Below are 57,123 nucleotides of genomic sequence, written 5' to 3'. Positions count from 1 at the left end.
ATCTGCTCGGCGCCGTTGGAATGGCCGTCGAGGCCGGGCTTGCCGACGACGAGCTTCGGGGTCTCGCCCAACCGCTCACCGAGATCGGCGATGAGGAGTTTCGCCTCCTCGGCCGCCCCCGACGATACGGTCTCGAGGGTCACGCCCGTGGGGGCGCGGTACTCGCCGAACACTTGGCGCAGGCGTCCGCCCCACTCGCCCGTGGTGACGCCGGCCTTCGCGGCGGCGATGGACACCGGCATGATGTTGGCGCCCGAACGGGCCGCCGCCTCGAGGTCGGCGAGCGCCTTTTCCACCGCCTTCTCGTCGCGCTGGGCGCGCCAGGCGCGGATGCGCTGCTCGGCCTCCATCTCGACGGTCTCGGACACGGTGAAGATCGCACCCTCCCCGGCGGTGAGCGGCGAGGGCTCGCCGGCCTGGAACTTATTGACGCCGACCACGACCTGATCGCCGGCCTCGATGGCCGAGATGCGCTTGGCGTTGGATTCGACCAGCGCCCGCTTCAGGGCACCGGTCTCGACGGCCGCCACCGCGCCGCCGATGCCGCCGATCTCCTCGAGGGCCTTGCGGGTCTCGGCCTTGAGGGATTCGACCTTGGCGTCGATGACCGTCGAACCGTCGAAGATGTCGTCGTATTCGAGGAGGTCCGTCTCGAAGGCCAGGATCTGCTGCATCCGCATGGACCATTGCTGGTCCCACGGACGCGGCAGGCCGAGGGCCTCGTTCCAGGCGGGCAACTGCACGGCGCGCGCCCGGGCACGCTTGGACAACGTCACCGCCAGCATCTCGATGAGGATGCGGTGGACGTTGTTCTCCGGCTGCTGCTCGGTCAGGCCCAGGCTATTGACCTGAACGCCATAGCGGAAAATGCGCTTCTTCGGATCGGTGATGCCGTAGCGCTCCTGGGCGATCTCATCCCAAAGCTCCGAGAATGCCCGCATCTTGCAGATCTCGGTGACGAACCGCATGCCGGCATTCACGAAGAACGAGATGCGGCTGAAGACGTCGGCGAAGCTCGCCTCGTCGAAATCCGGATCGGCCCGGACGGTGTCGAGAACCGCGATGGCGATGGCCAGCGCGTAGGACAACTCCTGCACCGGCGTCGCCCCGGCCTCCTGCAGGTGGTAGGAACACACGTTCATCGGGTTCCACTTCGGCACTTCCTTGGTCGTGAACAGGATCACGTCCTTGGTCAGCCGCAGGGAGGGCGCGGGGGGGAACACGTAGGTGCCGCGCGACAGATATTCCTTGATGATGTCGTTCTGCGTTGTGCCCTGGAGGCCGGACAGCGGCGCGCCCTGCTCCTCGGCCACCGCGAGGTAGAGCGACAACAGCCACGGCGCCGTGGCGTTGATCGTCATCGAGGTGTTCATCTGCTGCAACGGGATCTGGTCGAACAGAGTCCGCATGTCGCCGAGATGCGCGATGGAGACGCCGACCTTGCCGACCTCGCCGCGGGCGAGCTCGTGGTCGGGGTCGTAACCCGTCTGGGTCGGGAGGTCGAAGGCCACCGACAGGCCGGTCTGGCCCTTGGCGAGGTTGCCACGATAGAGCGCGTTCGATTCCTTGGCGTTGGAATGCCCGGCATAGGTCCGGATGATCCAGGGCTTGTCGCGCTTGACCTCGGCGACGGTCGCGTTCGCGCTCATTCCACTCGACTCCGTTCGATTGTGTGCCGCGCTCGTCTGCGCGTGATGCGCGGCACCCTAACCAAGCCGTCGCGGTCCGTCATCCGCTCGCAGGTCGAGCAAGGCGACCTTGACCCAGGAATGCTTGGAAAAATTCTAGATGCGCCTCGCAAGCGAATTGAAGGGCCTCTCAAGTACGGGCACCTCAGAAACGGCCCTAACCACTTGATAAACCACAAAAACAGACATCATCGGCGATGATCGACGACCATTAGAATATGAAATGCAGCCGGAAACCGCTCCACCGAGGGCGATCCGCCCACAAGCGTCTCGTCTTCATAGCCTTTGTGGGGCCTTGGAGCGGTTCGGGTTCGCCGATATAGGGTCGCTCAGAACAAGCTTAGGGAGAGCCAAGATGGCGGCGAGCGCTGCTTCGAGCACGACGGAAATCAAGGATCTTTACGAGATGGGCGAAGTTCCGCCCCTCGGTCATGTGCCGGCCAAGATGTATGCCTGGGCGATCCGCCGCGAGCGCCATGGGCCGCCGGAAGAGTCGCATCAGCTCGAAGTCCTGCCCGTGTGGGACATCGGCGACGACGAAGTTCTCGTCTACGTCATGGCCGCCGGCGTGAACTATAACGGCGTCTGGGCCGGTCTCGGCGAGCCGATCTCGCCATTCGACGTGCACAAGGGCGAGTACCACATCGCCGGTTCCGACGCCTCGGGCATCGTCTGGAAGGTCGGCGCCAAGGTGAAGCGCTGGAAGGTCGGCGACGAGGTCATCGTCCACTGTAATCGCGATGACGGCGACGACGAGGAGTGCAACGGCGGCGACCCGATGTTCTCGCCTTCGCAGCGCATCTGGGGTTACGAGACCGGTGACGGCTCGTTCGCCCAGTTCTGCCGGGTGCAGTCGCGCCAGCTCATGGTCCGCCCCAAGCACCTCACCTGGGAAGAGGCGGCCTGCTACACCCTGACGCTCGCCACCGCCTACCGCATGCTGTTCGGCCACGCGCCGCACACGGTCCGTCCGGGCCAGAACGTTCTCGTGTGGGGTGCCTCGGGCGGTCTCGGCGTGTTCGCCGTGCAGCTCTGCGCCGCCTCGGGTGCCAACGCCATCGCGGTGATCTCCGACGATTCGAAGCGCGACTACGTCATGAGCCTCGGCGCCAAGGGCGTCATCAACCGCAAGGACTTCGATTGCTGGGGCCAGCTGCCGAAGGTCAACTCGCCCGAATACAACACCTGGCTCAAGGAAGCCCGGAAGTTCGGCAAAGCGATCTGGGACATCACCGGCAAGGGCAACGACGTCGACATCGTGTTCGAGCACCCCGGTGAATCGACCTTCCCGGTCTCGACCCTGGTGGCCAAGCGCGGCGGCATGATCGTGTTCTGCGCCGGCACCACCGGCTTCAACATCACCTTCGACGCCCGCTACGTCTGGATGCGCCAGAAGCGTATCCAGGGTTCGCACTTCGCCCACCTGAAGCAGGCCTCGGCCGCGAACCAGTTCATCATCGATCAGAAGATCGACCCGTGCATGAGCGAGGTTTTCCCCTGGGAGCAGATTCCCCAGGCCCACACCAAGATGTGGAAGAACCAGCACGCGCCGGGCAACATGGCCTGCCTCGTCAATTCCCCGCGCCCCGGCCTGCGGACGGTCGAGGACGTCGTCGAGGCCGGCCGCAAGGCCTGATCGTCGAGACCACCGGCGCCGTCTCCGCCAACCGGCGGGGGCGGCGTCGCTCGGCCGTGTCTCTATCGGCCCTTGTCGTTGCCCGGCAGGTGCTGGGCATAGGCCTCCCGCTCCTCTTTCTGCTTGATGAGGTCGGCATAGGCTTGGCGCATCTCGGGCGAGACGGAGACCGAGCGCGTCTTCTCCTTCTTGCGTTTCGGCGCTTTCTTGAACTGGTTGGCGGTCTCGGTCATGGGCTCGTTCCGGCTGCGTCCTATCGAATCAGCATAGGACAGGGCGACGACGTTCGCGAGACGCATCCACCGCCGGTTTCGGTGATCGGCGCACGCTGCTAGACAGCCCTCCGATACGGACTCGCACCGGACGGCGCCCGAGCAATGGAAAAATTCACCACCCTGGAGGGCGTCGCGGCGCCCATGCGGATCGTCAACGTCGACACCGACCGCATCATTCCCAAGCAGTATCTCAAGACCATCAAGCGCACGGGCCTCGGCAAGGGCCTGTTCTCCGAGATGCGCTACCGCGACGACGGCTCGGAGAATCCCGACTTCGTCCTCAACCAGCCCGCCTACCGCAACGCCAGGATCCTCGTGGTCGGCGACAATTTCGGCTGCGGCTCCTCGCGCGAGCATGCGCCGTGGGCGCTGACGGATTTCGGCATCCGCTGCGTGATCTCCACGAGCTTTGCCGACATCTTCTTCAACAACTGCGCCAAGAACGGCATCCTGGCGATCACCGTTTCCCCCGAAGACCTTGAGAAGCTCTTCGAGGATGCCGAGCGTGGCGCCAACGCCACCCTGTCCATCGATCTCGAAGCCCAGACCATCCGGGGCCCGGACGGCGGCACCCTGCATTTCGAGATCGATTCCGGCCGCAAGGAGAGCCTGCTCAACGGCCTCGACGAGATCGGCCTGACCCTGAAGCGCGCGCCCGCCATCGATGCCTACGAGGCGAAGCTCGCGGCCCGCGGCTGGGCCTGAGGAGGGCTCCGCGCGCCGTCCGGGCTTCGTGATCGCCGCCGAGATGGTGCGTGCTCATGGTTCGTTTACCCTGAGCACGCCTTAACGGTGGGGAGACTCACCCGCTCCGGAGACCGCCCATGACGCCGCGCGCGACGCTCACCGCCCTCCTCTGCCTCGCGGGGGCCGCCACCGCCCCGGCGGCCCGGGCCGATTTTCAGGATTGCCTCGCCGGTCTGCAATCGCAGGCCGCCGCGCAGGGCATCTCGGCGCAAGCCTTCCGGGCCGCCACCAACGGCATCCAGTACGATCCGAAGGTGCTCGAACTCGCCTCCGCCCAACCGGAGTTCAAGACGCCGATCTGGGACTATATGGCGGCCCTGGTGGACGAGGAGCGCGTGGACGACGGCAAGGCGGCCATGCGGCAGCACGCCCAGGCGCTGGCCAATGCCGAGAGCCGCTACCACGTCGATCGTCACACCATCGCGGCGGTGTGGGGCGTCGAATCGAACTTCGGCAAGAACCTCGGCAAGATGCCGCTGGTGCAGTCCTTCGCCACGCTGATCTGCGCGAATCACCGCCGCAAGGAGTTCTTCAAGGGCGAGCTGATGGCCACCCTGAAGATCATCGAGCGCGGCGACATCGATCCGTCCCGCCTCACCGGCTCCTGGGCCGGCGCCTTCGGCCAGACCCAATTCATGCCCACCACCTATCAGCGCCTCGCCGTGGACGGCGATGGCGACGGGCGCCGCGACCTCGTCGATTCGGTCCCCGATGCCGTCGCCTCCACGGCGAATTTCCTGCGCGTGGCGAAATGGCAGAACGGCCAGCCCTGGGGCTACGAAGTGCGCCTCCCGCGCGGCTTCAACGCCAGTGCTGCGGGCCGCAAGAACCGTCACGCCGTCGCCCACTGGGCCGCCATGGGCGTGACCCGCATCGACGGCCGCCCCCTCACGGGTGACGCGCCCATCGGCATCCTGATCCCCGCCGGTGTCGACGGTCCGGCTTTCGCCGTGACCAAGAACTTCGACGCGCTCTACTCCTACAACGCAGCCGAATCCTACGGTCTGGCCATCGCGGTCCTGTCCGATCGCCTGCGCGGGCGCCCCGGCATCCAGGCCGAGTGGCCCACCGACGATCCGCCCCTGTCCCGCGCCGAGCGCCGCGACCTCCAGACCCGGCTGGCCGCGCGTGGCTACGATGTCGGCGAGCCCGACGGCAAGGTCGGTTCCAAGACCCGCGACGCCATCAAGGACGTCGAGCGCAGCCTCGGCATGCCGGTGACCGGACGTCCCGGCGCGAAGGTGCTGCAGGCCCTGCAGCGGGGATGAGCCGACCCGCCGGCGATGTCAGGCGGCCACCACCACCTCGGTGGTCACTGAATTCGCGATGAAGCAGGCCTCGTGCGCCGCATGGTGCAGTCGGGCGAGACGTTCGGCATCGGGCGTCTCGCCCGACCAGACGATCCGTGGGTTGAGCACCACGCGCGTCACGGCCTGCCGGCCTGGGGCGATCTCGGCCATCGTGCCCTCGGCGTGGTCGCGATAGGCGACCACATGGAGGCCCGCCAGCCGCGCCACGTGCAGGAAACTCAGCATGTGGCAGCCGGAGAGGGCTGCGACCAGCATCTCCTCGGGGTCGACGGCCTCGGCCACGGCCCATTTGCCGACGACGTGCGGTGATGCGGACCCCGGCAGCGTGATCCCGCCGTCGAACGCGATCGTGTGCCCGCGGCTGTAGCGACCCAGCGCGAAATCCTCGCCTTCCGCCAAGCGCCACGACACGTCTGCACTGTAGCTGGCCATCCGCCTCTCCTGACGTGGACCTTTCGTCGGCGGCTCCGAAAACGAAAAAGGCCGGGCGATCCGCCCGGCCTTTCCGTTCGTCCAGGGACGAAAAACCTTACTCGGCTGCGGCGGTCTTCGCGGCGGACTTCGCAGCCTTCTCGGCCTTGCGGGCGTCCTTGTTCGCCTTCGAGGCATCGGCCTTGGCGGCCTTCTCGGCGGGGCGATCGGCGCGTTCGACGATACGGGCGGACTTACCACGACGGTCGCGCAGGTAGTACAGCTTGGCGCGACGCACCTTGCCGCGACGGACGACCACGATGGAGTCGATCAGCGGTCCGTAGAGCGGGAACACGCGCTCGACGCCCTCGCCGTAGGAAATCTTGCGGACGGTGAAGTTCTCGTTGATGCTGCCGCCGGAGCGGGCGATCACGACGCCCTCGTAGGCCTGAACGCGGGTGCGCTCGCCTTCCTTCACCTTGACGTTCACGATGACCGTGTCGCCGGGCTGGAAATCGGGGATGGTCTTGCCGAGCGCAGCGATCTGCTCCTGCTCGAGCTGTTGGATGATGTTCATCGGTCATGTCCTGCCGGTGCGCGCCCGACGATCCCCGGATGGGACCGCGTGCGTCAGGATTTCGGCATCCTGTTTTGAGTTGCCCGGGGCCTTACACGAGGGGACGATGTTTGCCAACCCGGGCGGGCGGTGCGCGATCCGCGCCGCGCAGTTGAGAAAACGCGCCCCGCGGTCCACATGGGAGAGCCATGCCGCAGGAATCCGGCATCACTCCCGGCCGGCCTTGAACCGGCGCAGCGGACGAGGATTTTTCGAACCATGTTCATCCAGACCGAAGCCACCCCGAACCCCGCCACCCTGAAGTTCCTGCCCGGTCGCGTGGTGCTCGACCAGGGCACCTTCGAGGCGCGCGACGCCGAGGCCGCCGCCCGCTCGCCCCTCGCCCAGCGCCTGTTCGACGTTCCGGGCGTGGCGGGCGTCTATTTCGGCCACGACTTCATCTCCGTCACCAAGGCCGAGGACGAGAACCTGTGGCCGCAGGTGAAGCCCGCCATCCTCGGCGCCATCATGGAGCACTTCCAGTCCGGCGCCCCGGTGCTGGCGGCGGGCACGAGCCCGGGCGACGACGACGCGGAAGAGTTCTTCGACCCGGCCGACGCCGAGACCGTGGTGACGATCAAGGATCTGCTCGAGACCCGCGTGCGCCCCGCCGTGGCGGGCGACGGCGGCGACATCACCTTCCGGGGCTACAAGGAGGGCGTGGTCTACCTCGAGATGAAGGGCGCCTGCTCGGGCTGCCCTTCCTCCACCGCCACCCTGCGCCACGGCGTGCAGAACCTGTTCCGTCACTTCCTGCCGGAGATCCGCGAAGTCCAGGCGATCTGATCCGAACGCCGTTGGTTCGTTACGGTCTGGCGGAAAGCGCCCTCGCCCGAACGCCGCCGGGCTTGCCCATTCGGCGACCGCTTTGACCGAGCGGGCGCCGAATGGGGCATCGGCCGGCGCAATCCGGCAACACCGGCCCGCCAATCCAACGGAAACGGCCGCCCCGCTCTGACGAGGCGGCCGTTTTTGTCTTACCATGGCGCCCCCGGCGGGAGGACACTCGGCTCCTGGCGCCGCGCAGTTCGGGAGTGACGTTGCGTATCCTGGCCATCGATACGGCGCTCGACGCCTGCTCCGTCTGCATCGCGACGGACGCATCCGACGATCTCCTCGCCCATGAGTCGATGGTCCTCGGGCGCGGCCATGCCGAGGCCCTGCTGCCCATGATCGAGCGCGTGGTCGCCCGTGTCGATGGCGGGTTCGAGGCCATCGACCGCGTCGCCGTGACCGTGGGACCGGGGAGCTACACGGGCCTGCGCGTCGGCCTGTCGGCGGCCCGCGCCATCGGACTCGCCGCCGGAATCCCCGTCGTCGGCGTCACCACCCTGTCGGCCCTGCTGGCCCCGCTCCTGGCGCTCGGCGGCGCCGGCCTCATCGTCGCCGCCATCGATGCCCGGCACGGCGCCGTCTACCTCCAGGCCATGAGCATGGCCGACGGGATCGTGGTGCCCCCGAGCCTGCTGCCCGTCACGGAGGCGGCCGCACTTCTCGACGGAGACGTGACCCTCGTCGGCTCCGGCGCCCCGGCCCTCGCCGCCGTGCTGAAGGCGCGCGGCCTCGACGTGCGGCTCGCCGGCACGGGCGCGTCCGACATCGCCTGGATCGCGTCCCTCGGCATGCTCGCCGATCCGGCCCAGGCCCTGGCCCGTCCCCTCTACCTGCGCGGCCCCGACGCGCAGCCCCAGGATCACGCGAGGCTCGCCCGCCGATGACGCGACCGCTGGCTCCGTTCTGGCCCTTCGATCTCTGGTCCGCCTGGTGGGAGGCGTGGGGCGGTGCGCCCTACGTGGCGATCCTGCGCGATTCGGGGCAGGCCCGGGCCCTCGCCCGGCTCCATGCCACCGCCTTCGCCCGCCCCTGGGACGCCCACGAGTTCGAGCGCATGCTGTGCGAGCGTTCCACGGAGGCCCATGCCCTGTGGAAAGGCGGCGCCATCCAGGGCTTCGTCCTCTCGCGCCGGGCGGCGGACGAGGCCGAGATCCTCACGGTGGTCCTCGCCCCGGCAATGCGGGGCAACGGCCTCAGCCGGCGGCTCGTCGCCGACCATCTCGCCCATCTGGCGTTTTCGGGCGTGCGCCACGTCCATCTCGAAGTCGACGAAGGCAACGCGCCTGCCCTGAAACTCTATGCGCGCCTGGGCTTCCGGCAGGTCGGCGAACGCACGGGCTACTATGCCCGCGCCGATGGCACCCGCGCCACCGCCCTGACCATGACGGCCGAGTTGGCGTGACGCGTCGGGCGGTCCGATGACGCGCCTCGGCACGATCCTGCGCCTCGCCCTCTGCGCCCTCGCCTTCGCGGCGATGGTCGGGCCTCATCTGCTCAGCCTGCGCTTTGGGCGCGGCCGGCTGGCCGGGCATCTGCCGACCTGGTTCCACCGCGTCTTCCTGCGCCTGTTCGGCGTGCGCGTGACCCAGAGCGGCACCCCGCCAGCACCGGGCGAAGCGGCCCTGGTGCTCGCCAACCACGTCTCTTGGCTCGATATCCTCGTCCTCGGGTCCCTGCGCCCCCTGTCGTTCGTGGCGAAATCCGAGATTGCCGGCTGGCCGGTGATCGGCACCCTGGCGCGGCTCCAGCGCACGGTGTTCATCGACCGCACCCGGCGCACCGCGACCGCCGCCGTCAACACCACCGTGGCCAACCGTCTGGCGGGCGGCGACCTCATCGTGCTGTTCGCCGAGGGGACAACGGGGGACGGCACCCGCCTCTTGCCGTTTCGCTCCTCCCTGGTGGGGGCGGCGCGGGCCGCCATCGATGGATCGACGGGCGGCCCCGAGCGCATCCGCCTGCAGCCCCTGGCCCTCACCTATCCCCGTCGCAACGGCCTGCCCCTGGTGCGCTCCGAGCGGCCGGGAATCGCCTGGTACGGCGATATGGAACTCGCCCCCCACCTCGCCGAATTCTTCGACAAAGGCCCCATCGACGTCCATGTGGTCTGGGGGGCGCCCATCGCGTTCGAGGCCGGCACCGACCGCAAGCGCGCCACCGCCCTGGCGGAAGCCTCCGTTCGCGAGGCCCTGCAGCGGGCGGTCACCGGACGTCCGCCCATGGGCGTGATTTGGGACGGCGCGCGCACGCGGCCCGAAGCCGGGCCGAACGAGGCGGTAACCGGCGTGCCGGCCCTGTAAGCATAGGTCCGGGGGTCGCGACGGCGGGCGTGAACCGTGCTAAGGGCTCAAACGGAAGCGGGTCGGGACCGGACTGTTGAAGAAAGCCTTCGTCAAATCCTACGGCTGTCAGATGAACGCCTACGACGCCACGCGGATGGCGGACGTGCTCGGCGCCGAGGGCTACACCGCCACCGAGACGGTGGAGGAGGCCGATGTCGTCATCCTGAACACCTGCCACATCCGTGAGAAGGCCGCCGACAAGGTCTATTCGGAACTCGGCCGCCTGCGCGTCCTCAAGGGCGAGCGGGCGCAAGCCGGCCAGGACACCCGCATCGTGGTCGCTGGCTGCGTCGCCCAGGCCGAGGGCGCGGAAATCCTGTCGCGGGCGCCCACCGTCGACGTGGTGGTCGGTCCCCAGAACTATCATCGCCTGCCCGATCTCCTGGCCCGGTCGCGCACCAAGCGCGTCGTCGACACGGAATTCCCCGTCGAGGACAAGTTCGATCACCTGCCGGCGCGGCGCACCCTCGGGGCCACGGCCTTCCTCACGGTGCAGGAGGGCTGCGACAAGTTCTGCGCCTTCTGCGTCGTGCCTTATACCCGTGGCGCCGAGGTCTCCCGCTCCGTGGCGGCGATCCGCGCCGAGGCCGAGAAGCTCCTTCAGGGCGGTGCCCGCGAGATCACCCTCATCGGCCAGAACGTGAACGCCTATCACGGCGTCGGCCTCGATGGCGGGGCGGCGACCCTGCCGGACCTGATGCGGGTGATTGCGGACCTGCCGGGCCTCCTGCGCCTGCGCTACACCACCAGCCACCCCAACGACATGGCGCCCGACCTCGTGGCCGCGCATGGCGATCTGCCAGCCCTCATGCCGTTCCTGCACCTTCCGGTGCAGTCGGGCTCGGACCGGGTGCTGAAGGCGATGAACCGCAAGCACACGGCCGACGCCTACCGCGCCCTCATCGCCGACGTCCGCGCTGTGCGGCCCGACATCGCCCTGTCGTCGGACTTCATCGTCGGCTTCCCCGGCGAGACCGAGGCCGAGTTCGAGGAGACCCTCCGCCTCGTCTCGGATATCGGCTTCGCCAGCGCCTACTCGTTCAAGTACAGCCCCCGCCCCGGCACGCCAGCGGCGGAGTGGGCCGACGCGGTACCGGAGGACGTGAAGAACCGCCGCCTCCAGGCGCTCCAGACCCTGCTCGACGCGCAGCGCCACGCCTTCAACGCCTCGTTCGTCGGCGCGACCGTCGACGTGCTGGTCGAGAAGGCCGGGCGCCATCCCGGTCAGGTCGCCGGCAAGACGCCGCACCTCCTCCCCGTTCAGTTCGACGCGCCCACATCCACCATCGGGACCGTGGTGCCCGTGCGGATCGTACGCGCGGGCTCCAACAGCCTGTTCGGCGAGGCCGTCGCGGATGCGGCGGTGGCGGCTTGAGCGGATGGACCGGCCCGATTCGTCCATCAGCGAAGGGAAGTGGCGTGTCAGCATCTGATGGGATCGGCCGGGGTAGCCCGTTGCGCGGGCGCGGCCCGGCGGCACGCATGGGCGAGATCGTCGAATTGGTGGAAGCGTCCCTGACCTTCGACGACAACCGTCTCGCGAGCCTCGTCTTCGGTCAGTACGATCAGAACGTCGCCCATATCGAGCGGCGTCTGTCCGTCACCGCCACGGCCTTGGGCAATCACCTCGTCATCAAGGGCTCGCCCGAAGCGGCGGAAAAGGCCCGCAAGGTGTTCGAACGGCTCTATGCCCGCGTCCGGACGAGCGGCACCGCCCTGACCCTCGGAGACGTCGACGGCGCGATCCAGGAGACGACCCAGCAGGGCACGCTGTTCCCGGCGGCGGAGGTCAGTGCCGAGCCCGACCGGCCGGTCTTCGACCAGATCGCCACCCGGCGGCGCGGCGCCGTGCGCGCCCGCAACACGGCCCAGGACGCCTACATCAAGCTCCTGCGCAGTCGTGAACTCGTCTTCGCCGAGGGGCCGGCCGGCACCGGCAAGACCTGGCTCGCCGTGGGTCATGCCGTTTCCCTGCTCGAACAGGGCCATGTCGAACGCATCATTCTCTCGCGTCCCGCCGTCGAGGCCGGCGAACGCCTCGGGTTCCTGCCGGGCGACATGCGCGAGAAGGTTGATCCGTATCTCCGCCCGATCTACGACGCGCTCTACGACTTCATGGAGGCGCGCCACGTCGATCGCGGCCTGCAGACGGGCGTCATCGAGATCGCGCCCCTCGCCTTCATGCGCGGGCGCACCCTCACCAACGCCGTGGTGCTCCTCGACGAGGCGCAGAACACCACGTCGATGCAGATGAAGATGTTCCTCACCCGTCTGGGCGAGAACTCCCGGATGATCATCACGGGCGATCCGAGTCAGATCGATCTGCCGCCGGGCCAGCGTTCGGGCCTCGTCGAGGCCGTGAACATCCTCGACGGCGTCGAGGGCATCGGCCGCGTCACCTTCCGCGACGTCGACGTGGTCCGCCACGACCTCGTGCGCCGCATCGTCACCGCCTACGAATCGGCCGCCCACGGCGAGCACGAATCCGACCGCAACCCGAACCCCCGTCGCCGGCCCAACGCATGATTCCGACGCCCGAGATCGATGTCGCCGTCGAGGACGAACGCTGGGACACGGTGGTGCCCGATCTCGAAGCCTTCGTGATCCGGGCCGTCTCGGCGGGGCTCGCCATTGCGCCCGACGCGCCACGCGACGCCGTCGAGGTCAGCATCCTGCTCACCACCGACGCGGCCGTGCAGGCCCTGAACAAGACGTGGCGGGGCAAGGACAAGCCCACCAACGTGTTGTCGTTTCCGAGCCCGCCGCAGCCCCCCCATGTGGGAATGGCGCGCCCGTTGGGCGATGTCGTTCTTGCGTATGACACGATGCTGCGCGAGAGTGCCGAGCAGTCGAAGCCGCTCAGCCACCACCTCGCGCACCTTCTGGTCCATGGCACCCTTCACCTCCTCGGTCAGGACCACGAGACGGGCGACGCGGACGCCGAGGCCATGGAGGCCCTCGAGGTCGCGGCCCTCGGCACCCTGGGCGTGCCCGATCCCTACGCCGATTGAGCGGCAGCGCATCCTGCCAATCCAGATCAGAGAGACATGACGAACGATCGAAGTCGCGGCGCGGCCCAGGCCGCGCCCAGCGCGCATGACGGCGAGGCTCAGGCGCGTGAGCCCTGGTACGACCGTCTGCTGCACGTGTTCCACCTGCGTCCGCGCGATTCGTTGCGCGACGACATCGAGGACAGGCTGGCCGAGCCGGATTCGGGCGAGAACGCATTCTCGCCCATCGAGCGGGCCATGCTCAAGAACGTGCTCGGCCTGCACAAGGTACGGGTCGACGACGTGATGATTCCGCGCGTCGACATCGTCGCCGTTTCCATGGACACGACGCTCGGCGAATTGCTCAAGCTGTTCCGCGCGGACGGTCATTCGCGCCTGCCCGTCTACGGCGAGACCCTCGACGATCCGAAGGGCATGGTCCACATCCGCGACTTCGTCGATCACATCGCGGCCCGCGCCGAAGCGGGCGGCCGTCGCGGCGCGGGCGCGCCCATCGAACTGGCGGACGACGTGCCCCTGAGCCCGCGCCGGAACCGGCAATCCCTGGGCAACCTCAACCTCGGCAACGTCGATCTTTCGGTGACCCTCGCCTCGGCCCGCATCCAGCGGCCGGTGCTGTTCGTGCCGCCGTCGATGCCGGCCATCGACCTCCTGGTGCGGATGCAGGCGACGCGCACCCACATGGCCCTCGTCATCGACGAGTATGGCGGCACCGACGGGCTCATCTCCATCGAGGATCTCATCGAGATGGTCGTGGGCGACATCGAGGACGAGCACGACGTGTCGGAAGAGCGCCTCGTGCAGCGCGTCGAGGGCGAGGGTGAGGTGTTCGTGGCCGATGCCCGCGCCGGCCTCGCCGAGGTGTCGGAGGCCAGCGGCGTCGATCTCGTCGCGGCGGTGGGCGAGATGGCCGAGGAGATCGACACCATCGGGGGCCTCATCGTCACCCTCGCGGGTCGGGTGCCCTCGCGTGGCGAACTCATCGCCGGTCCGGGCGACCTCGCCTTCGAGGTGCTCGACGCGGACCCGCGCCGGGTGAAGCGCCTGCGCCTCCAGCGCGGCGATGCCCGGATCGGAGCCGTGGTGCCCCTGGCCCTGCCGCCGCCCGCCGCCAATCCGGGTCTGGAAGCGCCCGCTTCGTGAGCGCGCCCGCGAGGCACGACGCCCGATGAGCCGCACCGAAGCCATGCCGGCCACCATGGCCGCGCCGGGTCTGTTCGCGCTCGTCGCCCAGGGGGTGATGCTGAGCGCGGGCTGGCGCCGGCTGGCCCTCGCCTACGGCGCTGGGGCCGTCGGCGCCCTCGCGATGCCGCCCTTCGGCGCCCTTCCGGCCCTCGTCGTCGCCCTCTGCGTCGCCGTCTGGCTCCTCGACGGGGCCACCACCGGCCGGGGCAGGTGGCAGACCCTGCGCAAAGCCGGCCTCATCGGCTGGGCCTGGGGCTTCGGCTACCTCACGGCCGGGTTGTGGTGGCTCGGCTCGGCCTTCCTCGTCGAGGCGGACGAATTCGCCTGGGCCCTGCCCCTCGGCGTCATCGGCCTGCCGGCCGTCCTCGGCTTGTTCTATGGCGTCGGGTTCGCCCTGGCCCGCCTCGTCTGGTCCCCCGGCGCCGGGCGGATCTTCGCCCTGGCCTTCGGACTCTCGACCTGCGAGTGGCTGCGGGGCCACCTCTTCACCGGGTTTCCCTGGAACACCCTCGGCATGGCGCTGGGTCAGAACCTCTGGCTCATGCAGAGTGCCGCCGGCATCGGCCTCTACGGCCTCACGCTCCTCGCCGTCCTCGTGGCCGCCGCGCCCGCGACGTTTGCCACGGGCGCGACCCTGCGGGCGCGCCTGGGGCCGTCCCTCGCCGCGGGCTTCGTCCTCGCCGCCATGGCGTTCCACGGTCTGACGCGCCTGCCCGAAGGGCCGGATGCCACGGTGCCGGGCATCCGCCTGCGCCTCGTGCAGCCGAACCTGAATCAGGACGTCAAGTTCCGCCCGGAGAACCGGGCGGATATCCTCGACCGCTATATCGAACTCAGCGATCGGGCCGCCGCCCCGGATCGCTCTGGCCTCACCGACGTCACCCACGTGATCTGGCCGGAATCGGCCTTCCCGTTCCTCATTCAGCGCGATCCGGACGCCCTGGCCCGCATCGCCGCCGCCCTGCCGCCGGGCAAGCACCTCATCACCGGCGCGGCCCGGGCGGACACGCCGCCGGAAGTCGGGCGCCCGCATTTCTTCAATTCGATCCTCACCCTGGCGGCGGGGCCGAAGCTCGGTGACACCTACGACAAGGTCCACCTCGTTCCCTTCGGCGAGTACCTGCCGGCCTTCCTGGACGCGTCCCTGCGGGCCCTCCACATCCGGCAATTCGTCGCGGTGCCGGGGGGCTTCACGCCCGGCGACCGGGCGCATCAGCGCATCCTGTCGGTGCCGGGCCTGCCCCCCATCGCCGCCACCATCTGTTACGAGGCGATCTTCCCCGGCGCCATCGTGCCCGAGGCGAGCCCGAACGGTCCGCCGCCGGTGCCGGGCCTCATCCTCAACCTCACCAACGACGCCTGGTTCGGCGACACGCCGGGGCCGCGCCAGCATTTCGCGCAGGCCCGTCTCCGCGCCGTCGAGGAGGGTCTGCCCCTGGTGCGCGACGCCAACACCGGCATCTCGGCCGTGGTCGATGCCCATGGCCGCATCACCGCGAGCCTGCCGCTGGGGGTGGAAGGCGTCCTCGACGCCGACCTGCCCGTGCGCCTGGAGCAGCGCACGGTCTATGCCCGCTTCGGCGACGCGCCGTTTTGGCTCCTCCTCGGCCTTACCCTGCTCCTCGCCATAGCCGCGCGCCGTCGCGTCGCATGACGTCATCGACCGGCGCCTTGCGTCCCCTCCTCCTCGGCCTCGGCATCATGCTCGTCGCCTTCAACATGCGGCCGGCCCTCACCTCCGTCGGGCCGCTCCTCGATGCGATCCGCACGGCCACGGGGCTGGGCAATGTGGGAGCGGCCTACCTCACCACCCTGCCGGTCCTGTGCATCGGCCTCGCCTGCACCCTCGGCCCCGTGGTGATCCGACGCCTCGGCGCAGACCGGGGCGTACTCCTCGCGGTCGCCGTCGTCGCCCTCGGTTCGGGTCTGCGTGGACTCGGCGGTTTGGAACCCCTGTTCATCGGCGCCTGCCTCGCCGCCTTCGGCATCGGGCTCTCGGGCGTGCTGCTGCCGGGACTCGTCAAGCGCGAGTTTCCCGCTCGCGTCGGCCTCATGACCGGACTCTACACCATGGTCCTATGCCTCGGGGCGGCCGCCGGGGCCGGCTTCAGTGTGCCCTTGGCACGCGCGACGGACAGCTGGTCGTTTGCTCTCGGCCTGTGGGGCCTGCCGGCCCTCATGGCCACCCTGGCGTGGATCCCCTTCGCTCGCAGGCCGGATCCGGCCGAACGCGCCGTACGTCGCCGGCCGCTCTGGCGCGATCCCCTGGCATGGCAAGTCACCGGCTTCATGGGCCTGCAATCGTCCCTGGCCTACATCCTGTTCGGCTGGCTGCCGGTGGTGTTGCAGAGCCGGGGCCTCGACGCCACCGAGGCCGGGTTCGTCGCCTCCCTCATGAGCATCGGACAGGCGCCCTTCGCCCTCCTCGTGCCGTCCTTCGCCGCCCGGGCAAAGGATCAGCGCCTCTACGCCGCCGCCCTCCTGGCGCTCGCCGTCATGACGATCCTCGGTCTCGTCTTCGGACCTCTCGCGTTCGCCCTGCCCTTCGGCATGTTGCTCGGCGGCAGCCTCGGCGGTCTGTTCGGCCTCGGCCTCACCATCATCGTCCTGCGCGCCCGCGACACCGCCGGGGCGGCCGACCTCGCCGCCATGTCGCAGAGCGTCGGCTACACTCTCGCCTCCCTCGGCCCCCTCGGCTTCGGCCTCGCCCACGACCTCACCGGCGGCTGGGGTGCCTCCGTCGCCCTGTTCTGCCTCATCGCCGCCGCCGCGTGGCTGTGCAGCCTCGGCGCCGGGCGAAACCGGACCGTCGGCACCCGTTAAGCGCTTCGTCTGGCTCTGCCCGACGCCCGCCGAAGGGATGATCCCTCCAGAATCCCAGACATACGAAAAACCCCGCACGGCCGGGCGGCCATGCGGGGCTGAACGTCGAGACCGCGAAAACCTTATTCGGCGGCGACGCGGTGGGCCTGGCTGCCATCCGTGTAGGTCTCGGCCTGGAGACGCTTGCCCGGGGCGGCGCGCCCCGGCAGGGGCGGCAGGGCCTTGGCCTTCTCCAGATCGATGCCGGCACCCTCGGCGACGCGGCGACCGTAATCCTCGTCGGCATGCCAGAAGTGCCAGACCATCCGCAGCTGGATGGGCTCGGGGCACTGCTTCATGTCGCCGACGAGGTTGGCGATGAGATCGTCACGCTCCCAAGCCTCGAACGAGCGGTAGCGCACGCCCGCCTGGGTGTAGTCGTCCTCGGTGCGCGAGGTCTGGTAGCGGCCGAGATTGCCCGTCACCGGCTGATGGTAGTCCTTCGCCGGCTTCGGCGCCTCACGCAGGCCCTCGGCGAGCGTCGAGGGCTCGTAGTTGATGTGGGCGTTCGGGCCGGTGCCGTCGACGCCGTAGGTCATCTGGCCGTCGCGCTGGTTCGAATAGACCTTCACGCCGGGCTGCGGCGCATTGATCGGCAGCTGGAGGTAGTTGGCGCCGACGCGGTAACGCTGGGTGTCCGAGTAGGACAGCGTGCGCCCTTGGAGCATCTTGTCGTCCGAGAAGTCGATGCCATCCACGAGCACGCCCGTGCCGAAGGCCGACTGCTCGACTTCCGCGAAGAAGTTGTCGGGCACCCGGTCGAGGACCATGCGGCCGACGGGCAGCAGCGGGAACTGATCGACGGGCCACAGCTTCGTGTCGTCGAGGGGATCGAACGACAGGTGATCGTTCGGGCCGTCCGGCATGATCTGCACGCAGAATTCCCACTCGGGGAAGTTGCCGGCCTTGATGTTGTCGTAGAGGTCACGGGTCGCGTGGCCGACATCCTTGGCCTGGATCTCGGACGCCTGGGCCGAGGTCAGATTGCGCACACCCTGCTTCGGCTCCCAATGGAACTTGCAGAGCACGGCCTCGCCCTGGTCGTTGACGAGCTTGTAGGTGTTGACCCCCGAGCCTTCCATCTCGCGATAGTTGGCCGGAATGCCCCACGGCGACTTCAGATGCGTGACCATGTGGATGGCTTCGGGGTGCTGGGCCACGAAGTCGAAGAAGCGCCACGGCTCCTGACGGTTGGTCACCGGATCGGGCTTGAACGCGTGGATCATGTCGGGGAACTTGATCGCGTCGCGGATGAAGAAGACCTTGAGGTTGTTGCCCACGAGGTCCCAGTTGCCGTCGACGGTCTTGAACTTCACCGCGAAGCCGCGCGGGTCGCGCTCGGTCTCGGGCGATTCCTTGGCGCCCGCCACGGTTGAGAAGCGCACGAACATCGGCGTCTTCACGCCGGTCTCGTTGAGGACGCGGGCACGGGTGTACTTGGAAGCCGGCTCGTCGCCGATCTTACCGTAAGCCTCGAACCAACCGTGGGCGCCAGCGCCGCGGGCATGGACCACGCGCTCCGGGATCCGCTCACGGTCGAAATGCGTGATCTTCTCGATGAACTGGTAGTTCTCGAGGGTCGCGGGGCCGCGCTCGCCCACCGTGCGGGTGCTCTGGTTGTCGCGGACCGGATGGCCCTGACGGGTGGTCAGAATCGGGCGTTGATCGCTCATGAGCACTCCTTACGAAAAAACGGACCGGGGATGCGACGTCAGCCAAGCGCGCCGTCCGACGCATCGACCCTGGAATGGTTCTGAGACAGGCTTATGAACCGCCCGCGATCGTTTGGCCAATGCATCGTGGCAAAGGTTCTGATAGATACAGCCTATGAACCTGTCCGGCCTGTCCCTGCGCGATCTCGAATATGTGGTGGCCGTCGCGGAGGAGACGCATTTTGGCCGGGCCGCCGAACGCTGCAATGTCAGCCAGCCGACCCTCAGCGTGCAGGTGCGCAAGCTCGAGGAGGCTTTGGGGATCGTCCTGTTCGAGCGCAGCAACCGCCGGGTGATGCTGACGCCCGCCGGCCAGGGCATCGTCCGGCAGGCCCGGACAGTGCTGGCGGAAGCCCAGCGCCTGCTGGTGCTGGCGAGCGAAGGGCGCGGGGCGCCCCTTACGGGCCGCCTCGTCCTGGCGGCGATCCAGACCCTCGGGCCGTACCTGTTCCCCCTGATCCTGCGCAGTCTGCGCCAGGAATTTCCCCTCCTGGCCCTGGCGCTGAGCGAAGCCCGCACGGCCGAGATTCTGGACGGATTGCGCGATGGGCGGATCGACGCGGCCCTGCTCTCCCTGCCGATCCCGACGGCGGGGCTGGCGGTGTCGCCGCTGTTCATCGAGCCGTTCCTCCTCACCTGCCCCGCCGACCACGCCCTGGCGCGGGGCGGTGCCCTGCGCGCCCGCGATATCGCCGGCCCGGATCTCCTCCTTCTCGACGAGGGCAATTGCCTGCGCGACCAGACGGTAGCGGCCTGCGGTGCCGGCAGCGCCGCCGGGCGCCACGCCACGAGCCTGGAAACCCTGCGTTCCATGGTGGCGGCGGGGGCCGGCTACACCCTTCTGCCGGCGCTCGCCGTGCCGGCCGCCCCCGATCCAAGCGGATTGACCGTGACGCGGGGCTTCGACGTCGATGGCCCCGGCCGTACCGTCGCCCTGGCCTGGCGCGCCAGCGATCCGCGCGGGGCCGGCCTGTCGCACCTCGCCGCCTTCTTCCGCACCCACGCACCCGCCGGCACCACCGCTTGCCGCGACGACGGGGTCCTGCGGCCCGTGCGTGGCTCACGCCCCGCGCGGGATCGCCGTGACAGCGTGGCCGATCCGGTGTAGCGCGCACGGTACTGTTTCCCTCCCCGCTCCGGCCTCCCGCCTTGCCCCATCTCCGGTCCCTCGGCCTCTGGGCGGCCCTCGTGGCGGCCTCGGGCGCCCTCGCGTACGGCCTCAGCCTGGGGCATTTCCCGGCGGCCCTCCTGCTGGGACCGATGCTCGCCGCCATCGCGTTCGGCGTCGGTGGAGCCGGCCTCGCCGTGCCGCGCGCCGGCTTCATGGCCGCCCAGACGATGATCGGCTGCCTCGTGGCCAAGGCCGTGACGACGGAGATCGTCACCACCATCACGGAGGATGGCTGGCTCATCCTCGCCGTGGTCCTCGTCACCGTGCTGGCCGGGGCCGTGGTCGGCTGGACCCTCACCCGCCTGCGCATCCTGCCCGGCACCACCGCCGCCTGGGGCTCTTCGCCCGGGGGGGCCGCCGCCATGGTGGCGATGTCGGAGGAATACGGGGCCGATCCGCGCCTCGTCGCGTTCATGCAATATGTCCGGGTCGTCGCCGTGGTGCTGTCGGCCTCCGTGGTGGCGCGCCTCCTCACCGACGTCTCGGCGCCCCCGGCCCCCGCTCCGGCCACCGCCGCGCCCTTCGCGGTGCTGGCGACCCTCGCCGTCGCGGCCGCCGGCTTCGGCCTCGCGCGCCTTCTACGGCTGCCCGCCGCCGCCCTGATCGGCCCGATGCTGCTCGGCGCCCTGCTGCATGCCTTGGGCCTCGTCAGCATGGCCCTGCCGCTGCCGCTCCTCGACCTCGCCTACGCGACCATCGGCTGGTATGTCGGCCTGCGCTTCCGCCGGGAAACCTTGGCGGAAACCGTGGCGGCCCTGCCCGGCATCCTGGTGGCGACCGTGGGGGTCATCGCCCTCTGCGCCGTCTGGGCCTTCGGTCTCACCTACCTCCTGCCCATCGATCTCCTCACGGCCTACCTCGCCACGAGTCCGGGTGGACTCGATTCCGTGGCGATCATCGCCGTGGGCTCGAAGGCGGACGTGTCGTTCGTCCTCGCCGTGCAGACCCTGCGGCTGTTCGTGGTGCTCATCACCGGCCCGCTGCTGGCCAAGTGGATCGCCCGCGCGGCCCCGACGCGGTCCTGACCATGCTGGCCCTCTACCTCGCCTTCCTGAATTCCTGGCGCGGCCTCGTGCACGGCGCCCGCACGGAACGCGCCGTTCGCCTCGAACTCGTGCTGCTCGTCCTGGGCGTCCCCCTCGGCTTGCTCCTCGGCACGACCCTTTGGGTCCGCGTCGCCCTGCTGGCAAGCCTGCTCCTGATGCTGGCGGCGGAATTTCTCAACACCGCCATCGAGAAACTGTGCGACCATCTCCATCCCGGCCATCATCCGAAGATCGGGATCGTCAAGGATCTGGCCTCGGCCGGGACGTTTTCGGCGCAGGGCATCGCCGCCCTGATCTGGATCGCCGCCTTGATCGAGCGGATCGGCTGAGGCGGGCGCGACAAGTGAGAGCCCCATTGATCTGAATTCCAACCGGCGAGGCTCCGATGGCAATGCAGTTCCCGGCGATCACCGACACGCATCGGGCCTTCATCGAAACCCAGAAGATCTTCTTCACCGGCTCCTGCGCGACGGGGACGCGGGTCAACATCTCACCGCGCTCCACCGCCCATCTGCACGTGCTGGGCCCGAACGCTGTGGCGTATCTCGACCTCACCGGCAGCGGCAGCGAAACGGCGGCCCACGTGAAGGCCGGCGGCGCCCTGACCATCATGCTGTGCGCCTTCGACGGCGCGCCCATGATTCTGCGCCTCTATGGCCAGGGCCGCATCGCGTTCCGGGGGACGCCCGATTACGCGGCCTTCCTCGACCGTTTCCATGGGGGCGCGGAGCCCGCTGGCGCGCGCCAGATCGTCTTTCTCACCGTCGACCTCGTGCAGACGAGTTGCGGCTATGCCGTGCCGTTCTTCGACCATGTCGGCGAGCGCCCCACCCTCGACCGCTGGGCGCAGGCCAAGGGCGAAGAGGGGCTGCGCGCGTACCGGGCCGAGAAGAACACGACGAGCATCGACGGCCTGCCGACGGGGTTTCGCGATTTCTAGTCGGAAACGAATTTCTGGTCTGGCCGATCCCGATTTATGAGCGATGTCGCACCCAGCAACGGTAAATTTCCGGCTCGCACATGTCAAAGTCATCTTTGCGCTTGTCGCGCGTCACCGAAAACAGCTTCGCCGACGTTGAGAGCATTTTCGACGATCTTCGGGCCTATTCGAGATGTGTCGATGGCGTTGATCGGAGAGACGGCGCCGCGACCGAGTTCGTAACGGCTTTGCCTCCCGGGTCTCATGTCCGGAACAAGCATAGTTTCGTCATGTACCGACACGGATCGCCCGTCGGGCTGCTGGACATCATCGCCCATTACCCGGCACCAAACGTCGCCTTCATCGGTCTCTTGGCCGTCCGCGAAAGCCTTCATGGGATCGGCCTCGGTCGCGCGCTCTACGATCGTGCCGAACACCTCATCCGGACCGATCTGCGCGCCACAACCGTACGGATTGCCGTCATCGAGACAAATCCCGCCTGTGGCTTCTGGCGGCGAATGGGCTTCCGAACGACGGGTGAGGTGAAACGCTACGAAGGGCGAGCCGTCACGTCGCACGCCATCCTGATGGAGAAGCCCCTCGCTTCAGCCTCCGAATGAGTGCCCCGAGGGTTGCGGGCGGGCGCCGCACGGGCGGGTGCCTCGCTTCTTGCCCCACAAGAGCCTATGTGCGGGCGAGAGTTTTCCGCACCGCACCACCGCCGGAGCCCGTGACTCCTTGACCGACTACATCCGCAAGATCCTCACCGCCCGCGTCTACGACGTCGCCATCGAGAGCCCGCTGGATCCGATGCCGCGCCTCTCGGCCCGCCTCGGGCGCCCGGTGCTGCTGAAGCGCGAGGATCTGCAGCCGGTGTTCTCGTTCAAGCTGCGGGGCGCGTACAACAAGATGTCGGGCCTGCCCGCCGAGGTCCTGGCCCGGGGAGTCGTCTGCGCGTCCGCCGGCAACCATGCCCAGGGCGTGGCGCTCGCCGCCGCGCGCCTGAATGTGCGCGCCGTCATCGTGATGCCCCGCACCACCCCGGCCATCAAGGTCGATGCCTGCCGGGCGCGCGGCGCCGAGGTGATCCTGTTCGGCGACGCCTTCGACGAGGCCCTTGGGCATGCCCGCGAATTGGAGGCCCGCGACGGCCTGACCTTCCTGCATCCCTTCGACGATCCCGACGTCATCGCCGGTCAGGGCACCATCGGCATGGAGATCCTGACCCAACATTCGGGACCCATCGAGGCGATCTTCGTGCCCATCGGCGGCGGCGGCCTGGCGGCCGGGATCGCGACTTACGTGAAGTACCTGCGCCCCGAGACCAAGGTGATCGGCGTCGAGCCGGACGACGCCGCCTGCATGGCGGCGGCGCTCGCCGCCAATGAACGCGTCACCCTGCCGACGGTGGGCCTGTTCGCCGACGGCGTGGCCGTGCGCCAGGCCGGCGAGGAGACGTTCCGCCTCTGCCGCGAACACCTCGACGGGGTCATCACCGTGGACACCGACGCCATGTGCGCGGCGGTGAAGGACATCTTCGACGACACCCGCGCCATCTCGGAGCCGTCGGGCGCCCTGGCGCTCGCGGGCGCGAAAGCCTACGCGGCGCGCGCGCGCGAGGGGATCGGTACCGATGCTGGGACCGGCACCCTGGTGGCGATCTCCAGCGGCGCGAACCTGAACTTCGATCGCCTGCGCCACATCGCCGAACGCGCCGAGATCGGCGAGGAGCGCGAGATTCTGCTCGGCGTCACGATCCCCGAGCGGCCGGGCGCTTACCGGGCCTTCATCCGGACCCTGGGCCCCCGCGCCATCACCGAGTTCAACTACCGCTCGGCGCAAGGCGGCGAGGCGCATATCTTCGTCGGCATCAACCTGCCGGGCGGGGCAGGAGCGAAGCGCGCCCTCATCGCCGAACTGGCGGCGGCGGGCTACCGCGCCCTCGACATGAGCGACAACGAAATGGCCAAGGTCCATGTCCGCTACATGGTCGGCGGCCGGGCCACGGGTCTGGCCGACGAGCGCCTCTACCGCTTCCAGTTCCCAGAGCGTCCCGGCGCCTTGATGAAGTTTCTCGACGGCCTCGGCGACGGCTTCGACATCACCCTGTTCCACTACCGCAACCACGGCGCCGATTACGGCCGGGTTCTGGCGGGGATCGGGGTGCCGACGACGGAGCGCGCCCGCTTCGACACGGCCATCGAAGCTCTGGGCTATCCCTGCATCGACGAGACCGATAATCCAGCCTACCGGATGTTCCTGGACGATCGATCCAGCCCAACGGAAGCCGCCGGTCTCGTCACCGAGACGGCATGATCGTGCAACCCGAAAACTATACTGCCGCTTCGCGCACAGATTGCAGTCCACTTTACATGAATGGGTAAGCTCGGAACATAATAAGGTCGGCCGAGAACGCCCGAATGCCGATGCTCGGTAGGACGAGACCGGTCGAGCCTTCGCGCGATAAGTCTTTCTTATAAACTTATGTCTATGTTGCCGGCACCCTCCAACGGTGTGCCTTCATGTCCGCTCTCTCCAGCCTCAAAGTCCGCCTCCCCGCCATCACCATCGGCCTCGCCCTCGTCAGCGCCACGGCCCTCGCTGGGTTGAGCTGGTCGTTCGCCAAGTCCGGCCTGGTCGAGGCGGCGCAGGATCGGCTGCAACTTGCGGTGACGGGACGTAAGATCGGTATCGAACTCGTCGCCGAGCGGGCACTCGGCGATCTCGTGACGACGGCGGCCAACCCGCAGATCGCCGGAAACTTCGCGGATCTCGTCGAGGCCCTCGACCCGGCCAAGCCCGACTTCGCCACCACGGTCCAGGCCTATACGAGTGGGGCCAAGCCGGAGGACCGTCTGACGGCCGAAGCGACCGGCACCATGTACAGCCGCCGGCACACGAAGGTGCAGGAGGTCGCACGCAAGCTGATCGAGCGCCCCGGCTACGCCGATCTCCTGTTCGTCTCCGAGGACGGACGCGTCGTCTACACCACCACCAAGGGTGCGGACTTCTCGCACACCCTGTCGGATGCGGAACTGGCCGGAACGGGCCTGTCGCGCCTCATCGAGCGCCTGAAGGCGGCGGATGCCGACGCGACCCTGTACGAGGATTTCTCGGCCTATCCCGCAGGGAGCGGTCCCTCGGCCTTCTTCGGCCGCGCGATCACCCGCCGGGCCAACGTCGCCATGGGCACGGGTCAGGCCGCCTCGCGCGTCGGCTTCGTGGTGATGCGCGTGGCCCCTGTGTTGTTCGACCGGACCCTGTCCGATCGCGGCGGTCTCGGAGACACCGGGCAGGTGGTGGCCGTGGGCGCAGACGGACGCTTGCGCAGTGACCCGCCGCTCCTGGCGACGGTCAAGGCCGGCGCGGAAGCCGCCGCGCTGGGCCTGACCCCGGCCCTGCTGGGTGACCGCAGGCCATTCTCCTATGCCGTCGCCGAAGGCAACCGCATGGCCGCGACGGAGAAGGTTTCGGTCATGGGCTCCCCCTGGACCCTCGCGGCGACGCAATCCGAGGACGAGATCCTGCAATCCGTCGGAACGCTGACGCAGGCCCTGATCTACGTCTCCCTCGGCATCCTGGTCGTGACCTCGATCTTCGGCCTGCTGTTCGCACGCAGCATCGTCCGGCCCCTGACCGACCTCACCCGCGCCCTCCGCGCCCTCGCCCACCGCGAGGTCCTGGCCGAGGTACCCGGCGCCAAGCGCGCCGACGAGATCGGCGAGATCGCCCGGGCCGTCGTCACCATCCGTGACATCTCCCTCGAAGACGCCGCGCGTCAGTTGCAGACCACGGAAGCGGCGCGGATGCGTGAGGAGGCCGATCGCCGTGTCCTGCTGGCGAACCTCGCCGACGGCTTCGAGCGGTCCGTGGGTCGCATCGTCGACACGGTTTCGCAGGCCGCCTCGGGCCTCAACACGGCCTCCGACCGGATGATCACCACGGTCGCCGGCACCGCCCAGCGCTCCGGCTCCGTGGCCACCACGGCCCATGAGACCGCCGAGAACGTCAACGCCGTCGCGGCGGCGGCCGAGGAACTCGGCGCAACCGTGGAGGAGATCGGCCGCCAGATCGAGCAGGCCGCCGACGTGTCCCGCACCGCCGTGGGCGAGGCCGACCGCACCGCCGAGACCATGCGCCGCCTCTCGGCCGCCGCCGCCCGCATCGGCGACGTCGTCGGGATGGTGTCGCAGATCGCCGGTCAGACCAACCTGCTGGCCCTCAACGCCACCATCGAGGCGGCCCGGGCCGGCGAGGCCGGGCGCGGTTTCGCCGTCGTCGCCGCCGAGGTGAAGAGCCTCGCCGAACAGACCACCCGCGCGACGGTGGAGATCGGTCAGCAGGTCGAGGCGATCCAGTCCGCGACCGGTGAAGCCGCCGGCGCCATCCAGGGCATCGCCACCCGCATTCAGAATATGAGCCAGGTCACCGGCAGCATCGCGGCGGCCGTCGAGGAACAGGGCGTGACCACCCAGGAGATCGTCCGCAACATGGGGCAGGCTTCCGCCGGCACCGGCGCGATGACGCAGGATATCGCCGCCGTGGCCGAGTCGGCCGAGGATGCCGGGCGTTCGGCTGGACAGGTGCAGCAGGCCGCCGCCGACCTCGCACGGCAATCCGAAACCCTGCGGGCCGAGGTCGATCAGTTCCTCGCCACCGTTCGGGCCGCCTGATCGCGCATCCCGCGAGCATGACCGGCGGCCCGGGACACCCGGCCCGTCGGTTCCCTCGTACGAACGCCGTTCGATGCCTTCGCCATCGCGGAGTTCGGCGACGCTCGAGCGCCGCGCGGGCCTTGTGATCCGCCTGCCCCTCGGGGCGGGCGGATTGTCTTTGTCGAGGCCCCGGCTGTCAGCCCAGGCGTTCTTCGAGATGCGCCGCGACCCGCAACGCGTTGGCCACGATGGTGAGGGTTGGGTTCACGGCCCCGATGGAGGGAAAGAAACTCGCATCGGTGACGTAGAGGTTGTCGATCTCATGCGTCTTGCAGTTGAGATCGAGCACCGAAGAACGGGGATCGGTGCCGAAACGCAGGGTGCCGGCTTGATGCGCGGTGCCGCTCAAGGGAATGTTCTTGCCGAGGTAGAGCGAGCGCTCGAACAGGTAGGTGTAGGCGCCCGCCGGCTCCAGCAGCCCCTCCAGGGTGTTGCGTAAGCGGTCATGGGCCGCGCGGTTGTTCTCCGCGATATCGAGGATCACGCGCCCGTCGCGGTCGAGGCTGACCCGGTTGTCGGGATGCGGCAGATCCTCGCTCTGGAGCCAGAAATCCATGGCGTGTCGCGCCACCATGTTGAATGGCGCATCAGGCAGGAACCCCGTCCATTTCGGAAATTCCTCCCCGCGAATCTGGTCCGGATGGGTCTTGGCGCACATCTGGATCAGGCCCATCGGGTACTCCCAGGCCCTCGATTCGAAATAGAAATCCGAGACCGCCAGGGTCTTCTGGAACACCGTGTCGTTCGGCTCCTTCGAAAGGGCCATGAGCACCGACATGTTGTGACGCATGTAGTTGCGCCCGACCTGATCCGAGCCATTGGCGAGGCCGTTCGGATGCGCGGCGCAGGCCGAGCGCAGGAACAGCAGGGCCGACGACAGGGCACCGCAGGCCACCACGACGATATCGGCGCCGTAGCGCTCCTCCCGGCCCTCGCGGGTGACGTGAACCGAGGTCACCCGGCGGCCCGACGCATCCGTTTCCAGGCGCGACACGTAGGCGTTGACCAGGAGCGTGACGTTGGGATGCGCCGCGAGCGTCGGATCGACGGTCATCACCTGCGCGTCCGCCTTGCCGTTGAGGAGGCAGGGGAATCCGTCGAAGGCATCGCAGCGGATGCAGGTGCTGGTCGGCGTCGGGCGGCCGTTGCGTTCCGTGAGCTTGATGCCGAGCGGCAGATGGAAGGGATTGAGCCCTTCTTTGGCCCAATCGTCCGAGAGCCGCTGGATGCGCGGTTCGTGGGAGACGCCCGGGTGATCGTAGGGCGCGCTCGCCCACGGCTCGTTCGGGTCCTCGCCCCGGTCGCCGTGGACGGCGAACAGGCGCTCGGCCTCCGTGTAGTAGGGTTCGAACACGTCGTATCCCAGGGGCCAGGCCGGTGAGATGCCATCGACGTGACGAACGGCCTCGAAGTCGCGCTCGCGCATCCTGAGGAGCGCCGCGCCGTACACCTTCGAATTTCCGCCGACATAGTAGTGCAGGGCCGGGCTGAAGGGCCGGCCATCGCCGCCGTACCAGGTCTCCTTGGCCTGATAAGCGCCGTCCACGAACACCGTCTTGGCGTCCCAGTTCGCCTGCGACCGGGGCAGATAGTCCCCGCGTTCGAGAAGGAGGATGCGTTTGCCCGTGCGGGCGAGGCGGGACACGAGCGATCCACCGCCGGGACCGCTCCCGATGACGATGACGTCGTAACGATCCTGGGACATGGGGACCTTGCCGAACGGTCGAGGTTGGGGCGTTCGACACGGCCAACGTGAAGCAATCCCACCCGTTCCGCCCCGAACATGGAATGCGGGGGAGAGACTTGGAAGGGCGGGCCTCGCAACCGCACGGGGCGCCCAGCGTTACAGGGGCACGCCGCGCGCCCCACGAATGGGCGTCGGGCGGCTGCCAGGAGCCCCGATGATCCACACAGCGGTCCCTTCGCGTTCCGGCCACCGAGGGGGCCGGCATTGACCTGGCTCGACCTCGTGGCGGTGCCGCTCCTCGCCAAGATCTGCCTCGTCTGTCTGTTTCCCCTGAGCGCCTACGACAAGGTCGTCCATTGGGACGAGGCCATGGGTCAGGCCTCCTCCGGTCCCCTGCCCTTCCCGGGCCTGCTCCTCGTCCTCGGCATCCTCGTCGAGGCGATCACACCCGTGATGATCGTGACCGGGTGGGGCGACCGCCTGGGGGCCTTCGTGCTCGCGGGCTTCTGCGCCGTGACGGCGGTCCTGTTTCACCGCTTCTGGGAGTTTCCGGACTTCTGGTCCCGCGACGGCGAGGGCCGGGCGCATTTCTGGGACTTCTTCAAGAATTTCGGCCTCGTCGGCGGCCTTTTCCTCGTTGTGATCGGCGGCAGCTACGCCCCCGCCACGGACGTCGTCCGCCATCCTTTCGCGAGCGGCCTACAGGCCGCAGAGATTCATCCGTAATTGCAAGGAGTCGCGGCCATGACCGAGGCAAAGCCATCCATCCCCTATTGGCACGTCTACACCGATGCCGACGGATCGAGCCGCCAGGAGCAGTTCAGCCTAACGAACTTCCAGTTTCAGGGAGTCGGCCCAGACGTGGCGCCGCAATGGAACGACAAGCAGGATCCCGAGAAAGCGGGCGTCACCTTCACGGTCCTGCCCGTCGGCTGGGTCGGCGAGTGGCACGAGAATCCGAAGCCGCAATGGATCGCCGTGCTCTCCGGGCGCTGGTTCGTCGAGACCATGGACGGCCACCGGGTGGAGATGGGACCGGGCGAACTCATGTTCGGTGAGGACCAGAACACCAAGGCGCGCGACGGCCGGAAAGGCCATCTCTCCGGCACCGTGGGCCCTGAGCCGTGTACCATGATGGTGGTTGGCCTCGACGTTGCACCGACGGTAAACCGCCCCGGCCGCTTTACCTGAGGAATCGTCGCCATGGACGGCTTCGAGATCCACGATCCGCGCTTCGCCGCCTTCGTGCTGCCCAATGCCCCCCTCGAAACCCTTGGCGAGGGGTTCCGCTGGTGCGAGGGGCCGGTCTGGTTCGGGGACCGGGACGAATTGCTGTTCTCCGACCTGCCCAACGATCGGGTGATGCGCTGGAGCGAGCACGGGGGCGTCAGCGTGTTCCGCGCACCGGCGAATTTCGAGAACGGACATGCCCGCGACCGCGAGGGGCGGCTGCTCTCCTGTTCCCATCGCGGGCGCTGCATCACCCGGACCGAACTCGACGGCATCGTCACGGTGCTGGCCGACCGTTACGAGGGCAAGCGCCTCAACTCGCCCAACGACATCGTCTGCAAGTCGGACGGAACGATCTGGTTCACCGACCCGCCCTACGGCATCCAGACCGATTACGAGGGCGGCAAGCAGGAACCGGAACTGCCGGCGCGGGTCTATCGCCTCGATCCGGGCACGGGCCACCTCACCATCGTGGCCGACGATTTCGAAGGGCCCAACGGGCTGTGCTTCTCGCCCGACGAGAGCCGGCTCTACATCGCCGAGAGCGGCCTGCAATTCGCGGCCGAGCCGACCCGCCATCTGCGGGTCTTCGTCGTCGGCCGGGGGGGCGCCCTGAGCGGGGGCCGGGTGTTCCACACGGTGGAGCCCGGCTTCGCCGACGGCTTCCGCTGCGACGTGGACGGGAACCTGTGGTCGAGCGCCGGCGACGGGGTCCATTGCATCGACCCGTCCGGCAAACTTCTGGGCAAGATTCTCACCGCCGCCCCCGTGGCGAACCTCGCCTTCGGCGGACGCAACCGCTCACGGCTGTTCCTCTGCGTCGGCCAGCGCCTGATGGCGATCTACGTCAATCAGCGCGGGGCCAAGCTCCTGTGAGACCCCGCGTCGACGCCGTTCTCGGCCTCGGCCGCACCGTCGCCGACCTCGGCCGCACGGAAGCGTTCTACCGAGACGGCCTCGGGTTCCGGCGCCTCGGTCCCATCGAGCGCATTCCCGTCCCGCTGCTGGAGGCCCTCGATCTGCCCGATGCGAGCGGGGAATGCCTACGGATGGGCCTCGGGGAACAGACCATCGCGTTCCTCGCCTTCGATGCGCCGGGCCGCCACGGTCCCGTCGATGCCGGTGCCGACGAAACCGGATTTCAGCACGCCGCCATCGTGGTCACGGATATGGCGCGGGCCTACGCGCAGATCCAACGGATGGCCCCGACCCCGATCTCGCAGGGCGGCCCGCGCGTGTTGCCAGCCTCTTCGGGGGGGGTCATGGCCTGGAAAATCCGTGATCCCGATGGGCATCCCCTGGAACTGCTGGCCTTTCCCCATGGGGGAGCCGGATCGCCCTGGGCGGGAGCGACGGAGCTGTTTGCCGGCATCGATCATTCCGCCATCGTCGTCACGGACGTCGACGCCGCCATCGCGTTCTTCCGCGACGGGCTCGGCCTCGAACTCGGCACACGGGGGCTGAACCGCGGCCCCGAACAGGCCGCCCTCGACGGCCTTGCCGACCCGGTCGTGGACGTGATCGCCCTCGCGCCGACGCGGGCGAAGACACCCCATGTGGAGTTGCTCCACTACCGCGCTCCGCCCCCGCCTCGGGCCTCATCCGCCCGGAACCGGTTCACGACGCGCTTTCACTGTCTCGTGAACGATTTGCCGGGCCTCCTCGCGCGATTGTCCGAGGCATACCCCGTCATTCTCTCCCGCGACGGTCGCATGGCCGGGTTGGCGGGACCGGACGGCCACGGCCTCCTGCTGATACAGGCCGGGGACGATTGAGGCGGAGGGGCTCGGGTCGATATGAGTCCAGCGCAGGGCTCGGCCTTGACGCACCCCGCTCCGCGCGTCCAATGCCCGAACACGGAGTGGCCCGACGATCCCCTCGACGCGCGACCGGGCCTATGGGCCGACGCCGCGTCGAGGACCTCGCCCAGGGACGCTCGGACCGGGATGCCTGCCGATGCCACCCCTCCTCGCCCTGCCGTTTCCCGCCATCGATCCGGTGGCCCTGGCCATCGGGCCGATCACCATCAAGTGGTATGCCCTGGCCTACATCGCCGGCCTCCTCGGGGGCTGGTTCTATGCGCGCAGGCTGGTGGCCACCGACCGCCTCTGGGGCACGGGCCGGCGGCCGAGCCTGACGGAGATCGACGACCTCATCGTCTGGGTGGCGCTGGGCGTCGTGCTGGGCGGTCGCATCGGCTACGTGCTGTTCTACAACCTGCCGCTCTACCTCAACGACCCCCTGGAAATCCTCGCCATCCGCAACGGTGGCATGTCGTTCCACGGCGGCTTCCTCGGCGCCGTCCTGGCCATGGGGCTGTTCGCGCGGGTCCGAAAGCTTCCACCCTTCAGCCTGTTCGATCTCGCCGCCGTCACGGTCCCCATTGGTTTGTTCTTCGGCCGCATCGCCAACTTCGTGAACGGGGAATTGTGGGGCCGCGTCGCCCCGGACTTCGCCTATGCCGTGGTGTTTCCGTCGGGCGGCCCCCTGCCGCGCCACCCGAGCCAGCTCTACGAGGCGGCCACCGAAGGCGCCCTGCTGTTCGTCGTCATGGCCCTCGCCGTGCGCCGGTTCGGTTTCCGCCGGCCCGGCCTCCTCAGCGGCATCTTCGTCCTCGGCTACGCCCTCGCCCGGACATTCTGCGAATTCTTCCGTGAGCCCGACCGACAGCTCGGCTACCTGTTCGGCACCGAGGGCTGGCCCCTGGGCGGCATCACCATGGGCATGCTGCTCTGCGTGCCCATGGCGCTCATCGGCGTCGCGACCATCGTGCTCGCCCTGCGGGGCGTCGCAGCGCCCCGCGCGACCACCCAGGCCCGGACCGAGCCCTCGTGATGCCCCCCCTCCTCGGTCTGCTCCGCGAAGAAATCCTCGCCACGGGGCCGATCCCACTGGCGCGCTACATGGATCTCTGCCTCGGGCATCCGGTGCACGGCTACTACCGCACCCGCGATCCCCTGGGCGCGGCCGGCGACTTCGTGACCGCTCCCGAGATTAGCCAGATGTTCGGCGAACTCATCGGACTCTGGATCGCGTCGGTCTGGGGCGAGATGGGCGCGCCCGCCGACCTTGCCCTGGTGGAACTCGGCCCCGGACGCGGCACCCTCATGGCCGATGCCCTGCGGGCCTTGTCGCGCGTCGCCCCGACCCTCGCCCCCCGCCTGCACCTCGTCGAAACGAGCCCGGTGCTGAAGGCGGCGCAGGCCGAGCGGCTGCCGGGCTTCGCGCCGACCTGGCACGACGATCTTGCCACCCTGCCGCCGGGACCCGCCATCGTGGTGGCCAACGAATTCTTCGATGCGCTGCCGGTGCGACAATTCCAGCGTGGGGAACGGGGCTGGCACGAGCGCTGCGTCGGTCTCTCACCTGATGGGCAGGGCCTCGCCTTCGGCCTCGCTGCCGAGCCCGATCCCCATCTCACGGTGCGCGCGCCCCTCGGGGTGATCCTGACCCTGCCGGGCGCCGCCCTCGACACGATGCGGGATCTTGCCCGCCGCTTCGTACGGGACGGTGGTGCGCTCCTCGCCATCGATTACGGCCATGCCCGGCCGGGCTTCGGCGATTCGCTCCAGGCCGTGGCGGAGCACCGCTTCGTCGATCCCCTGGCGGCGCCCGGCAGCGCAGACCTCACCACCCATGTGGACTTTTCCGCCCTCGCGCGCGCCGCCTCGGGCGAGGGCGCGCGGGTGCACGGCCCCGTCGATCAGCGCGATTTCCTTCAGGCCCTGGGGCTGCACCAGCGCGCCGAACGCCTGAGCGCAGGCGCCACGCCGGAGCAGGCGGCCGAGATCGCCGCCGCCGTCTCGCGCCTCATCGACCCGACCCGGCGCGGCATGGGCAGCCTGTTCAAGGTTCTGGCCGTGAGCGACCGGAATCTGGTCCAATTGCCCGGCCTGCCACAGACCGATGAAACCGACCCCGAAACCTCGATCTGATGCGTCTCGCTCCCCGGCGGAAATCGTTAAGACCTTGACTCGCCTGTGATCCCGTCCTAACCGAACTCCGACATTCCAGACGATTCCATCGTCAGCACGAACGCCGACCGGTCCCCTGAGGCCGGAGGTCAACGCCCGACAGCGCGATGCGCCCTCGGGCGAGCTTCGCGTTGGAGAGAGGGCGTCACGCCACCGATCGTTCGCAGGCCGCATGCCCCACGCCACGCCCGACACGTCGAAGACGCCGCTCCGCATTGAGGATGCGGTGAACGACGTCTGCCCCTGGTCGGGCAAGCCCATCGCGGCTGATTCCCTCACCCTCTACAACGGCGCCGTCGTGGGCTTCTGCAATCCGGAATGCCGCGACAAGTTCGCCCGCGCCGTGCGCAGCTTCGAGAACAGCCTCCAGGCACGGCGGGCCGAGAGCGCGGGCATCAACCAGTGATGCGTGACGCCGTGACGATCCTGGTCCAGGGAGCCTGACGCATGTTCGAAGGCCTGTCCGATCGCCTGTCCGGCATTCTCTCCGGACTGACGCGCCGCGGCGCCCTCACGGAAGCCGACGTCACCGCCGCCCTGCGTGAGGTGCGGCGCGCCCTGCTGGAGGCCGACGTCGCCCTCGAAGTGGTGCGCGGCTTCACCGAGAAGGTGCGCGAGAAGGCGGTGGGCGCCATCGTCGTCAAGTCGGTCACTCCCGGCCAGATGGTCGTGAAGATCGTCAACGACGAACTGACGGCCATGCTCGGTTCCGAGGCCGGGCTCATCGACCTCAACGCGCCGGCCCCCGTCGCCATCCTGATGGTCGGCCTCCAAGGCTCGGGCAAGACCACGACGACGGCCAAGATCGCCCGCCGCCTCGCCTCGCGCGACAAGCGCCGGGTGCTGCTCGCCTCCCTCGACACCCGCCGCCCGGCCGCCATGGAGCAGTTGGCGATCCTCGCCGCCCAGGTCGAGGTCGAGAGCCTGCCCATCGTCGCGGGCCAGTCGGCCGTGCAGATCGCCCGGCGCGCCATGGATGCGGCGCGGCTTGGCGGCTTCGACGTGGTGATGCTCGACACCGCCGGCCGCATCACCCTCGACGAGGGCCTGATGCAGGAGGCGGCGGAGGTGAAGGCCGCCACCAATCCGCACGAAGTGCTGCTGGTGGCCGACGCGCTCACGGGTCAGGACGCCGTGGTCACGGCGCGGGCCTTCGACGAGCGCCTCGGCGTCACCGGCATCGTGCTCACCCGCATGGACGGCGATTCGCGCGGCGGCGCCGCCCTCTCCATGCGCGCCGTGACGGGCAAGCCGATCAAGCTCGTGGGCACGGGCGAGAAGGTCGATGCCCTGGAGGAATTCCACCCGGCCCGCGTCGCCAACCGCATCCTCGGCATGGGCGACATCGTTTCGCTCGTCGAGAAGGCCGCCGAGACCATCGACCACGAGCAGGCGCTCCGCACCGCGGAGAAGATGCGCAAGGGCAAGTTCGACCTCGACGACCTCGCGATGCAACTCGCCCAGATGGAGAAGATGGGCGGTATCGGCGGCCTCATGGGCATGCTGCCGGGCATGGGCCAGATCAAGAAGCAGGTCGAGAGCGCCAACCTCGACGAGAAGATGTTCGCCCGCCAGCGGGCCATCATCTCGTCGATGACGCCGCAGGAGCGGCGCAACCCCGACATCCTCAAGAATTCCCGCAAGAAGCGCATCGCGGCGGGCTCGGGCACGAAGGTCGAGGAGCTGAACAAGCTCCTCAAGATGCACCGGACCATGGCCGACATGATGAAGGCCATGGGCTCGGGCAAGCGCGGCATCGGCCAGGCGCTCGGCTCGATGTTCGGAATGGGCGGCGGCGGAATGCCGGGTGGGATGCCGGGCCTGCCCCCGGGCATGCCCGAGCCGACGCCCGAGATGATCGCCGACATGCAGAAGCAGTTCGGCGGCAAGCTGCCGCCGATGCCGCCCGGTCTCGCGGGCAAAATGCCGGGGCTTCCGGGCCTCGGAGGCAAGGGCCTGCCGGGCCTCGGTGGCTTCATGCCCGGTAAGAAGAAATGACGGGCGGCCCAGAAACCATGGCGGCGCAGGGCATCGACCCTGAGCTCCTGCGCCTGCGCGAGAGCATCGACAACTTCGATGCCGCCCTCATCTATCTCCTCGCCGAGCGCTTCCGCTGCACCCAGCGGGTCGGCGAGTTGAAGGCCCGCAAGGGCCTGCCCGCCTCCGATCCCGGGCGGGAAGCGCGGCAGATCACCCGCCTGCGCAACCTCGCGATCGACGCCAAGCTCGATCCCGATTTCGCCGAAACCTTCCTGGCCTTCGTGGTCAAGGAAGTCATCCGGCATCACCAGACGATCGCAGCGAATCTCGACGCGATCAAAGACAGAGAGTAGTCAACATGTCCCTCAAGATCCGCCTCACCCGTGGCGGCGCCAAGAAGCGCCCGTACTACCGCATCGTCGTCGCCGACGCCCGCGCGCCCCGCGACGGCCGCTTCATCGAGAAGGTCGGCGTGTACGATCCCATGAAGGCCAAGGACGATCCGGCCCGTATCGTGCTCGAGGCCGACAAGATCCAGTCTTGGCTCGCCAAGGGCGCCCAGCCCACCGACCGTGTCCTGCGCTTCCTCGACGCCGCCGGCCTCGCCAAGCGCCCGGCCCGTAACAACCCGCAGAAGGCCGAGCCCGGCGAGAAGGCCAAGGAGCGCGCCGCCAAGCGCGCCGAGAAGGCCGCCGCCCCGGCCGAAGACGCCGCGGCCTAAGGCGCATCGCGATGGCCCGCCGTCCCCCTTCGACGCCCCACGGGGACGGCGGACGCCGCGCGCGTCCCGGACGCATCGGCGAAACGAGTTCGACTTCGGCCCACCGGCCGAAGCCCGACGCCGACGGGCCTCTGCCCGCCACGGATCCGAGCCTCGTCCAGATGGGCGAGTTCGGCCGGGCCCATGGGCTCAACGGCGAGATTCGCCTGAAATCCTACACCGGCATTCCCCAGGCCATCGCGTCCTACGGGCCGCTGCTCGGCGCGGATGGGCGCCGCATCGAACTGACGGACGTGCGCCAGGCCGGCGGCGCGTCACCCGATCTCCTCGTGGTCCGCGTCAAGGGCGTGGCCGACCGGACGGGCGCCGAAGCGCTCAATCGGCTGGCGCTCTATCTGCCGCGCGAGCGCCTCGGCACCACGCAGGACGAAGACGAATTCTTCACGGCCGATCTCGTCGGCCTCGACGTGATCGACACCACTGGCACGCATCTCGGCACCGTCGCGGACGTGCCGAACTACGGCGGCGGCGATCTCATCGAAATCAAGCCGGCTCTCGGCGGCGCCACCGCCCTCCTGCCCTTCACCAAGGCGTTCGTGCCGAACCTCGATATCGCCGGCGGCCGGATCGTGATCGATCCCCCCGAGGATCTGTTCGCCCCCGCGGGACCGCGCCCGCCCGAGGAGCCCGCGTAGGGTCGGCCTCGAACGCTCGGTGCGCGTCGGTTTCGTGCCGGCCTTCAATTCCCAAGAGCCGCGAACGCCCCCGGCCAGGAAGCAGCGGATGTCCGCAGGAACAGCTCGGCACGTGGTCGTCATCGGCTCCGGCGCCGTTGGGACGGTGAGCGCCATCGAGTGCCTGCGCTGGGGCCATCGCGTCACCGTGGTCGATCCGGGTGAGCCGGGCGGCGAGCACGCCACGAGCTACGGCAATGCCGGGTGGCTGTCCTCACACTCCGTCATCCCGCCGGCCGAACCGGGCATGTGGAAGAAGGTCCCGGGCTTCCTCCTCGATCCCCTCGGCCCGCTCTCGATTCGCTGGCGTTACCTGCACAGGGTCATGCCCTGGCTGATCCGCTTCCTCCTGGCAGCCCGGAATCCGACCCTCATCGAAGGGACGGCGCAGGCCATGCGGACCCTGCTGGTCGATGCGCCGAAGCTGCATGCGGGCCTGGCCACCGAGGCCGGCGTGCCCCATCTCATCGAGCGACGCGGCGTCCTGCACGTCTATCCCGACCGGGCGGCCTTCGAGGGCGATGCGCGATCCTGGGGCATCCGCCGCGCCGTGGGCGTCGAATGGCTCGAACTCTCGGCCGACGAGCTGCGCCAACGCGAACCCGACCTCCATCGGCGCTACACCTTCGGCCTTGTGGTCGAGGAAGCGGGGCATTGCCGCGATCCCGGCGGCTACGTCGCCGCCCTCGCGGCGCTCGCCCAAGCGCGGGGCGCCACATATCGGACGACCCGCGCCACGGGCTTCCGTCGCGACGGGGAACGCCTCCTCGCGGTCACGACGGAGGAAGGGGACATCGCCTGCGATGCCGCCGTGGTGGCGGCCGGCGTACGCTCGAAGGCCCTCACCGCCACCCTCGGCGATCCGCTGCCCCTGGAGAGCGAGCGCGGCTACCACGTGATGATCCCCGGCGCGGCGGCCGGCCCCCGCACGCCCGTCATGGCCTCCGACGCCAAGATGATCGTCAACCCCATGAACGGGGGCCTGCGCGCCGCCGGTCAGGTCGAGTTCGCCGGCCTCTCGGCCGTGCCCAACTGGAAGCGCGCGGAGATCCTGCGCGATCACCTCGTTTCCATGTTCCCGGCCCTGGCCGGAACGGTGTCGGCGGACAATCTGAAAGTCTGGCTCGGCCATCGTCCGAGCATGCCGGACGGCCGCCCCTGCATCGGCCCGTCGCGGAACGTGCCGGACGTGATCTACGCCTTCGGGCACGGCCATGTCGGCCTCGTCGGCTCGGCGCGCACCGGGCGCCTCGTCGCCCAGCTCGTCAGCGGCGTCGCGCCTGAAATTGCCCTGGCGCCCTTCGATCCGCGCCGCTTTCTGTGATGTCGGGCTTCATGTGCTCGGCGCTGCGGCCGACGCCTGCCGCTTCCTAATCGCGGCCCTCGAGCATGACGGCCTTCGCGCGTTCGATGGGGGCCGGGCTCAAGGCCAGGGGGCCGTCGAACGGGCGCTCATGCAAGGCGATCACCCCAAGGGTCGTCACCATGGCGGCGGAGAACAGGACCAGTGTCGTCACCTGGGCCACGGGACGTTCGAGGTGCACGAGGCCGATGGCAACGAGGGTCAACCCCGCGAGGATCATGAGGGTCAGCCATTTCGACTGATCGCCCTGAGCGTCGGCGAGGGCGAGGCGCTCACCACGGGCGGTGCGCAGGTTCATCACAGCGTCGAGCAGCAGAGCATGGGCGGCTTGGCCCGACACCCCATGCTTCGGATCGGCCGCCACCGTCATGAGTCGCCCGAGGGCTGTCCCCGCGCGGGGCGACGACAGGCCATCGGTCATCTTCGGCCATTCATCGGCGACGAGGGCATCGGCGTAGTCCACGAGGGCGGCACGGATCTCCGCCATGTCGGACACCGTGGCGAGGCTGAGGTCGTGCGTCGCCAGGAGATTCGAGCGTTCGTTCTGCACCACCCGCGCCGCTTGGCGCTGACGCTCCCAGGCATCGTTGGCGACGAAGCCCGTGAGGAGGGCGAGGAGCACCGAGATCGCCGTGAAGTAGGTCGGCACGATGCCGGTGCCGAGGCGCAGCATGGCGGAGCGCGTCCAGGGCAGGTTGGTCAGGAGCACCAGAACGACGACGGCTCCTGTGAAGATGCCACCCAGGCTGGTGAAGATCAGCCAGACCGGAAGGTCGAGCCAAAGGCCGAGGATCACACCGCATCTCCGGAGGGGGGACTGAAGGAGGCGGCAGTGTAGGGCCGTCCCCCTACGGAAGGGTGAAGGTCGCTCGGCGAAGCCCGAAGGCCTCACCGTGTCCTGGGATTGGTCCGCGTCACCGTATCGGGGCAGGATCGGATCGTCGCCGGCGCCGGCCGAGCCGCGACGGCGGGAGGCTCGAACACCGCGAGGTAGCCGGAGCCGCCATGCAGGACCGTCACCGAGATCTCGCGGTACCCCATGGCGCCGAGCTCGCAGCGCAGGAGCGGCAACGGCGTGCCGTGGCGAGACGGGATCGTATCGGCATCGACGATGCCGACGCGGCCGCCGGGCTTCATCGCCGCCGCGAGGTTGTAGAGAAGGCCGAACGGCTGGATGATCTCGTGGTACATGTGGACGAGGACCGCCGCATCGAGCGATCCCGCCGGCAGCCGGGGGTCGTGCGCCTCGCCGCGCACGGGCGTGACCTGGGCGAGCCCCGCCTTGCGCAGGCGCCGCTCCAGCCCCGCGAGGTAGAGCGGCGTGATGTCCTCGGCGAAGACCCGGCCCTCGGGGCCGACCCGCTCGGCCAGCCGCACGGCGTAGTAGCCGCTGCCGGCTCCGATATCCGCCACGGTCTGACCGGCCTTGATGTCCATGAGGCGGGCCACCTGACCGACCTCGTCGGCGGCGTCGCGCTCGGCCTCGGACGCCCAGAGCGGCGCGATGATTTCCGCCACGGGCCGGTCGGGATCCGGAAAGGCGGAGGCCGGTGCGCCCGGTGGACCCAAGGGCTCCAGGGCCAGGGCCGGCAAGGCAAGGGGTATGGCGAAGAGGGCAGCGGCAAGGCCGAAGCAGTGAATCATGGTGCGTCTCCATACCGCCTCGCCGTAAACGCCCCCTTCCGGGCGGGGTTCACCCTCCTCCGTCGATCGTTGCTCCGTTGACCCCTGGACCCGGCCCGCGTCATGGAACGCCATGACCGAAATCAGTCCGGCGTGGCGCGCCACCCTCCTCACCCTCTACCCCGAGATGTTTCCCGGCCCCCTCGGCCTGTCGCTGTCGGGCGACGCCCTGGCGCGGGGAACGTGGTCCCTCGAAGCCCGGGCGATCCGCGAGCACGGACTTGGGCGCCATCGCGCCGTCGACGACACGCCGGCCGGCGGCGGTGCCGGCATGGTCCTGCGCTGCGACGTGCTGGCGGCTGCCATCGACGCGGCAGCGGCGCCCGACGATCCGCGACCGCGCCTCCTCATGAGCCCGCGCGGTCGCCCCTTGAGCCAAGCCCGGGTGCGCGCCTTGAGCCGGGGGCCGGGCGTCGTCATCGTCTGCGGCCGGTTCGAGGGGGTGGACGAGCGGGTCATCGCCGGGCGCGGCCTGGAAGAGGTTTCCATCGGCGATTACGTGCTGTCGGGGGGCGAGATCGCCGCCCTGACGCTGCTCGACGCCTGCGTGCGGCTGCTGCCCGGCGTCATGGGCAAGGAAGCCTCCGGTCAGGACGAGAGTTTCGAGGGCGGCCGCCTCGAATATCCGCACTACACCCGCCCGCGCGAATGGGAGGGCCGGACCATCCCGGAGGTGCTCACCGGCGGCAACCACGGCGCCATCGCGAAGTGGCGCGCGGCCGAATCCCTGCGCCTCACCCGCGAACGCCGACCCGACCTCCTCGCCCCATCCGAAGGTCGCTCCTCGCCCCCCGACAGGACGACGTGACCCCGCGAACGCCCTCTCAAACGGCGTTCACGAAAATTCATCCGGCGCTAACAAAAAGAAACTTGCCTCGGCCACGGCCGAGGTTCATCCCTGTGGGTGGGACACTCCTCCCCAACGAGGAGCTTTCATCTGGAAGGATGACGATCATGAGCCGACCCGACACGCGCCCCCGCGTGCCCAATTTCTCGTCCGGCCCCTGCACCAAGCGCCCCGGCTGGAGCCTCCAGGCCCTCGAAGGCGCGGCCCTCGGACGTTCGCACCGCTCCGCCCTCGGCAAGGCCAAGCTCAGCCAAGCCATCGATCTCACCCGTGAGGTTCTCCGGGTGCCGGCCGATTACCGCATCGGCATCGTTCCCGCCTCCGATACCGGCGCCGTCGAGATGGCCATGTGGTCGATGCTGGGCGAGCGGACCGTCGAGGTCCTGGCCTGGGAGGCGTTCGGCCTCGAATGGGTCACGGACGCCCTGAAGGAGCTCAAGATCTCCCCGAAGGTCCATGTCGGCGAATACGGTATCCTGCCCGATCTCTCGGCCGTGGATACGAAGCACAACGACGTGATCTTCACCTGGAACGGCACCGCCGCCGGCGTGCGGGTTCCGAACGCGGACTGGATCGCCGCCGACCGCGAAGGCGTCACCATCTGCGACGCGACCTCGGCCGCCTTCGCCATGCCGCTACCCTGGGACAAGCTCGATGTCGTGACCTTCTCCTGGCAGAAGGTCATGGGCGGCGAGGCCGCGCACGGCATGATTGTGCTCTCGCCCCGCGCCGTGGCGCGGATCGAGGATCACACCCCGGCCTGGCCCGTGCCGAAGGTGTTCCGCATGGCCAAGGACGGCAAACTCATCGAAGGCATCTTCAAGGGCGATACCATCAACACGCCCTCGATGCTCGCGGTGGAGGATTACCTCGACACCCTCGCCTGGGCGAAGGGCATCGGAGGCCTCGACGCCCTCTATGCGCGGGCCGACGCCAACGCCAAGGTGGTTCACGACTGGGTGGCGCGCACGCCCTGGATCGGCCACCTCGCCGCCGACCCGGCGACGTACTCCAACACCGGCGTCTGCCTGGTGATCACCGATCCGGACGTGCTGGCGAAGGGCGACAAGGCCGTCGCGGCCGTGGCCAAGGGTATCGCCGACACCCTGGACCGCGAGGGGATCGCCTACGACATCGGTGCCTATCGCGACGCTCCGGCGGGCCTGCGCCTGTGGTGCGGCGGTACGGTGGAGGCGTCCGACCTCGAAGCCCTGATGCCGTGGCTCGATTGGGCCTTCGCCGCCGAGAAGGCGAAGCTCGCGCAAGCCGCTTGAGGACGGCTCGCTCCTTTCCCCTGTTCGAGTGCCTCACAAAACCTCCGTCCCTGGACGGTTCTCGCCCTGAAGGCGACGGTGCAGCGGGAGTTTTGTGAGAGACACTCAGGGAGAGGCGCCGGGCTTCCGCACGCTCACGATTGCGCCGCCAATCCGTCGATTTGGGGCGGACTCGAGCTCGACCGGCTCCCCCTCCTGAAAGGAAAGGGCTGGGGAGAGGCGTGCGACTTCTCCGGAAAAATCACACACCTCACCCTGTCCCTCTCCTTCCAGCAGAGGGGACCCGCGCCGCCCGCGAATCGTGTGGCGGTGGTCCAGCGAGAGGGCGGGCGAGGTGTCCTGCGCGTCCCCCGAAATCCCCCGTTTGCTTGAACCCGGAGGCCATCATGGCTGCTCCCAAGGTGTTGATTTCCGATTCCCTCTCCGACGCCGCCGTGCAGATCTTCCGGGATCGCGGCATCGACGTCGATTTCATCCCCGACCTCGGCAAGGACAAGGCCGCCTTCGCCGCCATCATCGGGCATTACGACGGCCTCGCCATTCGCTCGGCCTCCAAGGTCACCAGCAAGGTCATCGCCGAAGCGAGCCGCCTGAAGGTGATCGGCCGCGCCGGAATCGGTGTCGACAACGTCGACGTACCGGCGGCGACAGCCCGCGGCATCATCGTGATGAACACGCCCTTCGGCAATTCCATCACCACGGCCGAGCACGCCATCGCGCTCATGTTCGCCCTGGCCCGCCAGCTGCCCCAGGCCGATGCCTCGACCCAGGCCGGCAAGTGGGAGAAGAACCGCTTCATGGGTGTCGAACTGACGGGCAAGACGCTTGGCGTCATCGGGTGCGGCAATATCGGCGCCATCGTGGCCGATCGGGCCATCGGCCTGAAGCTCAAGGTGGTGGCCTACGATCCCTACCTGTCACCGGAACGGGCCGTCGAACTCGGCGTCGAGAAGGTGGAACTCGACGCGCTGCTCGCGCGGGCCGACATCATCACGCTCCATGTGCCGATGACGGACAAGACCCGCAACATCCTGTCGGCCGAGGCGCTGGCCAAGACGAAGCGCGGGGTGCGGATCATCAATTGCGCCCGTGGTGGGCTCGTCGACGAAGCCGCCCTGCGCAAGGCCCTCGATTCCGGCCACGTCGCCGGCGCGGCCCTGGACGTGTTCGTGACGGAACCCGCCACCGAGAACCCGCTGTTCGGACATCCGAACGTGATCTGCACGCCGCATCTCGGGGCTTCCACCAACGAGGCGCAGGAGAACGTCGCCCTGCAGGTCGCCGAGCAGATGTCGGACTACCTGCTCCACGGAGCCATCACCAACGCCATCAACTTCCCCTCGATCTCGGCCGACGAAGCCCCGCGCCTGAAGCCGTTCGTGGCCCTCGCGGACAAGCTCGGCTCGTTCCTCGGTCAGCTGACGGAGGCGCCGATCAAGGGTATCCGCATCACCTATGAGGGCGCGGTGGCCGGCATGAACACCCGGGCGCTGACCTCGGCGGCGATCACCGGGGTGCTGCGGCCGTTCCTACAGGACATCAACATGGTGTCGGCCCCGGCGCTCGCGCGGGAACGCGGTATCGTGGTGGACGAGATCAAGCGCGAGGGTGCCGCCACGGATTTCGAATCGGTGATCCGCATCACCGTGATCGCCGAGGACATGCCCCGCGACGCCGCCGGCACGGTGTTCCACGACGGCAAGCCTCGGGTGATCGAGATCCGCTCCATCGCCATCGACGCGGCCTTCGCGCGCCACATGCTCTACGTACGCAACCTCGACAAGCCGGGCTTCATCGGCCGGCTCGGCAGCATCCTGGGCGATGCGGGCGTCAACGTCGCGACGTTCAACCTCGGCCGTGACGAGGAAGGCGGCAGCGCCATCTGCTTCTGCGCCGTGGACGCTCCGGTCTCCGACGCGGTGCTGAAGCAGATCGAAACGATCCCGCAGGTGCGCCGGGTGCGGGCGGTGCGTTTTTAAACGCTCGGCAAAGCGACGGCGCCCGGTGATCCCGGGCGCCGGCCGAGGAAAACCGTCCGATACCCAATCCTGCCGTCGCCTCCTGTGCCTGGGCCGAAGAAAAAGGTCTTGTTCGTGCTGGACTTTAATATTCCCGGCCTGGCGACCGAAGCCCCGACTGGGGAGCCGTTACGGGTCAAGATCCCCGGCATGGTGCGCGATCTGATCGAGACCGATCCCACCGTCATCCTCGTGCCGGCTGGTCTCCGACGCCTGTTCTGACGTAAAGGCTCGGGCGCCCCTCCCCGCTCGGACGCGCTTCATGAAGATCGACGGCCAGCCCTACCGCACCATCTTTCCCGATGCCGATGGCGTCTCGGTCCAGGTCATCGACCAGACCCGCCTGCCCTTCGCGTTCGAGCTGAAGCGCCTCGGCTCGATGCACGACGCCGCCGTCGCCATCCGCACCATGGTGGTGCGGGGTGCGCCCCTCATCGGTGTGGCGGCCGCCTACGGCCTGGCTTTGGGCCTCGCCGAGGACGCGTCGGATGCGGGCATCGAGCGGGCGGTCGCGTTCCTGGCCGAAACCCGTCCCACGGCGATCAACCTGCGCTGGGCCCTCGACCGGGTGGCGGCGAAGCTCCGCACGGTGCCGATTTCGGAGCGAGCCGCCTTCGCGTTCGCGGAGGCCGGGCACATCGCCGAGGAGGATGTGGAGAGCTGCCACGCCATCGGGATGCATGGCGCGAAGATCCTCTGCGAGATTCACGCCCGAACCGGCCGCACCGTCAATGTGCTGACCCATTGCAACGCCGGCTGGCTCGCCACCGTCGATTGGGGCACGGCCTTAGCGCCGATCTACGTCGCGCACGATGCCGGCGTGCCGGTCCACGTCTTCGTGGACGAGACCCGACCGCGCAACCAGGGCGCGGCGCTGACGGCCTTCGAACTCAACGCCCACGGCGTGCCGCACACGGTCATCGCCGACAATGCCGGCGGCCACCTCATGCAGCACGGCCGCATCGACATCTGCATCGTCGGTTCCGACCGCACCACGGCCTCGGGCGACGTCTGCAACAAGATCGGCACTTATCTCAAAGCCCTGGCGGCCTCGGACAACCGGGTTCCGTTCTACGCCGCCCTCCCCTTCTCGACCATCGACTGGACCCTCGACGACGGCGTCGCGCAGATCCCCATCGAAGAGCGCGACGGCCGCGAGGTCTCGCACCTCACGGGCCGTCTGCCCGACGGCGCCTTCGCGACCATCGAGGTGGTGTCGCCCGGTTCCCCCGTGGCCAATCCCGCCTTCGACGTGACCCCGGCCCGACTGGTGACGGGCATCATCACCGAGCGCGGTGTCGCGACGGCGAGTGCCGACGGATTGCTGTCGCTGTATCCGGAGCGGCGGGCGGCGGCGTAGACCGCAGACCGGTCATCTTACTTCGATTTCGGCTCCACGCGGTCTGCGAAGGCAGGCACCTGTCGCGACACCGGAGACCGGGTTCCGCTCGATGCCCCAGCGCGGGGACCGGACGGCGAAGCAGAGGGCGCCAGGGACCGGCCACTCCGTATACGACGGCGATCGCTCCCTCATCCCGTCAGGTAATGGGGGCGGGCCGGTTCCATGCAAAGCATGCGAGAACCCGCGAGTCGGGAAACATCATCGCTGGCGGAAAACCCGGCGCGGTTCATTCGGCGCTTCGGGACCGTACCGGCCTCGCGCCGTTCCAGGTGATCGTTTTACGCCTCGGCCGACGATCCAACCCGCCGGAGAGACACTCCTCCCCATTCCGCGACATGACCGAACGCCGAAGCGCGTGATCGCGCGATGGTCGGCCACGGGGACGATCGGCGGAGGCGTTAACGTTTTCTTGACGGAACGCTTTTTGCTGCACCGCCGTTGAGGGCGCGTCTGCGGAATGGAGCCAATGATATCGAGCGCAATTGCGTGTCTCTCTTGAAAGCTTGCGCTGCATCCTCGTCTTACGGGCGAGAAGCATCCGGAAGCGGGAGTTTTGTGAGGCACGACTAGAATTGCATCCGTATCGCCGTCATGGCGCTTCGGAGGCGTGGAGCGCGAAAAAAATCATGGCCTGGCGGATCAAACGACTCACCGCCCAAAAGATGCCCATAAAATAACTTGACATACGAGCGTCACATTCGACCAAAATTCTGCCATTACATCTCACATATATTTGATTTCTACTCAGAATATTTAGGCAAAACATTCGTCAAAGCGTGTTAACTATCGTTTAATCAAAACCGATCGCCAGCATCGCGAAAAGAGGCTGGCTGGGCGTGAGGAACGCGCCGCCGACGCGCGTGGTCCCGAACGACATCGCTCGCGAAGTTTCGGGACTATCGCGACCGCAGGCTCTGCTTTTCTCTTCACGAGGAACCGTCTCATGACTGTAAACCCGTCTGGTCCCGCTCCGGGGAACTCTCCTGCTGCGCCGCACAGCGGGCACAAGCCCGGCCATACGCGCGTGGTGCGTGTGTCGGCGTATTCGGTCGCGACGGTCCTGGCGTTGTTGATGACGACGGCGACGCTTCCGCCGCTCCTGGCCGATCAATCGGATCGGGCGGTGATCAACGCACCGATCAGCCTCCTCACGGCGCCGATCGCCGGCGAGATGAGTGATGTCCTGCCTCGGGTCGGGCAGCGGCTGGCGCCCGGCGAGACGGTGGCGCGGATTCACAATGCCCGCATCGACCGCACCACCCTGATCATCCTGGACGGCAAGGTTTCCGAACTGCGCGGGTCCCTGCTGGCGGCGCGCCAGAAACGGGAATCGGACGAAGCCTACGTCGCGGCGCTCGATGCCGAAATCAAGCGCCAGGTGGAGCAGACCGTCGCGAAGCTCGACGGCGAGGTGACGGAGGCCAAGGCCCGCGTCGCCGTTGCCAATGCCGAGGGTCAATCGACCAAGGCGGTGGTCGATCGGCAGCAATCGATGGTCGACCGCAACACCGCCAGCATCGACCTTCTGCGGCCGACGCAATTCAAGCTCGAGGCCGCCCGATACGACAAGGAGGCCGAGACCGCGAAGCTCTCGCAGAAGGTCGCCGAACTCGCGGCCGTGCGGAAGAACGTCTTCGTCGGAAACCAGAGCAACAGCCTCGCGGTGCTCACGCAGAAGCGGCGCGACCTCGCCTTCGATGCCCAGCGCCTCGCCATCGAGGAGACCCAGCTCGCCTCCAGCCTCAAGACGCAGGCCGCCCTCCTCGACGCCGAGAAGAAGCGCCTGGACAGTCTGACTGACGCGCAGCTGAGCGCGGCCAATGGCGGCGTGGTCCTGAGCCTCGGCGCGGCCCAGGGGCGCCACGTCAATCCCGGCGATTCGGTCGCCACCCTGGTCGATTGCGATCAAGCCTTCGCGGTGGGGATCTTTTCGTACCGGCAGGCGCAGGATCTGGCCGTCGGAACCCCGGTGACGATCACCGCGGGTTCAGGGGCCGCGCAGCCGGGCCGCGTCAGCGAGATCCTCCCCAAAACGAGCGACAAGACCGACCAGCTTTACGCCGTCCCGTTCCCGCAGACGGAGCGACGCGAGATGTACGTGCTCGTCCGCCTCGAGCGCCCGGAGGGTGAGACCACCGTCACGCGGAACCGGCCCGAAGCCCGGACCAGCCCGTGCTCCGTCGGCCAGTGGGTGACCATCACCCGCGAGAATGGTTGGATTCCGTCCGCCTCCGTCGCCTGGAAGGCGGTGGCGTCCGGATTCACCGGACCGGAGGCGCAGGCCGGCTGGACCATGGTCCGCACCAACGTCCGCGATATGGCGGACTCCGTGTCCCATCACGTGCGTCGGGTCACGGCCTGGATCGCACCGGTCGGCGATGCCGACGCGGCCTCCGACACGCCGCATCTGGATCCTCGGGCAGAGTCCTCGCGGTGATCCGGCGGATCGCCCTGGCGCTTACCGCCGTGGGACCGGCGATCATGGCCAGCACGGCCGGTGTAACGCAGGCAATCGCCGCGGCGGACGGTCCGCGAGGGCCCGCGCCTTACTGCACGGCGCTCCGCGCGGGCGTCGATGCGGCGGGTCCCGGTGCGGTCTTGGTCGCGAGCTACCGGCCGGGCGAGGACGAGGCGGAACTCCCGCCACCCCTGCGCCAATCGGCCTTCACCTACGACAACGCCCTCGCCGCCATCGCCCTCGTCGCCTGCGGGGACCTCGCGCACGCCCGGCGGATCGGCGACGCGCTCCTGCACGCCCTGGCGCACGACCGCACCTTCTCGGACGGGCGGGTGCGCAACGCCTACCGCGCCGGCCCCGTCGGCGACGGCCCGGCCCTGTTGCCCGGTTGGTGGGACGCCGAGCACAACCGGTGGGCCGAGGACGCCTATCAGGACGGGAGCGCCACCGGGAACGTGGCCTGGGCGGCCCTCGCGCTCCTCACCCTCGACGGGATGGCCCCCGAGGCCGGATATCGCGCGGGCGCACGGCGCATGCTGGACTGGATCGGCGCGCATGCCCGTGACCGGCGCGCGCCCGATGGATTCTCCGGCGGGGTCGATGGGTTCGACCCAGGGCAGACGGCACTCGCCTGGAAATCCACGGAGCACAATCTCGACGTTCACGCCGTCGCCGCTTGGCTGCATCGCCTCGATGGGCGCCCCGAGGATTCTGCCGTGGCCGCCACGGCGCGGGGTTTCCTGGATGCCATGTTCGTGTCCGATCCCGGGCTGTTCCGCCTCGGCACCAAGCCCGACGGCGGCCCTCGGGCGACGGACCATGTGGCTTTGGACACGCAACTCTGGCCCCTCGTCGGCGTGGCGAACGCACCGCCAGCCTGGCGCCGGGCGATGGCCTACGCCGAGGCCCACATGGCCGTGCCCGGCGGCTTCGATTTCGACGGCGATCGGGACGGGACCTGGAGCGAGGGCACGGCACAGGCCGCCCTGACGCTGCGCGCCCTCGGCCGGGGGCCGGACGCCGCGCGGCTCCTCGACGGCCTCGCCGGGCAGGTCTCGCCGTCCGGATATCTCTACGCGACGGACGTGCCGCGCCTCACCACCGGCATCGCCATCGGGCCGGGGAGCAAGGGGCCGGATTTCTTCTACTTCAGACGGCCCCATCTCGGCGCCACCGCCTGGGCGGCCCTCGCGGCGACGGGCTGGAATCCTTTCACCGGCCGGAGCGTGGATTAGACGATGTTCGAAGCCCCCACCGACGTCGCCGCGGTCCTCACCTTGGATCTCGGCATCCTCCTCGGCCTGCTGGTGATGGGCGGCCTGCTCAACCGGACGAGCGCGGCGGCCCGTATCCTGTTCGGCGCGGTGACGGCGACGTTCATCGTCTGCTACGCCCTCTGGCGCTGGCACGACACCCTGCCGCGGATCGAGCCCGGCATCGACAAGCTGTGGCCGTACCTCTTCTTCGCCTTCGAGATGGTGGCGATCGTCTACACTCTGATGTCGATCGTCATCCTGTTCCGGTTCAAGAATCGTTCGGCCGAGGCGGATCGCGAACAGGCCAAGCTCGCGGCTTCCGGCGCGTGGCCGGCGGTCGACATCTTCATCTGCACCTACAACGAACCGCTGGACGTGGTGGAGAAGTCGATCATCCCGGCGCTCGCCGTCGATTATCCCAACGCGACCGTCTGGGTGTGCGACGACACCCGCCGCGACTGGCTCAAGGCGTTCTGCGCGGAGGTCGGGGCGAACTATCTCACGCGGCCGGACAACAAGGGCGCCAAGGCGGGCAACCTGAACAACGCCCTGCGGCTGACGGCGGCGCGGACGAACGCGCCGATCATCCTCGTGCTCGACGCCGATTTCGCCGTGGCGCCGAACATCCTCAAGCGCGCCGTCGGGCTGTTCCACGATCCGCGCTGCGCCGTGGTGCAGACGCCGCAATTCTTCTTCAACGCCGACCCGATCCAGCACAACCTGATGGCCGCCGACGCCTGGGTCGACGACCAGCGCATCTTCTTCGACGTGTTCCAGCCGGCCAAGGATGCGTGGGGCTGTGCCTTCTGCGTCGGCACCTCGTTCCTCGTGCGCCGCGACCGGGTGAACGCCATGGGCGGCTTCCCGCACGACGCGATCTGCGAAGACATCAACCTCACCTATTCGCTGATGCGCCATGGCTACCGGACGCACTGGCTCAACGAGCGCCTGAGCGCCGGCCTCTCGGCCGAGGGACTGCCGGAATACATCACCCAGCGCACGCGCTGGTGCCTCGGCACGATCCAGGTGGCGCTGCTGAAGCAGGGTCCCTTCCGAGGCCCGGATTACGGGCTGATGGAACGGCTGCATTACCTGCACGGCGTCCTGAACTGGCTGTGCAAGCCGTTCATCGTGCTGATGCTGGTGGCTCCGTCGATCTACTGGTTCTTCGACATGCCGGCCTTCTACGCCGACTACCTGTCGTTCCTGCGCTACGGTCTGCCGGCCTTGCTGGCGCTCTGGGTCTATAGCGGCTGGGTCTCCGGACGGCGCACGCTGCCGTTGTTCATGGAGGTGACCCACATCATGACGGCCCTCGCCATCACCTTCACCCTGATTTCGGCGGCGATCCGGCCGTTCGGACGGCCATTCAAGGTCACCGACAAGGGGGGCGACCGTTCGGTCTCGACGGTGCGCTGGCGGATGGCCGCGGGCTTCGGTGCCATCAGCCTCCTCTCGGCGGCCTCGATCCTCTGGTCGTTCGTTTCGCCCTACGGCGCGACGGAAATCTCGCCCCTCGACTACTTCAACCTGATCTGGGCGGGCGTCGCGATGGTGTTCACCTTCGTGGCATTCCTCGTCTGCTTCGAGCGTCCGCGCGGTTCCGAAGAGTTCGCGCTCGAGGAGCCGGTTCGCATCCGGATCGGAGGCGCGACCTACGACGGCGTGCTGGCGAGCCTGGGCATGGCGACGGCACGTCTGCGCATCACGGCCGCGCCCTCGGCCATCGCCCCCGGCGATCCCCTGCGGGTCCACATCGAACCGGCGGGCTGGATCTCGGCCCGATTCACCGCATCGGAGGACGGCGTCCATGCCGTCGGCCTGGAGCCGGACCGCGTCCAGCGCCACGGCCTCATCCTTCGCCTGTTCACCTCCGAGATCGATCCGATCGCCCGCACCGCGAACTTGCGCACCGCCCTGTCCGGCCTGATTCACCGCTGTTTTCGGGCCGCGTGATCCCCGGGAGGCCGGTCCCGACAATCGGTCCTTCGGGGAAGACGGGAGGGCAGGCCCACGGCGATGGCGGCGCCCGGGCAGTCATGCTTCGAGGGCTTTGCCGGGCGTGAGGCTCGAAGAGAGCGATCCTCCTCACGGCGCGGGGAGGCCCTGCCCGACGGATGGGGCCGGCTCCTCGAAATCGACCGTTCCGGGGGGTGACCGGAAGGCGCGCGCGATCAGCACGTAGAAGAGCGGCGTGACGAAAACGGCGAGCACCGTCGCGGTGATCATCCCGCCGAGCACGCCGGTGCCGATGGCCCGCTGGCTGTTCATGCTGGCCCCCGTCGCAACGGCGAGCGGCACCACGCCCAGGATGAAGGCGAACGAGGTCATGACGATGGGTCGGAAGCGCAGCTCGCAGGCCTCCAGCGCCGCCGCGTGCGGGGACCGGCCCCGCCCGACGCGATCCTTGGCCACCTCGATGATCAGGATGGCGTTCTTCGCCGTCAGGCCGATCACGGTGATCAGCCCGACCTTGAAGTAGACGTCGTTGGGCATGTCCCGCAGCAGCATGGCGAAGACCGCACCGACCACGCCGGTCGGCACGACGAGCATCACGGCGAGGGGGATCGACCAGCTCTCGTAGAGCGCCGCGAGGCACAGGAAGACGCAGAACAGCGCCAGGGCGAGGAGGTAGACGGCCTGGGAGCCCGACAGCTTCTCCTGCAGCGATTGCCCGGTCCAGGCGAAGTCGAAGCCCGGCGGCAATTGCCCGGCCAGCCGTTCCATCTCCGCCATGGCGTCGCCGCTGGCGTAACCCGGCGCGGCGGTCCCCGAGATCTTGATGCTCGGATAGCCGTTGAAGCCGACGACCTGCGCCGGGCCCATCGTCCATTGCACCCGCGCGAAGGATTGGAGCGGCACCATCTGGTTGCTGGCGTTGCGGACGTTGAGATCGAGCAGATCTTCCGCCTTCATCCGGCGGGAGGCCTCGGCCTGGACGATGACCCGCTGCATCCGCGCCTGATTCGGGAAGTCGTTGACGTAGGCCGAGCCGAGGCTGGTCGAGAGGGCGTCGTTGATGTCGGCGAAGGTGACGCCGAGAGCGTTCGCCTTCTGCCGGTCGAGGACGAGCTCGATCTGCGGCGCCGTCGGCAACCCCTCGACATAGACGCCCTGTAGGATCGGGCTCTGGCTCGCCGCCTTGAGCAACTGGTCGCGCGCCGCCGCCAGCGCCGCATGGCCCTGCTGTCCCTTGTCCTGGAGGCGGAAGGCGAAGCCGCTGGAATTGCCCAGCGAGTCGATGGCCGGTGGGGCCAGCGACATGGCGAGGGCGTCGGCTAAGCCGCCGAGCGCGGCGTTGGCGCGGGCGGTGATGGCGTCGGCCCCGTCGTTCGGCCCGCGCTCACCCCAGGGTTTCAGCCCGACGAAGTTAATGGCCGCGTTCTGGCCCTGGCCGGAGAAGCCGAAGCCGAGCAGCAGGGTCTGGCTGTCGATCCCGGGCTCGCTCGCGAAATGCGCCTCGATCCGCTTGGCGACGTCGAGCGTGCGGCCGGTGGCCGATTCCGGCGGGGTCTGCACGTCGACGATGACGTAGCCTTGGTCCTCGATCGGCAGGAAGCTCGACGGCATGCGCCCATAGCCCCAGCCGAGGGCGGCGACGAGCAGGGCGTAGACGAGGAGCGCCCGCAACGGCCGGCGCAGCAACCCGGCGACGCCGGACCGATAGGCGAGCGTGCCGGCGCGGAAGCGACGGTTGAACCCGCCGAAGAATCCACCTTTCGCGTGGCCATGCCCGGCCTCGACGGGCTTGAGCAGGGTGGCGCAGAGGGCCGGTGTCAGCGACAGGGCCAGGAAGGCCGAGAAGGCGATGGAGGTCGCCATGCTGACCGCGAACTGGCGGTAGATCACCCCGACCGAGCCCGGAAAGAAGGCGAGCGGCACGAACACCGCGACCAGCACCGCGGTGATGCCGACGATGGCGCCGGTGATCTGGCCCATGGCCTTGGCGGTCGCCTCCCTCGGGGGAAGACCTTCCTCGCCCATGATGCGTTCGACATTTTCGACCACCACGATGGCGTCGTCGACGAGGATGCCGATGGCCAGCACCATGCCGAACATGGTGAGCACGTTGATCGAGAAGCCGGCGAGCAACAGGGCGCCGCAGGTGCCGAGCAGCGCCACCGGCACCACGATGGTTGGGATCAGGGTGTAGCGGACGTTCTGCAGGAACAGGAACATCACCGCAAAGACGAGCGCCATCGCCTCGGCGAGGGTCATCAGCACCTTCTTGATCGACACCTCGACGAAGGGCGTGGTGTCGTAGGGCACCGTCATGCGGACATTGGCCGGCAGCGTCCGCTGGAGCTGGGCGAGCTTCGCCTTGACGCCGCTGGCGGCCGCGAGGGCATTGGCACCGGGGGCGAGCTGGATGCCGATGCCGGCGGCGGGGCGGCCGTCGAGGCGGGTCTGCGTCGTGTAGGACTGGCCGCCGAGCTCGACCTCGGCGACGTCGCGCAGGCGCACCAACGACCCGTCGGGGTTGGCCCGCAGGACGATCTCGCCAAACTCGGCCACCGTGGTGAGTTGCCCCTTCACCAGCACGTTGGCGGCGATGCGTTGGTCTGACGTCGCCGGCTGCGCGCCGACGATGCCGGAGGCCACCTGGGCGTTCTGCGCGCCGATCGCCGCCGTGACGTCGCCCGGCGTCAGGCCGAGGCCGACGAGCTTGACCGGATCGATCCAGATGCGCAGCGCCTTCTCGGAGGAGAACAGGGTGGCGCGGCCCACCCCCGGCACGCGCCGCAGTTCGCCCAGCAGTCGGCGGGCGGCGAGGTCGCCGAGGTCGGTCTCGCTCAGGGAGCCGTCCTTGGACGAGACGGTGACGAACTGGAGGAAGCTCGTGCTCGCCTCCTCGACGGTGACGCCCTGCTGGGTCACGGCGCGAGGCAGACGCGCCTCGATGCGCTTGATCCGGTTCTGCACCGCCACCGTCGCCTTCGACGGGTCCGAGCCCGGCGCGAACGAGGCCATGATCTGGGCCATGCCGGAGGTGTCGCTGGTCGATTCGAAATACATCAACCCCGGGATGCCGCTGAGCTCCTCCTCGATGATGCGGGTGACGCCGTCGTAAAGCCGCTCGGGCGGGGCACCCGGATAGGTCGCCGTCACCTGGATCGTGACGGGGGCGACGTCCGGGTATTGCGAGACCGGCAGGAAGGCGATGGAGATGGCGCCCACCAGCATGATGAAGATGGAGATCGCCCAGGCGAAGATCGGGCGGTCGATGAAGAAGCGGGTCATGGTCGGGCGATCCTGGCGGTCCGGTGCCGTGGTCGGTCAGGGCTTCGCGGAGGCGGAGGTCGTCCGGGGCGCGGGCCAGGGCGACGGGTTGACCGCCATGCCGGGCTGAAGCCTCTGGAAGCCCTCGACCACGACGGTCTCACCCGCCTTCAGCCCGTCCTCGACGATCCAACCCGCCTCCGTCAGCGCCCCCGCCCGGACGGGGCGCAACGCGACGGTCCTGTCCTCGGCGAGGACGTAGACCTGGGCGACGCCGGCGCTCGAGCGCTGGATGGCCTGGGCCGGGACGATGACCGCGCCCGGCAGCGTGCCCTGCGCGACGCGGACGCGGACATAGGTGCCCGGCAGCAGGGCGACCTTCGGATTCGGGAAACTGGCACGCAAGGAGACCTGCCCGGTGCCCGGATCGACGCTTACATCCGTGAACAGCAGCCGCCCGGCGTCGGGATGGAGCGAGCCGTCCGGCAGGACCAGATGCACCTCCGTCTCCTCCTTGCCCGAGGCGAGCCGGCCGAGGTTGTCGGTGGGGGCGTTGAAGTCGGCGAAGATCGGGTCGACCTGCTGGATCAGCGCGAGCTTGGTCGCGTCGCCCTGGCCGACGAGCGCCCCTTCGGTGACCAGGGCCCGGCCGATGCGGCCGGCGATGGGCGCGCGCACCGTGGCGAAGTCGAGGTCGATCCGGGCGCGGGCGAGCTGCGCCCTGGCGCTGGCGACGTCGGCCTCCGCTTGGCGCAGGGCGGCCACGGCGATGTCCTGCTGGGCGGCGCTCGCCGCCTGGCGCTCCAGCAAGGTCTCCGTGCGCTCCGACTGGCGTTGCGCCTGGACCTTGGTTGCCTCGGCCCGCGCGAGGGCGGCGGCCTTGGCATCGACCTCGGCCCGGTAGATGGCGGGGTCGATGCGGAACAGGACGTCGCCCTTGGCCACCAGGCTGCCTTCCTCGAAGGTGCGCTCATGGATGATGCCGGAGACCTGGGCTCGGACCTCGGCGACACGAATCGGGTTCAGGCGACCCGGCAGGTCGAGGGTGCGCGGCACCGTGACCGCCGCGGCCATGACCGTCGAGACCTCGGGGGGAGAGGCCGCCGTTCCGGGTCCGTCGGCGGATTGGCCCTCCGCCGACGGCTTGCAGCCCTGCAGACCCAGGATGGCGAGACCCGTGACGGCGAGGAGGCTCGGCATCCGGCGGAGAAGAGTGGAAGTCGACATGGGGATCGTCCGTTGATGCCGGGCCGTCAGACGGCCTTGCACCCGCGACGCGCGTCGGCGCCGTCGCGGGCCAGAAGGTTTCGCGCGGGCCGCTCTCGATCACCGAGCGGGGGCGACTGCCGGTGCGCGGCCACGGCGACGCGCGGATCGTGCCTGACGGGCCGCCCGAGCGTCGCGGCGACGGGGGCCGGGGGCCCGATCGCGGCATCCGCCGCCTCGCGTTCGGGCATTGAGGGATACGCCATGGTTCAGGCCCGATCGTCGCCAGCGGATCCCGGTCGTCCGGCCAGTGTCATGGCGACGAGACGCGCCCGGAGCGCGTCGAGGGCGGGCACGGGATCGCTCGGCCTGTCGCGCACGAGATAGGCGAGCCAGGCGCCATCGGCGGCGAGGCGGACGAGTTCGAGCTCGGCTCCGCCGTCGGTGCCGTGATGGCGGGACAGTCGCTCCGCGAACCAGTCCGAAACGATCCGGCGCAAGGCCGGCTCCGCGAGGATCGAGATGTGCAGGGCGGCCCACTGCCCGCCCTCCGTCATCATCGGGTCGTGCAGGGTGACGTCGACGTAGGCCCGCGTGTAGCGTCCGTACGGCTCTGGGTCCCTCGCCATCGCCGCGTCGATCTCGGCGTCGAGTTGGCCGATCAGGTCGGAGACGACGCCCTCGACCAGGGCCTGCTTGCTCGCGAAATGGTGGAACAGCGCGCCCTTGGTGACGCCCGCGGCGTGGCAGACCCCCTGCACCGTCATCGCGGCGAGCCCCTGCTCCAGGGCGAGCTTGGCGGCGCAATCGAGCAGGGTGCGTCGGACGCGCTCAGGTTGCTTCTTGCGATGGGATGCGGACGCCATGCTCGTAGCCCGATGACGCCGAGGCGCCCGATCGCCGTCATGATACCGACCTAACGGTATCTTTCAAGGGCGGACTGTATGAGGGGAAGGTCTGCACCTGGCAGCCTCTGGATCGGATGCTCGTCGGACACGGGTCGCGCGAGCTCCCTGCCAGGCCCTCGACGAGGCCGCCCCCCCATGGATCGTTAGAATATGTCGATCAGGCCGCCGGAAGTCGGTTCGACCATTGATCGGCATGCCGGCGATGCCGGTAGTACGGTGAGGAGTGGGGGACCGCGCATCGTGGTGACAATCGAGGTCTTCCGCACCACGTCGTCCCCTATGCTTCAGCTCGAGGACCACCACGATCCGTATCGTCCCCCTACGGATGATAGCGAGGACAGATGAATCGGACTCCGGCTCGGAGCGGGGTGGAACATCCGTACGATCCGGGGGCCATGGGGCCATCACGAATGCATGATAACATTCCGGGGATTGAGCCCTCCCCGCAAACCACAGTCGGCCCGCAATCCTCCGGCTCTGCCCAAATCCTGTCGTGGCTCGCGCGCGGGTGGAACTCTCTGACCTGCGTCAGTTTCGTCTGCGCGGTCCTCGCCTATGCCGGCAGCTTCCTCATTCGACCCTGTCTGTGTCAACCCCCCGAAGATGGTACTCTTCTCCGGGTTGACCGGAGGCGGGCATGGGACGGTTTGTTGTCGGCGCTGAGCGCGATCAGACGACGCTG

51 protein-coding genes (1 of these 51 only partly in view) are annotated in these 57,123 nt (G+C 68.8%); 40 read left to right on the top strand and 11 right to left on the bottom strand.

Annotated elements, in window-relative coordinates; genetic code table 11:
- On the bottom strand, window positions 1–1,649 hold the 5' portion of the coding sequence (locus BM249_RS00255) for a protein meaA (protein WP_091967595.1). The gene continues 397 nt to the left of window position 1, outside the view; only the first 1,649 of its 2,046 coding nucleotides appear in the window; its start codon is at window positions 1,647–1,649; its stop codon lies beyond the left edge, outside the window.
- Window positions 1,650–2,043: 394 nt separating this feature from the next.
- On the opposite strand from BM249_RS00255, the gene ccrA reads away from it, so the two are divergent.
- Window positions 2,044–3,324: a crotonyl-CoA carboxylase/reductase gene (gene ccrA / locus BM249_RS00250; RefSeq protein WP_091967592.1), complete on the top strand. Its 1,281-nt coding sequence runs from the start codon at window positions 2,044–2,046 to the stop codon at window positions 3,322–3,324.
- Between the two features lie 62 nt (window positions 3,325–3,386).
- On the opposite strand, the gene BM249_RS21520 is transcribed toward ccrA, so the two are convergent.
- On the bottom strand, window positions 3,387–3,557 hold the full coding sequence (locus tag BM249_RS21520) for a hypothetical protein (RefSeq protein ID WP_177232286.1): 171 nt from the start codon (window positions 3,555–3,557) through the stop codon (window positions 3,387–3,389).
- Window positions 3,558–3,701: 144 nt separating this feature from the next.
- Here BM249_RS21520 and leuD point away from each other — a divergent pair, with 144 nt between their 5' ends.
- Window positions 3,702–4,304, top strand: coding sequence for a 3-isopropylmalate dehydratase small subunit (gene leuD / locus BM249_RS00240; protein ID WP_091967586.1), 603 nt, complete (start codon window positions 3,702–3,704; stop codon window positions 4,302–4,304).
- 119 nt (window positions 4,305–4,423) lie between these two features.
- Window positions 4,424–5,614, top strand: a complete 1,191-nt coding sequence (locus tag BM249_RS00235; RefSeq protein WP_091967583.1) for a lytic murein transglycosylase — start codon at window positions 4,424–4,426, stop codon at window positions 5,612–5,614.
- A gap of 18 nt (window positions 5,615–5,632) precedes the next feature.
- Here the strand turns inward: BM249_RS00235 and BM249_RS00230 are convergent, their stop codons facing one another.
- The gene (locus tag BM249_RS00230) at window positions 5,633–6,088 is read right to left on the bottom strand and encodes an OsmC family protein (RefSeq protein WP_091967579.1); all 456 of its coding nucleotides are present in this window, start codon (window positions 6,086–6,088) and stop codon (window positions 5,633–5,635) included.
- Window positions 6,089–6,185: 97 nt separating this feature from the next.
- Entirely contained in the window at window positions 6,186–6,644 is a 459-nt protein-coding gene (gene rplS, locus BM249_RS00225; protein WP_091967576.1) for a 50S ribosomal protein L19, read from the bottom strand.
- A 258-nt stretch (window positions 6,645–6,902) separates the two neighbouring features.
- Between rplS and BM249_RS00220 the strand changes: the two genes are divergently transcribed.
- The 10 genes from BM249_RS00220 to BM249_RS00175 all read left to right on the top strand — a co-directional run bounded on the left by BM249_RS00220 (window position 6,903) and on the right by BM249_RS00175 (window position 16,878).
- Window positions 6,903–7,469: a NifU family protein gene (locus BM249_RS00220; protein ID WP_091967573.1), complete on the top strand. Its 567-nt coding sequence runs from the start codon at window positions 6,903–6,905 to the stop codon at window positions 7,467–7,469.
- Between the two features lie 254 nt (window positions 7,470–7,723).
- Window positions 7,724–8,401 (top strand): tRNA (adenosine(37)-N6)-threonylcarbamoyltransferase complex dimerization subunit type 1 TsaB, encoded by a 678-nt coding sequence (gene tsaB / locus BM249_RS00215; protein ID WP_091968275.1) that lies wholly within the window; start codon window positions 7,724–7,726, stop codon window positions 8,399–8,401.
- Window positions 8,398–8,919, top strand: coding sequence for a GNAT family N-acetyltransferase (locus BM249_RS00210; protein WP_091967570.1), 522 nt, complete (start codon window positions 8,398–8,400; stop codon window positions 8,917–8,919). Before tsaB ends, BM249_RS00210 begins: the two co-directional genes overlap by 4 nt.
- 16 nt (window positions 8,920–8,935) lie before the next feature.
- Window positions 8,936–9,817, top strand: coding sequence for a lysophospholipid acyltransferase family protein (locus BM249_RS00205; protein ID WP_091967568.1), 882 nt, complete (start codon window positions 8,936–8,938; stop codon window positions 9,815–9,817).
- A gap of 76 nt (window positions 9,818–9,893) precedes the next feature.
- A complete protein-coding gene (miaB, locus tag BM249_RS00200; protein WP_091967565.1) occupies window positions 9,894–11,234 on the top strand; it encodes a tRNA (N6-isopentenyl adenosine(37)-C2)-methylthiotransferase MiaB in 1,341 nt (446 codons plus the stop codon).
- Window positions 11,235–11,341: 107 nt separating this feature from the next.
- On the top strand, window positions 11,342–12,385 hold the full coding sequence (locus BM249_RS00195; protein ID WP_244528525.1) for a PhoH family protein: 1,044 nt from the start codon (window positions 11,342–11,344) through the stop codon (window positions 12,383–12,385).
- Window positions 12,382–12,870, top strand: coding sequence for an rRNA maturation RNase YbeY (ybeY, locus tag BM249_RS00190; RefSeq protein ID WP_091967559.1), 489 nt, complete (start codon window positions 12,382–12,384; stop codon window positions 12,868–12,870). The genes BM249_RS00195 and ybeY overlap by 4 nt, the downstream gene beginning before the upstream one ends.
- 36 nt (window positions 12,871–12,906) lie before the next feature.
- Window positions 12,907–14,013 carry a hemolysin family protein gene (locus BM249_RS00185; protein ID WP_091967555.1) on the top strand — a complete coding sequence of 369 codons (1,107 nt, stop codon included), beginning with the start codon at window positions 12,907–12,909 and terminating at the stop codon, window positions 14,011–14,013.
- A gap of 25 nt (window positions 14,014–14,038) precedes the next feature.
- Entirely contained in the window at window positions 14,039–15,709 is a 1,671-nt protein-coding gene (gene lnt, locus BM249_RS00180; RefSeq protein ID WP_091967553.1) for an apolipoprotein N-acyltransferase, read from the top strand.
- Window positions 15,706–16,878, top strand: coding sequence for a CynX/NimT family MFS transporter (locus BM249_RS00175; RefSeq protein WP_091967551.1), 1,173 nt, complete (start codon window positions 15,706–15,708; stop codon window positions 16,876–16,878). Before lnt ends, BM249_RS00175 begins: the two co-directional genes overlap by 4 nt.
- Before the next feature lie 122 nt (window positions 16,879–17,000).
- Here BM249_RS00175 and BM249_RS00170 read toward each other — a convergent pair whose 3' ends face one another.
- Window positions 17,001–18,590, bottom strand: a complete 1,590-nt coding sequence (locus tag BM249_RS00170) for a catalase (RefSeq protein ID WP_091967549.1) — start codon at window positions 18,588–18,590, stop codon at window positions 17,001–17,003.
- Window positions 18,591–18,744: 154 nt separating this feature from the next.
- On the opposite strand from BM249_RS00170, the gene BM249_RS00165 reads away from it, so the two are divergent.
- The 7 genes from BM249_RS00165 (at window position 18,745) to BM249_RS00135 (ending at window position 26,438) form a co-directional block, all read left to right on the top strand.
- Window positions 18,745–19,737 (top strand): LysR substrate-binding domain-containing protein, encoded by a 993-nt coding sequence (locus BM249_RS00165; protein ID WP_091967546.1) that lies wholly within the window; start codon window positions 18,745–18,747, stop codon window positions 19,735–19,737.
- A gap of 41 nt (window positions 19,738–19,778) precedes the next feature.
- Entirely contained in the window at window positions 19,779–20,825 is a 1,047-nt protein-coding gene (locus tag BM249_RS00160) for an AbrB family transcriptional regulator (RefSeq protein WP_091967544.1), read from the top strand.
- Between the two features lie 2 nt (window positions 20,826–20,827).
- Window positions 20,828–21,175, top strand: coding sequence for a diacylglycerol kinase (locus tag BM249_RS00155; protein WP_091967541.1), 348 nt, complete (start codon window positions 20,828–20,830; stop codon window positions 21,173–21,175).
- A 56-nt stretch (window positions 21,176–21,231) separates the two neighbouring features.
- Window positions 21,232–21,786, top strand: coding sequence for a pyridoxamine 5'-phosphate oxidase family protein (locus BM249_RS00150; RefSeq protein ID WP_091967539.1), 555 nt, complete (start codon window positions 21,232–21,234; stop codon window positions 21,784–21,786).
- A gap of 101 nt (window positions 21,787–21,887) precedes the next feature.
- On the top strand, window positions 21,888–22,385 hold the full coding sequence (locus BM249_RS00145; RefSeq protein ID WP_177232285.1) for a GNAT family N-acetyltransferase: 498 nt from the start codon (window positions 21,888–21,890) through the stop codon (window positions 22,383–22,385).
- Window positions 22,386–22,422: 37 nt separating this feature from the next.
- The gene (gene ilvA / locus BM249_RS00140) at window positions 22,423–24,081 is read left to right on the top strand and encodes a threonine ammonia-lyase, biosynthetic (protein WP_280142632.1); all 1,659 of its coding nucleotides are present in this window, start codon (window positions 22,423–22,425) and stop codon (window positions 24,079–24,081) included.
- Window positions 24,082–24,287: 206 nt separating this feature from the next.
- Complete coding sequence (locus BM249_RS00135) at window positions 24,288–26,438, top strand: methyl-accepting chemotaxis protein (protein ID WP_091967535.1); 2,151 nt, start codon at window positions 24,288–24,290, stop codon at window positions 26,436–26,438.
- A gap of 178 nt (window positions 26,439–26,616) precedes the next feature.
- Here the strand turns inward: BM249_RS00135 and BM249_RS00130 are convergent, their stop codons facing one another.
- A complete protein-coding gene (locus BM249_RS00130; RefSeq protein WP_091967533.1) occupies window positions 26,617–28,185 on the bottom strand; it encodes a GMC oxidoreductase in 1,569 nt (522 codons plus the stop codon).
- A gap of 246 nt (window positions 28,186–28,431) precedes the next feature.
- Between BM249_RS00130 and BM249_RS00125 the strand changes: the two genes are divergently transcribed.
- The 12 genes from BM249_RS00125 (at window position 28,432) to BM249_RS00070 (ending at window position 38,130) form a co-directional block, all read left to right on the top strand.
- Window positions 28,432–28,893 carry a DoxX family protein gene (locus BM249_RS00125; RefSeq protein WP_244528506.1) on the top strand — a complete coding sequence of 154 codons (462 nt, stop codon included), beginning with the start codon at window positions 28,432–28,434 and terminating at the stop codon, window positions 28,891–28,893.
- 18 nt (window positions 28,894–28,911) lie between these two features.
- Complete coding sequence (locus tag BM249_RS00120) at window positions 28,912–29,358, top strand: cupin domain-containing protein (RefSeq protein WP_091967531.1); 447 nt, start codon at window positions 28,912–28,914, stop codon at window positions 29,356–29,358.
- Between the two features lie 12 nt (window positions 29,359–29,370).
- A complete protein-coding gene (locus tag BM249_RS00115; RefSeq protein ID WP_091967529.1) occupies window positions 29,371–30,273 on the top strand; it encodes an SMP-30/gluconolactonase/LRE family protein in 903 nt (300 codons plus the stop codon).
- Window positions 30,270–31,172 carry a VOC family protein gene (locus BM249_RS00110; RefSeq protein ID WP_091967527.1) on the top strand — a complete coding sequence of 301 codons (903 nt, stop codon included), beginning with the start codon at window positions 30,270–30,272 and terminating at the stop codon, window positions 31,170–31,172. Before BM249_RS00115 ends, BM249_RS00110 begins: the two co-directional genes overlap by 4 nt.
- 181 nt (window positions 31,173–31,353) lie before the next feature.
- Window positions 31,354–32,232 carry a prolipoprotein diacylglyceryl transferase gene (gene lgt, locus BM249_RS00105; RefSeq protein ID WP_091967524.1) on the top strand — a complete coding sequence of 293 codons (879 nt, stop codon included), beginning with the start codon at window positions 31,354–31,356 and terminating at the stop codon, window positions 32,230–32,232.
- Window positions 32,232–33,332, top strand: coding sequence for a class I SAM-dependent methyltransferase (locus tag BM249_RS00100; RefSeq protein ID WP_091967521.1), 1,101 nt, complete (start codon window positions 32,232–32,234; stop codon window positions 33,330–33,332). Before lgt ends, BM249_RS00100 begins: the two co-directional genes overlap by 1 nt.
- 211 nt (window positions 33,333–33,543) lie before the next feature.
- On the top strand, window positions 33,544–33,777 hold the full coding sequence (locus tag BM249_RS00095; protein WP_091967518.1) for an eL24 family ribosomal protein: 234 nt from the start codon (window positions 33,544–33,546) through the stop codon (window positions 33,775–33,777).
- 41 nt (window positions 33,778–33,818) lie between these two features.
- Complete coding sequence (gene ffh, locus BM249_RS00090; protein ID WP_091967515.1) at window positions 33,819–35,369, top strand: signal recognition particle protein; 1,551 nt, start codon at window positions 33,819–33,821, stop codon at window positions 35,367–35,369.
- Complete coding sequence (locus tag BM249_RS00085; RefSeq protein WP_244528505.1) at window positions 35,366–35,704, top strand: chorismate mutase; 339 nt, start codon at window positions 35,366–35,368, stop codon at window positions 35,702–35,704. The genes ffh and BM249_RS00085 overlap by 4 nt, the downstream gene beginning before the upstream one ends.
- A 5-nt stretch (window positions 35,705–35,709) precedes the next feature.
- The gene (rpsP, locus tag BM249_RS00080) at window positions 35,710–36,072 is read left to right on the top strand and encodes a 30S ribosomal protein S16 (RefSeq protein ID WP_091967509.1); all 363 of its coding nucleotides are present in this window, start codon (window positions 35,710–35,712) and stop codon (window positions 36,070–36,072) included.
- 11 nt (window positions 36,073–36,083) lie between these two features.
- Window positions 36,084–36,767: a ribosome maturation factor RimM gene (rimM, locus tag BM249_RS00075; protein WP_091967506.1), complete on the top strand. Its 684-nt coding sequence runs from the start codon at window positions 36,084–36,086 to the stop codon at window positions 36,765–36,767.
- Window positions 36,768–36,855: 88 nt separating this feature from the next.
- On the top strand, window positions 36,856–38,130 hold the full coding sequence (locus tag BM249_RS00070) for an NAD(P)/FAD-dependent oxidoreductase (protein ID WP_091968269.1): 1,275 nt from the start codon (window positions 36,856–36,858) through the stop codon (window positions 38,128–38,130).
- 46 nt (window positions 38,131–38,176) lie between these two features.
- Here the strand turns inward: BM249_RS00070 and BM249_RS00065 are convergent, their stop codons facing one another.
- Both BM249_RS00065 and BM249_RS00060 read right to left on the bottom strand, forming a co-directional pair.
- Complete coding sequence (locus BM249_RS00065; RefSeq protein ID WP_091967504.1) at window positions 38,177–38,965, bottom strand: bestrophin-like domain; 789 nt, start codon at window positions 38,963–38,965, stop codon at window positions 38,177–38,179.
- Window positions 38,966–39,057: 92 nt separating this feature from the next.
- Window positions 39,058–39,813, bottom strand: a complete 756-nt coding sequence (locus BM249_RS00060) for a class I SAM-dependent methyltransferase (RefSeq protein WP_091967501.1) — start codon at window positions 39,811–39,813, stop codon at window positions 39,058–39,060.
- Between the two features lie 112 nt (window positions 39,814–39,925).
- Here BM249_RS00060 and trmD point away from each other — a divergent pair, with 112 nt between their 5' ends.
- From trmD to BM249_RS00025, 8 genes are all read left to right on the top strand, one after another.
- Window positions 39,926–40,660, top strand: a complete 735-nt coding sequence (gene trmD / locus BM249_RS00055; RefSeq protein ID WP_091967498.1) for a tRNA (guanosine(37)-N1)-methyltransferase TrmD — start codon at window positions 39,926–39,928, stop codon at window positions 40,658–40,660.
- A 146-nt stretch (window positions 40,661–40,806) separates the two neighbouring features.
- Window positions 40,807–41,973 carry a phosphoserine transaminase gene (locus BM249_RS00050; RefSeq protein ID WP_091968267.1) on the top strand — a complete coding sequence of 389 codons (1,167 nt, stop codon included), beginning with the start codon at window positions 40,807–40,809 and terminating at the stop codon, window positions 41,971–41,973.
- A 386-nt stretch (window positions 41,974–42,359) separates the two neighbouring features.
- The gene (gene serA, locus BM249_RS00045) at window positions 42,360–43,952 is read left to right on the top strand and encodes a phosphoglycerate dehydrogenase (RefSeq protein WP_091968264.1); all 1,593 of its coding nucleotides are present in this window, start codon (window positions 42,360–42,362) and stop codon (window positions 43,950–43,952) included.
- Window positions 43,953–44,060: 108 nt separating this feature from the next.
- Window positions 44,061–44,213: a DUF1902 domain-containing protein gene (locus tag BM249_RS21085; RefSeq protein WP_244528504.1), complete on the top strand. Its 153-nt coding sequence runs from the start codon at window positions 44,061–44,063 to the stop codon at window positions 44,211–44,213.
- A 40-nt stretch (window positions 44,214–44,253) separates the two neighbouring features.
- Window positions 44,254–45,351 (top strand): S-methyl-5-thioribose-1-phosphate isomerase, encoded by a 1,098-nt coding sequence (gene mtnA, locus BM249_RS00040; RefSeq protein ID WP_091967495.1) that lies wholly within the window; start codon window positions 44,254–44,256, stop codon window positions 45,349–45,351.
- Between the two features lie 1,114 nt (window positions 45,352–46,465).
- The gene (locus tag BM249_RS00035) at window positions 46,466–47,830 is read left to right on the top strand and encodes an HlyD family secretion protein (RefSeq protein ID WP_177232284.1); all 1,365 of its coding nucleotides are present in this window, start codon (window positions 46,466–46,468) and stop codon (window positions 47,828–47,830) included.
- Window positions 47,827–49,086, top strand: a complete 1,260-nt coding sequence (locus BM249_RS00030; RefSeq protein ID WP_091967488.1) for a hypothetical protein — start codon at window positions 47,827–47,829, stop codon at window positions 49,084–49,086. Before BM249_RS00035 ends, BM249_RS00030 begins: the two co-directional genes overlap by 4 nt.
- Window positions 49,087–49,089: 3 nt before the next feature.
- Entirely contained in the window at window positions 49,090–51,063 is a 1,974-nt protein-coding gene (locus BM249_RS00025; RefSeq protein ID WP_091967485.1) for a glycosyltransferase family 2 protein, read from the top strand.
- 132 nt (window positions 51,064–51,195) lie between these two features.
- Here BM249_RS00025 and BM249_RS00020 read toward each other — a convergent pair whose 3' ends face one another.
- The 3 genes from BM249_RS00020 to BM249_RS00005 all read right to left on the bottom strand — a co-directional run bounded on the left by BM249_RS00020 (window position 51,196) and on the right by BM249_RS00005 (window position 56,399).
- Window positions 51,196–54,348 carry a multidrug efflux RND transporter permease subunit gene (locus BM249_RS00020; protein ID WP_244528503.1) on the bottom strand — a complete coding sequence of 1,051 codons (3,153 nt, stop codon included), beginning with the start codon at window positions 54,346–54,348 and terminating at the stop codon, window positions 51,196–51,198.
- A gap of 36 nt (window positions 54,349–54,384) precedes the next feature.
- A complete protein-coding gene (locus tag BM249_RS00015) occupies window positions 54,385–55,554 on the bottom strand; it encodes an efflux RND transporter periplasmic adaptor subunit (protein ID WP_091967483.1) in 1,170 nt (389 codons plus the stop codon).
- Between the two features lie 248 nt (window positions 55,555–55,802).
- The gene (locus BM249_RS00005; protein ID WP_091967476.1) at window positions 55,803–56,399 is read right to left on the bottom strand and encodes a TetR/AcrR family transcriptional regulator; all 597 of its coding nucleotides are present in this window, start codon (window positions 56,397–56,399) and stop codon (window positions 55,803–55,805) included.
- Between the last annotated feature and the right edge of the window lie 724 nt (window positions 56,400–57,123).

The organism is Methylobacterium gossipiicola, assembly GCF_900113485.1.
GTDB classification, from domain to species: Bacteria; Pseudomonadota; Alphaproteobacteria; order Rhizobiales; family Beijerinckiaceae; genus Methylobacterium; species Methylobacterium gossipiicola.
This window is presented reverse-complemented; position numbering and strand designations above follow the sequence as displayed.

Bases quoted from the DNA above. Each gene is read 5' to 3' on its own strand.
- BM249_RS00015 (WP_091967483.1), bottom strand. From the start codon at position 55,554: ATGTCGACTTCCACTCTTCTCCGCCGGATGCCGAGCCTCCTCGCCGTC.
- BM249_RS21520 (WP_177232286.1), bottom strand. From the start codon at position 3,557: ATGACCGAGACCGCCAACCAGTTCAAGAAAGCGCCGAAACGCAAGAAG.
- BM249_RS00195 (WP_244528525.1), top strand. From the start codon at position 11,342: ATGGGCGAGATCGTCGAATTGGTGGAAGCGTCCCTGACCTTCGACGAC.
- lnt (WP_091967553.1), top strand. From the start codon at position 14,039: ATGAGCCGCACCGAAGCCATGCCGGCCACCATGGCCGCGCCGGGTCTG.
- BM249_RS00165 (WP_091967546.1), top strand. From the start codon at position 18,745: ATGAACCTGTCCGGCCTGTCCCTGCGCGATCTCGAATATGTGGTGGCC.
- BM249_RS00120 (WP_091967531.1), top strand. From the start codon at position 28,912: ATGACCGAGGCAAAGCCATCCATCCCCTATTGGCACGTCTACACCGAT.
- lgt (WP_091967524.1), top strand. From the start codon at position 31,354: ATGCCACCCCTCCTCGCCCTGCCGTTTCCCGCCATCGATCCGGTGGCC.
- BM249_RS00205 (WP_091967568.1), top strand. From the start codon at position 8,936: ATGACGCGCCTCGGCACGATCCTGCGCCTCGCCCTCTGCGCCCTCGCC.
- BM249_RS00150 (WP_091967539.1), top strand. From the start codon at position 21,232: ATGGCAATGCAGTTCCCGGCGATCACCGACACGCATCGGGCCTTCATC.
- BM249_RS00005 (WP_091967476.1), bottom strand. From the start codon at position 56,399: ATGGCGTCCGCATCCCATCGCAAGAAGCAACCTGAGCGCGTCCGACGC.
- BM249_RS00020 (WP_244528503.1), bottom strand. From the start codon at position 54,348: ATGACCCGCTTCTTCATCGACCGCCCGATCTTCGCCTGGGCGATCTCC.
- BM249_RS00185 (WP_091967555.1), top strand. From the start codon at position 12,907: ATGACGAACGATCGAAGTCGCGGCGCGGCCCAGGCCGCGCCCAGCGCG.
- BM249_RS00060 (WP_091967501.1), bottom strand. From the start codon at position 39,813: ATGATTCACTGCTTCGGCCTTGCCGCTGCCCTCTTCGCCATACCCCTT.
- BM249_RS00170 (WP_091967549.1), bottom strand. From the start codon at position 18,590: ATGAGCGATCAACGCCCGATTCTGACCACCCGTCAGGGCCATCCGGTC.
- ybeY (WP_091967559.1), top strand. From the start codon at position 12,382: ATGATTCCGACGCCCGAGATCGATGTCGCCGTCGAGGACGAACGCTGG.
- ffh (WP_091967515.1), top strand. From the start codon at position 33,819: ATGTTCGAAGGCCTGTCCGATCGCCTGTCCGGCATTCTCTCCGGACTG.
- leuD (WP_091967586.1), top strand. From the start codon at position 3,702: ATGGAAAAATTCACCACCCTGGAGGGCGTCGCGGCGCCCATGCGGATC.
- BM249_RS00035 (WP_177232284.1), top strand. From the start codon at position 46,466: ATGACGACGGCGACGCTTCCGCCGCTCCTGGCCGATCAATCGGATCGG.
- BM249_RS00235 (WP_091967583.1), top strand. From the start codon at position 4,424: ATGACGCCGCGCGCGACGCTCACCGCCCTCCTCTGCCTCGCGGGGGCC.
- BM249_RS00100 (WP_091967521.1), top strand. From the start codon at position 32,232: ATGCCCCCCCTCCTCGGTCTGCTCCGCGAAGAAATCCTCGCCACGGGG.
- rimM (WP_091967506.1), top strand. From the start codon at position 36,084: ATGGCCCGCCGTCCCCCTTCGACGCCCCACGGGGACGGCGGACGCCGC.
- ccrA (WP_091967592.1), top strand. From the start codon at position 2,044: ATGGCGGCGAGCGCTGCTTCGAGCACGACGGAAATCAAGGATCTTTAC.
- BM249_RS00230 (WP_091967579.1), bottom strand. From the start codon at position 6,088: ATGGCCAGCTACAGTGCAGACGTGTCGTGGCGCTTGGCGGAAGGCGAG.
- BM249_RS00050 (WP_091968267.1), top strand. From the start codon at position 40,807: ATGAGCCGACCCGACACGCGCCCCCGCGTGCCCAATTTCTCGTCCGGC.
- BM249_RS00130 (WP_091967533.1), bottom strand. From the start codon at position 28,185: ATGTCCCAGGATCGTTACGACGTCATCGTCATCGGGAGCGGTCCCGGC.
- BM249_RS00155 (WP_091967541.1), top strand. From the start codon at position 20,828: ATGCTGGCCCTCTACCTCGCCTTCCTGAATTCCTGGCGCGGCCTCGTG.
- rpsP (WP_091967509.1), top strand. From the start codon at position 35,710: ATGTCCCTCAAGATCCGCCTCACCCGTGGCGGCGCCAAGAAGCGCCCG.
- BM249_RS00220 (WP_091967573.1), top strand. From the start codon at position 6,903: ATGTTCATCCAGACCGAAGCCACCCCGAACCCCGCCACCCTGAAGTTC.
- BM249_RS00115 (WP_091967529.1), top strand. From the start codon at position 29,371: ATGGACGGCTTCGAGATCCACGATCCGCGCTTCGCCGCCTTCGTGCTG.
- trmD (WP_091967498.1), top strand. From the start codon at position 39,926: ATGACCGAAATCAGTCCGGCGTGGCGCGCCACCCTCCTCACCCTCTAC.
- BM249_RS00095 (WP_091967518.1), top strand. From the start codon at position 33,544: ATGCCCCACGCCACGCCCGACACGTCGAAGACGCCGCTCCGCATTGAG.
- mtnA (WP_091967495.1), top strand. From the start codon at position 44,254: ATGAAGATCGACGGCCAGCCCTACCGCACCATCTTTCCCGATGCCGAT.
- BM249_RS00085 (WP_244528505.1), top strand. From the start codon at position 35,366: ATGACGGGCGGCCCAGAAACCATGGCGGCGCAGGGCATCGACCCTGAG.
- rplS (WP_091967576.1), bottom strand. From the start codon at position 6,644: ATGAACATCATCCAACAGCTCGAGCAGGAGCAGATCGCTGCGCTCGGC.
- BM249_RS00175 (WP_091967551.1), top strand. From the start codon at position 15,706: ATGACGTCATCGACCGGCGCCTTGCGTCCCCTCCTCCTCGGCCTCGGC.
- BM249_RS00210 (WP_091967570.1), top strand. From the start codon at position 8,398: ATGACGCGACCGCTGGCTCCGTTCTGGCCCTTCGATCTCTGGTCCGCC.
- BM249_RS00135 (WP_091967535.1), top strand. From the start codon at position 24,288: ATGTCCGCTCTCTCCAGCCTCAAAGTCCGCCTCCCCGCCATCACCATC.
- BM249_RS00025 (WP_091967485.1), top strand. From the start codon at position 49,090: ATGTTCGAAGCCCCCACCGACGTCGCCGCGGTCCTCACCTTGGATCTC.
- BM249_RS00070 (WP_091968269.1), top strand. From the start codon at position 36,856: ATGTCCGCAGGAACAGCTCGGCACGTGGTCGTCATCGGCTCCGGCGCC.
- serA (WP_091968264.1), top strand. From the start codon at position 42,360: ATGGCTGCTCCCAAGGTGTTGATTTCCGATTCCCTCTCCGACGCCGCC.